The 41,689-nt window shown below is 65.9% G+C and carries 42 protein-coding genes and 1 pseudogene; 19 read left to right on the forward strand and 24 right to left on the reverse strand.

What is annotated here, in order from left to right; all coding sequences use genetic code 11:
- The first annotated feature begins 113 nt into the window (after positions 1–113).
- Positions 114–305, forward strand: coding sequence for a hypothetical protein (locus BLU17_RS33210; RefSeq protein ID WP_176929126.1), 192 nt, complete (start codon positions 114–116; stop codon positions 303–305).
- Between the two features lie 76 nt (positions 306–381).
- Here the strand turns inward: BLU17_RS33210 and BLU17_RS34560 are convergent.
- The 6 genes and pseudogenes from BLU17_RS34560 to BLU17_RS17570 form a co-directional block, all read right to left on the reverse strand.
- Positions 382–570, reverse strand: a pseudogene (locus BLU17_RS34560) (CBS domain-containing protein); the annotation flags it as partial.
- Positions 571–947: 377 nt separating this feature from the next.
- A complete protein-coding gene (locus tag BLU17_RS17550) occupies positions 948–1,190 on the reverse strand; it encodes a hypothetical protein (protein WP_091998816.1) in 243 nt (80 codons plus the stop codon).
- 193 nt (positions 1,191–1,383) lie between these two features.
- The gene (locus BLU17_RS17555; RefSeq protein WP_091998818.1) at positions 1,384–2,157 is read right to left on the reverse strand and encodes an ABC transporter ATP-binding protein; all 774 of its coding nucleotides are present in this window, start codon (positions 2,155–2,157) and stop codon (positions 1,384–1,386) included.
- Positions 2,154–3,020 (reverse strand): ABC transporter permease, encoded by an 867-nt coding sequence (locus BLU17_RS17560; protein WP_245746906.1) that lies wholly within the window; start codon positions 3,018–3,020, stop codon positions 2,154–2,156. Before BLU17_RS17560 ends, BLU17_RS17555 begins: the two co-directional genes overlap by 4 nt.
- Positions 3,021–3,031: 11 nt before the next feature.
- Positions 3,032–4,084 (reverse strand): aliphatic sulfonate ABC transporter substrate-binding protein, encoded by a 1,053-nt coding sequence (locus tag BLU17_RS17565; RefSeq protein ID WP_091998821.1) that lies wholly within the window; start codon positions 4,082–4,084, stop codon positions 3,032–3,034.
- A 195-nt stretch (positions 4,085–4,279) separates the two neighbouring features.
- Positions 4,280–5,107, reverse strand: coding sequence for a helix-turn-helix transcriptional regulator (locus BLU17_RS17570; protein WP_091998824.1), 828 nt, complete (start codon positions 5,105–5,107; stop codon positions 4,280–4,282).
- A 100-nt stretch (positions 5,108–5,207) separates the two neighbouring features.
- On the opposite strand from BLU17_RS17570, the gene BLU17_RS17575 reads away from it, so the two are divergent.
- A complete protein-coding gene (locus BLU17_RS17575; protein WP_091998827.1) occupies positions 5,208–6,101 on the forward strand; it encodes an SDR family oxidoreductase in 894 nt (297 codons plus the stop codon).
- Positions 6,102–6,526: 425 nt separating this feature from the next.
- Positions 6,527–7,969: an aminotransferase-like domain-containing protein gene (locus BLU17_RS17580; RefSeq protein WP_091998830.1), complete on the forward strand. Its 1,443-nt coding sequence runs from the start codon at positions 6,527–6,529 to the stop codon at positions 7,967–7,969.
- A 24-nt stretch (positions 7,970–7,993) separates the two neighbouring features.
- Here the strand turns inward: BLU17_RS17580 and BLU17_RS17585 are convergent, their stop codons facing one another.
- Entirely contained in the window at positions 7,994–9,196 is a 1,203-nt protein-coding gene (locus tag BLU17_RS17585) for a phytanoyl-CoA dioxygenase family protein (protein WP_091998834.1), read from the reverse strand.
- A 92-nt stretch (positions 9,197–9,288) separates the two neighbouring features.
- Here BLU17_RS17585 and BLU17_RS17590 point away from each other — a divergent pair, with 92 nt between their 5' ends.
- On the forward strand, positions 9,289–10,329 hold the full coding sequence (locus BLU17_RS17590) for a LacI family DNA-binding transcriptional regulator (RefSeq protein ID WP_091998837.1): 1,041 nt from the start codon (positions 9,289–9,291) through the stop codon (positions 10,327–10,329).
- A gap of 12 nt (positions 10,330–10,341) precedes the next feature.
- On the opposite strand, the gene BLU17_RS17595 is transcribed toward BLU17_RS17590, so the two are convergent.
- Positions 10,342–11,283 (reverse strand): LysR family transcriptional regulator, encoded by a 942-nt coding sequence (locus BLU17_RS17595; RefSeq protein WP_091998840.1) that lies wholly within the window; start codon positions 11,281–11,283, stop codon positions 10,342–10,344.
- 184 nt (positions 11,284–11,467) lie between these two features.
- Between BLU17_RS17595 and BLU17_RS17600 the strand changes: the two genes are divergently transcribed.
- The gene (locus tag BLU17_RS17600) at positions 11,468–12,979 is read left to right on the forward strand and encodes a CoA-acylating methylmalonate-semialdehyde dehydrogenase (RefSeq protein ID WP_091998842.1); all 1,512 of its coding nucleotides are present in this window, start codon (positions 11,468–11,470) and stop codon (positions 12,977–12,979) included.
- A 161-nt stretch (positions 12,980–13,140) separates the two neighbouring features.
- On the opposite strand, the gene BLU17_RS17605 is transcribed toward BLU17_RS17600, so the two are convergent.
- Positions 13,141–13,380 (reverse strand): hypothetical protein, encoded by a 240-nt coding sequence (locus BLU17_RS17605; RefSeq protein WP_091998844.1) that lies wholly within the window; start codon positions 13,378–13,380, stop codon positions 13,141–13,143.
- 413 nt (positions 13,381–13,793) lie between these two features.
- Between BLU17_RS17605 and BLU17_RS17610 the strand changes: the two genes are divergently transcribed.
- On the forward strand, positions 13,794–14,219 hold the full coding sequence (locus tag BLU17_RS17610) for a helix-turn-helix transcriptional regulator (protein WP_091998847.1): 426 nt from the start codon (positions 13,794–13,796) through the stop codon (positions 14,217–14,219).
- 35 nt (positions 14,220–14,254) lie between these two features.
- Entirely contained in the window at positions 14,255–15,544 is a 1,290-nt protein-coding gene (locus tag BLU17_RS17615) for a type II toxin-antitoxin system HipA family toxin (protein WP_091998850.1), read from the forward strand.
- Between the two features lie 10 nt (positions 15,545–15,554).
- On the opposite strand, the gene BLU17_RS17620 is transcribed toward BLU17_RS17615, so the two are convergent.
- Positions 15,555–16,463 carry a LysR substrate-binding domain-containing protein gene (locus BLU17_RS17620; RefSeq protein ID WP_091998958.1) on the reverse strand — a complete coding sequence of 303 codons (909 nt, stop codon included), beginning with the start codon at positions 16,461–16,463 and terminating at the stop codon, positions 15,555–15,557.
- A gap of 143 nt (positions 16,464–16,606) precedes the next feature.
- Here BLU17_RS17620 and BLU17_RS17625 point away from each other — a divergent pair, with 143 nt between their 5' ends.
- The 3 genes from BLU17_RS17625 to BLU17_RS17635 are packed head-to-tail and all read left to right on the forward strand — an operon-like array spanning position 16,607 to position 20,473.
- The gene (locus tag BLU17_RS17625; protein WP_091998853.1) at positions 16,607–18,028 is read left to right on the forward strand and encodes a M20 family metallopeptidase; all 1,422 of its coding nucleotides are present in this window, start codon (positions 16,607–16,609) and stop codon (positions 18,026–18,028) included.
- Between the two features lie 10 nt (positions 18,029–18,038).
- The gene (locus BLU17_RS17630; protein WP_091998855.1) at positions 18,039–19,358 is read left to right on the forward strand and encodes an MFS transporter; all 1,320 of its coding nucleotides are present in this window, start codon (positions 18,039–18,041) and stop codon (positions 19,356–19,358) included.
- Positions 19,359–19,402: 44 nt separating this feature from the next.
- Positions 19,403–20,473, forward strand: a complete 1,071-nt coding sequence (locus BLU17_RS17635; RefSeq protein WP_091998858.1) for a serine hydrolase domain-containing protein — start codon at positions 19,403–19,405, stop codon at positions 20,471–20,473.
- Between the two features lie 10 nt (positions 20,474–20,483).
- On the opposite strand, the gene BLU17_RS17640 is transcribed toward BLU17_RS17635, so the two are convergent.
- From BLU17_RS17640 to BLU17_RS17650, 3 genes are all read right to left on the reverse strand, one after another.
- Entirely contained in the window at positions 20,484–23,519 is a 3,036-nt protein-coding gene (locus BLU17_RS17640; protein WP_091998860.1) for an FAD-binding and (Fe-S)-binding domain-containing protein, read from the reverse strand.
- A gap of 6 nt (positions 23,520–23,525) precedes the next feature.
- Positions 23,526–24,812, reverse strand: coding sequence for an MFS transporter (locus BLU17_RS17645; protein WP_091998864.1), 1,287 nt, complete (start codon positions 24,810–24,812; stop codon positions 23,526–23,528).
- A gap of 64 nt (positions 24,813–24,876) precedes the next feature.
- Complete coding sequence (locus BLU17_RS17650) at positions 24,877–26,094, reverse strand: pyridoxal-phosphate-dependent aminotransferase family protein (protein WP_091998868.1); 1,218 nt, start codon at positions 26,092–26,094, stop codon at positions 24,877–24,879.
- A gap of 160 nt (positions 26,095–26,254) precedes the next feature.
- Between BLU17_RS17650 and BLU17_RS17655 the strand changes: the two genes are divergently transcribed.
- Entirely contained in the window at positions 26,255–26,974 is a 720-nt protein-coding gene (locus BLU17_RS17655) for a GntR family transcriptional regulator (protein ID WP_091998870.1), read from the forward strand.
- Between the two features lie 49 nt (positions 26,975–27,023).
- Here the strand turns inward: BLU17_RS17655 and BLU17_RS17660 are convergent, their stop codons facing one another.
- The gene (locus BLU17_RS17660) at positions 27,024–27,509 is read right to left on the reverse strand and encodes a LysR substrate-binding domain-containing protein (RefSeq protein WP_245746908.1); all 486 of its coding nucleotides are present in this window, start codon (positions 27,507–27,509) and stop codon (positions 27,024–27,026) included.
- Positions 27,510–27,674: 165 nt separating this feature from the next.
- On the opposite strand from BLU17_RS17660, the gene BLU17_RS17665 reads away from it, so the two are divergent.
- Positions 27,675–28,865 (forward strand): M20 aminoacylase family protein, encoded by a 1,191-nt coding sequence (locus BLU17_RS17665; RefSeq protein WP_091998873.1) that lies wholly within the window; start codon positions 27,675–27,677, stop codon positions 28,863–28,865.
- A gap of 136 nt (positions 28,866–29,001) precedes the next feature.
- Here the strand turns inward: BLU17_RS17665 and BLU17_RS17670 are convergent, their stop codons facing one another.
- The gene (locus BLU17_RS17670) at positions 29,002–29,391 is read right to left on the reverse strand and encodes a hypothetical protein (RefSeq protein ID WP_091998876.1); all 390 of its coding nucleotides are present in this window, start codon (positions 29,389–29,391) and stop codon (positions 29,002–29,004) included.
- 247 nt (positions 29,392–29,638) lie between these two features.
- On the opposite strand from BLU17_RS17670, the gene BLU17_RS17675 reads away from it, so the two are divergent.
- Entirely contained in the window at positions 29,639–30,193 is a 555-nt protein-coding gene (locus BLU17_RS17675) for a type 1 glutamine amidotransferase domain-containing protein (RefSeq protein ID WP_091998879.1), read from the forward strand.
- A gap of 21 nt (positions 30,194–30,214) precedes the next feature.
- Here BLU17_RS17675 and BLU17_RS17680 read toward each other — a convergent pair whose 3' ends face one another.
- On the reverse strand, positions 30,215–32,149 hold the full coding sequence (locus tag BLU17_RS17680; protein WP_091998882.1) for a potassium transporter Kup: 1,935 nt from the start codon (positions 32,147–32,149) through the stop codon (positions 30,215–30,217).
- Between the two features lie 223 nt (positions 32,150–32,372).
- On the opposite strand from BLU17_RS17680, the gene BLU17_RS17685 reads away from it, so the two are divergent.
- On the forward strand, positions 32,373–32,984 hold the full coding sequence (locus tag BLU17_RS17685) for a LysE family translocator (protein WP_425434102.1): 612 nt from the start codon (positions 32,373–32,375) through the stop codon (positions 32,982–32,984).
- A 72-nt stretch (positions 32,985–33,056) separates the two neighbouring features.
- On the opposite strand, the gene BLU17_RS32430 is transcribed toward BLU17_RS17685, so the two are convergent.
- Both BLU17_RS32430 and BLU17_RS17695 read right to left on the reverse strand, forming a co-directional pair.
- Complete coding sequence (locus BLU17_RS32430) at positions 33,057–33,326, reverse strand: hypothetical protein (RefSeq protein WP_143189271.1); 270 nt, start codon at positions 33,324–33,326, stop codon at positions 33,057–33,059.
- Positions 33,327–33,747: 421 nt separating this feature from the next.
- Positions 33,748–34,038: a hypothetical protein gene (locus tag BLU17_RS17695; protein WP_091998961.1), complete on the reverse strand. Its 291-nt coding sequence runs from the start codon at positions 34,036–34,038 to the stop codon at positions 33,748–33,750.
- A 171-nt stretch (positions 34,039–34,209) separates the two neighbouring features.
- Here BLU17_RS17695 and BLU17_RS17700 point away from each other — a divergent pair, with 171 nt between their 5' ends.
- Positions 34,210–34,596 (forward strand): DUF3175 domain-containing protein, encoded by a 387-nt coding sequence (locus BLU17_RS17700; protein ID WP_091998889.1) that lies wholly within the window; start codon positions 34,210–34,212, stop codon positions 34,594–34,596.
- A gap of 10 nt (positions 34,597–34,606) precedes the next feature.
- Here BLU17_RS17700 and BLU17_RS17705 read toward each other — a convergent pair whose 3' ends face one another.
- On the reverse strand, positions 34,607–34,918 hold the full coding sequence (locus BLU17_RS17705) for a high-potential iron-sulfur protein (RefSeq protein WP_091998891.1): 312 nt from the start codon (positions 34,916–34,918) through the stop codon (positions 34,607–34,609).
- A 365-nt stretch (positions 34,919–35,283) separates the two neighbouring features.
- On the reverse strand, positions 35,284–35,757 hold the full coding sequence (locus tag BLU17_RS17710) for a hypothetical protein (RefSeq protein WP_143189272.1): 474 nt from the start codon (positions 35,755–35,757) through the stop codon (positions 35,284–35,286).
- A 293-nt stretch (positions 35,758–36,050) separates the two neighbouring features.
- Between BLU17_RS17710 and BLU17_RS17715 the strand changes: the two genes are divergently transcribed.
- The 3 genes from BLU17_RS17715 to BLU17_RS17725 all read left to right on the forward strand — a co-directional run bounded on the left by BLU17_RS17715 (position 36,051) and on the right by BLU17_RS17725 (position 39,077).
- Entirely contained in the window at positions 36,051–36,929 is an 879-nt protein-coding gene (locus BLU17_RS17715) for a LysR substrate-binding domain-containing protein (protein WP_091998897.1), read from the forward strand.
- Between the two features lie 157 nt (positions 36,930–37,086).
- Entirely contained in the window at positions 37,087–38,241 is a 1,155-nt protein-coding gene (locus tag BLU17_RS17720) for a methionine aminotransferase (RefSeq protein WP_091998899.1), read from the forward strand.
- A 47-nt stretch (positions 38,242–38,288) separates the two neighbouring features.
- Positions 38,289–39,077: an ABC transporter substrate-binding protein gene (locus tag BLU17_RS17725; protein WP_091998902.1), complete on the forward strand. Its 789-nt coding sequence runs from the start codon at positions 38,289–38,291 to the stop codon at positions 39,075–39,077.
- Positions 39,078–39,103: 26 nt separating this feature from the next.
- Here BLU17_RS17725 and BLU17_RS17730 read toward each other — a convergent pair whose 3' ends face one another.
- Together BLU17_RS17730 and BLU17_RS17735 are read right to left on the reverse strand one after the other, a co-directional pair.
- Positions 39,104–39,340 (reverse strand): hypothetical protein, encoded by a 237-nt coding sequence (locus tag BLU17_RS17730; RefSeq protein ID WP_091998904.1) that lies wholly within the window; start codon positions 39,338–39,340, stop codon positions 39,104–39,106.
- A 40-nt stretch (positions 39,341–39,380) separates the two neighbouring features.
- Complete coding sequence (locus BLU17_RS17735) at positions 39,381–39,959, reverse strand: hypothetical protein (RefSeq protein ID WP_091998907.1); 579 nt, start codon at positions 39,957–39,959, stop codon at positions 39,381–39,383.
- 137 nt (positions 39,960–40,096) lie between these two features.
- Here BLU17_RS17735 and BLU17_RS17740 point away from each other — a divergent pair, with 137 nt between their 5' ends.
- Positions 40,097–40,477, forward strand: a complete 381-nt coding sequence (locus BLU17_RS17740; protein ID WP_091998910.1) for a DUF3022 domain-containing protein — start codon at positions 40,097–40,099, stop codon at positions 40,475–40,477.
- Between the two features lie 159 nt (positions 40,478–40,636).
- Here BLU17_RS17740 and phbB read toward each other — a convergent pair whose 3' ends face one another.
- Both phbB and BLU17_RS34265 read right to left on the reverse strand, forming a co-directional pair.
- Positions 40,637–41,380 (reverse strand): acetoacetyl-CoA reductase, encoded by a 744-nt coding sequence (phbB, locus tag BLU17_RS17745; RefSeq protein ID WP_091998913.1) that lies wholly within the window; start codon positions 41,378–41,380, stop codon positions 40,637–40,639.
- A 215-nt stretch (positions 41,381–41,595) separates the two neighbouring features.
- Positions 41,596–41,689: hypothetical protein (locus BLU17_RS34265; RefSeq protein WP_143189273.1), on the reverse strand; the 94-nt coding region annotated here is incomplete at its 5' end.

The raw sequence follows: 41,689 nt of genomic DNA on the forward strand, positions 1-41,689 counted from the left end.
CGCGGTCCTCCCTGAATCGATTGCGCTTCATGCACGCCGGGCGTTCAGTGCGTGCCTTCAGGCACGGCGACTGCGCAGATTCGTGCGAACCTGAATATTGGAGAGATCGAATCATGCAATCTCACAAGCAGGCATCCGGCGAGAACCCGACCCCGCTCAACCCTGGCGACCAAGGGCCGCCGGACGCACCGGGCGTGGGCGAGGACCTGTGCAGTGCGTGCCACGGTACGGGCCTCGTCGAAGGCCAGCGCTGCGCGGTATGCGGCGGCACAGGCAAGGTGCTGCAGGGGATCGGCGGGGGCTAGCGGTCCGGCTTCGAAGGCGACGACACCCCACGGGCACGCGGCGAATCCGGTTGCCCGCCATTTTCCGCGTCACAGCGGCGAGGTCGTCGTCTTCGTAGCACCATTGCACGTGCCGCGTGGCCACTTCCCGTACGGGCGCAACGGGTTCGACGCCCGACGCGACGGCACGCACCGCGATATCGCCGTCCGTCACCGTGCCCACCGGCTTTTCCCCATCGCAGACGGGCAGCGAGCCGACCTTGACCTTGAGATCGGCCATCATCATTGCCGCCCGGCGAATCGTATCGTGCGCCCTATCGAAATGGCGTCACGCGTCATCGCTTGCGGTACCGTTGTCGTCGCAATCTCCTTGAATGCCTGGTCGTAGCGATTCACGCGCCGGAATCGCCGCTGCCCGTGGGTTCGTCCATATCGTCCGAGGCGGCATGCGGGACGTCTCGCCGCGCCTGCTCCCGTTCGTTGCCGCCCTCTTAGACGGGACGCTCGATCCGTGTCGCGCCGCCCGAGGCCGGTGCGTCGCTGGCCGGAAACGATTCCTCGACCGCTTCGTCATACTAGGCTTCCTCGCGTTCCTCCGCCGTGCTTCGCTTTTTTCGTTCCATCGTTCGCTTTCCTGAATTCAATGCCCATTCCACTCCGGCTTCAAGGTTCCTCGTCCACGGCGCCAGGCGGCGGCCCGATGGTGATGCCCGCGCCCGAACGATGCAACGCGGCGGGCGCGGAAACGGGTGCCGTCGTTCGCGGCGGATAGTTCGCTACGCACTCGCTCGCGCGGCCTTCGCGCGCGCATTGTTCAAAGCGGTCTGCCTGCTCGCCGGAGTCGAATGCATAGAGCTTGTCGTCCACGCGGACTTCGGTTTGCGAGCGGCGCTCGATCGTTTCCATGATGGCCCTCCCTCGATTGCGCTACCCGCTGACGCGCAACGCGCGCGCCCGGACTTCGCGGGCGTTTCGCGCCACGAGCGGGCACGGCCGTTGCGTGCGCGCACGCCTGGTAGCCATATGCGGGATCGGCGGAAAGCGAAAACGGCGCCTGCGACGCGCCGAACGCGTCCTTGAAGCGCGCCTCCGCGGCGCACTATCGCGCCGAGGCCTCCAGCGTATCGAGCAAGACCCGGCGCCATGCTGATCCGGGCGTGTCCTCGCGCCGGCGCGGCCGTGCCGTATCCACTTCGAAAATGCGGCTCGCGGGCCTTGAACGCGAGCCGCCGGCGGTTTCGAGCAGCACGATCCGGTCTGCCAGATGAAGCGCCTCGTCGATATCGTGCGTGACGACGAGCGCCCCCATCCCGTGCGCCTGCACGATCGTCAGCAGCAGGTCCTGCAGGCGCATGCGCGTCATCGCATCGACGGCGCTGAACGGCTCGTCGAGCAGGAGCAGTTGCGGCTGCGTGAACAACCCGCGTGCAATGGCCACGCGCTGCGCCATGCCGCCCGACAGGTGCTTGGGCCAGCGTGCGCCGTCCTCGGCCCGCAAGCCGACCTCGTCGAGCAACGAACGCGCGCGCACGAGCGCCTCGCCGCGCGCGCGTTCCGGGAAGCACACGTTTTCGTCCACGCGCAGCCACGGCAACAGACGCGGCTCCTGGAACACCACGCCCGCGAGCGGCGACGGCCCGTGCTGCACCTCGCCGTTGAATGCGACGCTGCCTGTGTAGTCCCGGTCCAGCCCGGCCACGATGCGCAGCAGCGTGCTTTTCCCGCAGCCGCTCGCGCCAAGCAGCGCGACGATTTCGCCGGGTGCGAGCGAGAGCCGCAGGTTGCCCAGAACCGCGCGCTCGCCATAGCGCTTCTCGCGAATGTCGATGTCGACAAACGGCGCCGCCACGCTGGACGATGAGCCGGCAATCATGCGCGCGCTCCCTCGTTCGTCGTATCGCGCCACGCAAGCACGTGCGCCTCGACCGTTTTCATCGCGCTGTCGGTCAGTTTCCCGAGCAAACCCAGCAAAATGATCGCGCCGAACACGATATCGGGGCGGCCCGTCTCGCGCCCGTCGCTTAGCAGATAGCCAAGCCCGCGGGTCGCGGCGATGAGTTCGGCCGCGACGACGAACATCCACGAAACAGCGAGCCCCGTGCGCAGGCCCGTGAAGATGTGCGGCAGCGCCGCCGGCAGCAGGATGCGCACGAACAGCCGCCAAGACGACAGTCGATACACCGCACCGAGTTCCACGAGCTTTCGATCGACATTTCGGATTCCTGATATCACGCTCAGGTGCACGGGAAAGAACGCGCCGATCGCGACGAGCGTGATTTTCGGCGCCTCGTCGATGCCCATCCACAGCAGCAGCACGGGCACCCATGCCAGAGAGGGAATTGCGCGCAGCGCCTGGAAGCTCGGATCGAGCAGCGCGTCGAGACGACGGCTCAGACCCATTGCCGCGCCGACGGCCACCGCAAGCAGCGCGCCGCAGCCGAATCCTGCCGCCACGCGCAGCGTGCTTTGCGCTATGTGCTGCAGCAGGTGTTCGCCGCCCAGTTGCCAGAGCGCTCGTGCGATCTCCGATGGTGCGGGCACGAGATTGTCCGGCAGCACATCGCCTCGTACGAGCGCCTCCACGGCGATGAGGAAGAGCGCCGGCAGCAGCACGCCGGCAATGCGCCAGCCGTGCGGCGCGCGCTCGGCCGGCTCCCCCCTTTCCGGCAGGGGCGCGCTGGCGGTATGCATGCCGGGCCCATCCACGGGGCGCGCGATCGCTTCTTCGGCTGCCATGCGCGACCCGCTTATTGACGCGCCGACGCGAGCGCCTGCGATGGCCGCACGTCGACCAGCGATTCGATCACCTGGTTCAGATCGGTGCCCGGCTTGACCAGTTGCTCCTCGATCAGGATCGGCGCGGCGGCTTCGAGCGCCTTGATTTGCGCCGCGCCCGGCTGCGGGTGGCTGAAATCGTTGCGGCTCAGTTGCAGCTTCGCGACCGCGAGGGACACCCTGGAGTCTTCGGCGACGATCTGCGCCGCCTCGTCGGGATGCGCGGCGATCCATTCTCGCGCCCGCTCGTAGACCGTGAGCACGCGCGTGACGGTGTCGGGATATTGCTTCAGAAACGCTTCGCGTACGTTCAGGAATCCCCACGTATTGAAGTCGACGTTGCGGTACAGCAGCCGCGCGCCGTTGTCGATCTGCGCGGCGGCCATGTGCGGGTCGAGCCCGGCCCACGCGTCGACCTGGCCGTTGACGAGCGCGGTGCGGCCATCCGGATGCTGAAGGTTGACGATCTCCACGTCGTCGCGCGCGAGGCCTGCCGTGTGCAGCGCGCGCAGCGTGAAGAGATACGGATCGGTGCCCTTCGTGGCGGCGATCTTCTTGCCCTTGAGGTCGGCGAGCGTCTTGATCGGCGAATCCTTGCGCACGACGAGCGCCGTCCATTCCGGACGCGAAAAGATGTACACCGTCCTGATCGGATTGCCGTTCGCCCTGGCGAGCACGGCCGCGAGGCCGGCGCTCGAGCCGATATCGATCGCGCCGCTGTTCAGATACTCGAGCGCACGATTGCTGCCGAGGCTGAGCACCCAGCGCACTTGCGTATGATCCGGCGCGAACGCCTGTTCGAGCCAGCCGTTGCGCTTGATGACGAGGCTTTCCGGCGAGTAATACGCGTAGTCGATCTTGAGTTCCGCGGGCGCGGCGGCAAGCGCCGGCATGGCAGGCGCCACGAACAACGCCAGCGCGGCCAGCTTCCACCATGCGCGCAACGGCTGGCCGATCCGGAAGATCTGGCTGAAGCGCCGCCAGAACGGTGTATGCGTTCGCGTCTTCGTCGATTGGTTCGGCATGTGCTTTCCTGGCATGTGCTTTCCTTATTGGTGGCGCGTATCTGGCATGGAGCATGGAAAACCGCGTGTGCGCCACGCGGCATGCTCTTCGGACCAGCCAGCTTAAGAAGCACGGCAGGGAAACGGAACCAAGAATCGGTGAGATCGAAAGAAGCGCAATGCATATCCGTGCGGCAAGCTCGAATTGCAGCGGGGTCAGGACTGCTCGATCAGCGACCGGATGCGCCCGGCTTGCCCGGCGTCGGTCGGGTTGTAGACGATCATGTGCAGATCGGGCCGGCCATCGACGGAAAACACCGATTGCTCCAGCGCTATCAACCCCAGCGTGGGATGGTGCAGGCGCTTGACGCTCTCGCCTTCCGCATGCGTATGCACTTCGTTTTCGCGCCACAAGGCGTCGAACTCGGGGCTGAGGCTGCACAGCTCGCCGACGAGTTCGCCCACGGCGGAAACGAGGCCCGCACGCGCGACGTCGGCGCGGAACGCGCCCACCATGAAGCGGGCCACGCTGTCCCAGTCGTGCTGCTTGGCGCGCACGTCGGGATTGCAGAACAGGAAGCGCAGAATGTTGCGCTGGCCAGCGGGCAGCTTGCCGTAATCGGTCAACACGATGGCGGCGGCGCGGTTCCAGGCCACGACGTCCCACGTGGCGGTCTTGACGATGGCCGGGCTATAGCTCAGCGAGTCGAGTAGGCGCTGCAACCGTGGATTGACCCCGTCCACGGGCTTGTAGCGTACTTCGGGCGGCCGCCCCAGGCCGAGCATGAAGAGGTGCTCGCGTTCGGAATCGGTGAGCATCAACGCACTGCAAATGCGCTCCAGAACCTCCGGCGAGGGTGCGCCGCCGCGCCCCTGTTCGAGCCAGGTGTACCAGGTCGGGCTGATGTTCGCGCGTTGCGCGACCTCTTCGCGACGCAGCCCCGGCGTGCGTCTGCGTCCGGTGAAGCCGAAGCTGGCCGGGTCGAGGCGCGTGCGGCAACGCCTCAGGAAATCGCCGAGCGGGCCGGCCGACTGGATCGGCATGGAAATCCTGTTAGTCATCTTAATAGGATGAACTCACTACTTTAACGGTATGCGAATCCCGGGGATAGTACGCGAGTCACGACCCAGGAGAGCGTTGACCATGCGTATTTTTCTGACCGGCGCGACCGGCTTCATCGGCTCGGCGCTCGTACCGGAACTCATCGAAGCCGGTCACGAAGTGATCGGCATGACCCGCTCCGAAACCGGCGCCGTGGCGCTCGCCAGGGCGGGCGCCAAGGTGCATCGCGGTACGCTGGAGGACACGGAGAGCCTGCGCGACGGGGCGGCGCAAGCCGATGCCGTGATCCACACGGCTTTCGATCACGATTTTTCGCGCTTCGTCGAGAACTGCGAAAAAGACAAACGCGCGATTGCGGCGCTCGGGTCCGCGCTCGCCGGCTCCGATCGTCCGTTGCTCATCACGTCCGGCACGGGCATCGGCAACGGCCAGCACGGCGAGCCCGCGCGCGAAGACGTCTTCAACGCGAGCCATCCCAATCCGCGCATTGCGTCCGAACTGGCCGGACAGGCGCTGCTGGAACAAGGTGTCAACGTTGGCGTGGTGCGTTTGCCGCAAGTGCACAACCCGTTCAGGCAGGGGCTCATTACGCCGCTCGTCGCCATCGCGCGCGAAAAAGGCGTGTGCGCCTACGTGGGCGACGGCCTGAACCGCTGGCCGGCCGGCCACCTCTGCGACGTCGTCCGCCTGTACCGGCTCGCCGTGGAAAAAGGGGAACGGGGCGCGCGCTACAACGCGGTCGGCGAGGAAGGCGTGAGCAGCCGCGAAATCGCCGAAGCGCTTGGCCGCGGCCTGAACCTGCCCGTCGTTTCGATCGCCCCGGAGAAAGCGGCGGCGCATTTCGGATGGATGGGCATGTTCGTCGGCATGGACATGCCCGCTTCGAGCGCACTCACGCAGGCGCGCCTGGGGTGGCGTCCCACGGGTCCCACGCTCATCGCCGATCTCGACGAGGCGCGTTACGTTCAGGCCTGACCGCGAGGCCGAACCGCGTCGCTGGCCCGCAATCTCCCGAGTACTCCTTAATTTCTGGGCGACGGCATGGCCGGTGTTCGCCGCGGCGCCACGAGAAATGCCCCGGCACTCGCGTGCCGGGGCGAAACGCTTGCCACGCTACAGGCAATAAGAGCCGCAAGCTCTGCGGGTTTAGGTGATGATCCGGGCACTCGCGCAGTAATCCCGGCGCATCCCGGGAGAACAGTCCCGGCCTTCGATGCGCGCTGACCGCAATGATCCGCCCCTGCGAACGCGCCGTACAGAAGCAGTCGGCGAAAAAAACAGCGCAGCAGATCGCTTCCCAAGTCCGGCCATCCATACGAAAATCGAACGGCCTCGCCACCCCACGCGGCGTTGCGCGGCATTCCGCACATTTCACGAGATCATTCGAAGAACGAAAGCGCATGACACGCTACGAACGCCTGGCGCAGAGCATGGCCGCCGAAATCCGCTCGGGCAACCTGGCATCCGGGTCGCGCATGCCCTCGCTGCGGCAGATCATCGCCCAGCACAGCGTGAGCCAGTCCACGGCCGCGCGCGCTTACTATCTGCTCGAACAGTGGGGGCTCGTGCGTGCCGAAGAGCGCTCCGGCTACTACGTCGCCCCGCTCGCGAAGCCAACCCGGGCCACCGCGCGCGCAACGACGGGCGAAACCGCCACGGTCGACATCAGCGAACTGGTGTTCTCCGTGCTCGATGCCGCCAAGCGGCCCGGCATCGTGCCGCTTGGTTCCGCCTTTCCCTCGCCGTTGCTGTTTCCGCTCTCGCGCCTTGCGAAATCGCTCGGGCAGGCCGCGCGCAGCGTGAGCCCGTGGAGCACGGTCGTCGATCTGCCGCCCGGCAACGAGAACCTGCGGCGGCAGATCGCGCTGCGCTACATGCGCGTGGGCATCTCGCAGCCGGCCGAGGACATCGTCGTCACCAACGGCGCACTCGAAGCGCTGAATCTTTGCCTGATGGCGGTCACGCAGCCCGGCGACATCGTTGCCGTCGAGTCGCCCGGTTTCTACGCTGCGCTGCAGGCGATCGAGCGCCTCGGCCTGAGAGCCGTCGAGATTCCCGTCGATACCGCCACGGGGCTCGACCTCGACGCGCTGGCCGCGGCGCTGGAAAAGCACCCCATCCGCGCCTGCTGGTTCATGACGAATTTCCAGAACCCCACCGGCGTGACGCTGTCGGCGCAGAAAAAGCAGGCGCTTGTCGAACTGCTCGCGAAACACGACGTCCCCCTCATCGAAGACGACGTGTATGGCGAGCTGCACTACGCGCCGAACTATCCGCCGCCGGCCATGGCCTTCGACCGGCGCGGCCTCGTCATGCACTGCAGTTCGTTTTCGAAGAACCTCGCGCCGGGCTATCGCATCGGCTGGGCGAGCGCCGGGCGCTTCGCCGGGCGCGTGCAGCGCCTCAAGCTCATGACGACCATCTCGGCGAGCATTCCCGTGCAGGCCGGCATTGCCGACTATCTGGAGCACGGCGGCTACGAGCGTCACCTGAAGCAGATCCGCCTCGCCATGCAAAGCCAGCGCGACGCGATGATCGAAGCCATCGGCCGCTGGCTGCCCGAAGGCACCCAATGCACGCGCCCCGAAGGCGGCTACTTTCTCTGGCTCATGTTCCGCGAGCCGATCGACGCCATGGCGCTGCATCGTCTCGCCATCGAGCGCGGCATCAGCGTGGCGCCCGGTCCGCTCTTTTCCGCGTCGCACGCATTCGAGAACTGCATCCGGCTGAACTACGGTCACCCGTGGTCGCCTCGCATCGACGAAGCGATCCGCACGCTCGCCGAACTGCTCGCGCATCCCGACGTGCGCGCGCGGTCCCGAGCGAGGCGCGCGCGGCCTTGAACTGCCCGCAATGGCGCGACGCGATCATCGCGCCGCGTTTGCCGGGTCGCGGCGCGCGCTCTGTGCGCTCAACGCGGCGGCGAATCTGCCCGGCTCCCATCCTTCGCGAAGCGCGCGCTGCACGAGCGCCTGCTGGCTTTCCGGCGCAAGGCCACCGACGGGCGGATCGCGGTCGAGATTCGTGGGAAACGGATAGCCCTCGGCACACGCCGCAATGGCGGCGAAGGCGGCGGCCTCGCCGATCCGGCCATTCGCACGCCGCTCGCGCAACACGGGATAGATCGCTTTGCACATGCTCGCGCGATCGAGCGATTCCATCGCGCGGCCCATCGCCGACGAAACCTGCAGCAGGTTCGCCATACGCCGCACGTCGGCCGTGCGGTTCGCGCCCGCCGCATGAAAAAGCGCGGGGTTGAAAAATACGGCGTCGCCCCTGGCAAGCGGCAACTGCACGCAATGCGCTTCGAAGTACTCACGAAAATCGTTGCGCCGCCAGGCCAGATATCCCTCGGCATATCGTTGCGAGTACGGCAAGAGCCTGGTGGGTCCGCTTTCGACTGGCATGTCGCTATGCGCCACCGCGCCCTGAAGCGTGAGACAGGCGGACAGGCGATGCACGTGCGCCGGAAAGCGCTGCGCCGCCGCGATCGTCTGGAATCCCAGGTGATAATCCCGATGCGCCTGCTGTGCCTCGCCGCCTGGGCGCACCACGTTGACCTGCGAGGTCATCTGATAGCACGGACCGAGCCACGCTTCGCACACGGCCATGAGCGGCAGGTTCGCGAAGTAGTCGACGAATACGGCCGGCGCCTCGAGGCAAAGCTTCTGTTGCGCGTTCCAGATGCGGTCGTTCGCGCCGGCCTTCGCAAAGTGATCCGCTGCGCGCGAACCTTGCTCCCGCTCGGCGCGGATGATGGCTTCGAACACGGCGGTCGCCGCGTCGACCGGCTGCGTGTCGGCGTAGGCGCGCGCGAGCACCAGCACGCCCGCGCCGTCGCGCAGCACGTGCGCCCACTCCGCCTGCAATTGCGCGCGGCACGGCGCGTCGTGAAGCGCGCCTTCGAGCACGCGGCAGTCGTATACGGGAATGCCCTGTTTCACGTCCGACGCGAAGCGCAACGGACTGCCGTCGTCGTGCAACTGGTTCACGAACGCGTCGAGCGAGCACTCGCTCTCGACATACCATTGCCGGCCCGATTGCGCCGCGCGGACCTCGTGCTGATTCATGTGTCGGCCTCCGTTTTCGATCAAGGATAGCGTCGGCAGCCGTCGCCGGGATACCATGAAAACCATCAAAAACACATCAAGACGGCGGCGGCATGGCTCATCGCTTTCTGGTCAAGGAGATTGCACTTCAGGCTGGGCTCGGCGTCGCGACGGTCGATCGCGTGCTGAACGGCCGTGCGCACGTTCGCGAACATACGAAGCGGCGCGTCGAGCAGGCCATCGAAGAGCTCGAAAAGCAGGCGTTCCAGCTCGCGACGGCCGGGCGCAAGCTCATGATCGACGTCGTCGTGGAAGCCCCGGCCCGCTTTGCCGACGAGATCCGCAACGCCCTCGAAGCGGAATTGCCCGCGCTGCATCCGGCCGTGTTCCGCCCGCGCTTCGTGATGCGCGAAACAATGACGACGGCCGAGGTCGTCGAAACGCTGGCGGCCATTGGACGCCGCGGCAGCCACGGCGTATTGCTCAAGGCGCGCGACGTGCCCGAGATCGCCGGAGCCATTGCCGGGCTGAAACGCCGCGATATTCCCGTGATTGCGATCTTCACCGACGTCCCGCGGTCCGGACGCATCGCCTACGCCGGGCTCGACAATCGCGTGGCGGGCGCCACTGCCGCCTACCTCATCGGCCAGTGGCTGGGCGCTCATGCGGCCAACGTACTGATTACCATGAGCGACGAACGCTTCCGGGGCGAGGAGGAGCGCGAAATCAGCTTCCGGCGCGCGCTACGCGCCTGCTATCCGCAACTCGCGCTCATCGATGCGAGCGGTGGGCATGGACTCGATTCGCAAACCGAAGCGCGGGTGCGCAACGTGCTCGCCGCGCACGGAGAGATCGGCGCCGTGTATTCGATGGGCGGCGGCAACACCGCGATTCTTCGCGCGCTCGAAACGCAAGGGCAGGCGCCGCGCTGCTTCATCGGGCACGATCTGGACCGCGACAACGTCGCGTTGCTGCGCGCGGGCAAGGTGCAGGCGATTCTTCACCACGACCTGCGCCAGGACATGCGTTCGGCGTGCCAGCATCTCATGCACTTTCACAAGCTGCTGCCGGAAACGGCCATCGTGCCCTCGTCGGCCATCGTCGTCGTGACGCCTGAAAACATTCCGGAGCCCATAGCCAGCCGCTTTCGCTGAGTCGGACGCGGCTCATGCGAGCGGGAAACCGTCCTTGAACGTTTGCCGCAGGAATTCCGTAAAGCGCTTGACCGCGCGCGGCACCTGGGCGCCATACGGCCGCACGACGTGCAATTGCGAAGCGAACGCGCCCACGGGACGCCAGTTGGGCAGCAGAACCACGAGCTTGCCCGCCAGCAGCGCCGCCTGCGCGCTGAAATCCGGCAACAGCGCGATGCCGAGATGTTCGAGCGCGGCGTCGCGCAGCGCCTCGCTGTTGTTCGCCGAGAACGGGCCGTTCACGGTGACGGTTTCGCGCGCGCCATCCGCGCGGCGGCCCGTCTTTTCGAACGACCACACGCCCGCCCCCAGCGTGCGCGGATAAAACAGGCAATCGTGCTGCGCGAGGTCGGCGGGCGTTTGCGGCGTGCCGCGCTGCTTGAGGTAAGCCCGCGTCGCGACGATCACGGAACGCGTGTCGCAGAGCTTCCAGGCCACGTGCGTTTCCGGCACTTGCGCGCTATGGCGAATCGCGAGATCGAAACCCTCGCTGGCTATCGAACTGAGCCGGTCGGAAAGCTCGAGTTGCACGCGCACTTCGGGATGGGCCCGCGAAAACTGCGCAAGACGCGGCACGAGCTGCTGGCGCGCGAACGCGACGGGCGCCGTCACGCGCACCGTGCCGCTCGCGACATCGGCCATTTCGCGCACGCTCGCGAAGCTTGCGGCAATGTTGTCGAACTCCGCGCGCGTGTCTTCCACGAGTCGCCGGCCGGCTTCCGTGAAACGCACGCTGCGCGTGGTGCGCTGCACCAGCGGCACACCCGCCACGCGCTCCAGCTCGGCGATGCGCTGGCTCATGGCCGCCTTGCTCACGCCCAGGCGCGCCGCCGCTGCCGTATAGCTGCCTTGGGCGGCCAGCACGTTCAGCCAGTGCAAATGCGTCCAGAGCGCTTCGACCCGTTGCGTATCCATCGATGAAAATTCCGCGTCTATCCGTGATTTCCGACATTCATACTAGCATGGCGCGATCGCATCTTTCATCGTCTGTGCCATGGATTGTTCACGGTGGAAAACAATCAATTCAGCGCCATAACCTTTTCGGGTCCACGCCAGCTTCGTAAACTGGCGTCACGCACCCACCCGACGAGGAGATGACATGCAGGCCTATACCGATTCCGCAGACGTAGTCCACTTCATTGGCGGCAACACCGGGCGCGGCGCGGGCGACCGTACGCAAGCGGTCTTCAATCCCGCGACCGGCGCCCCCGCCCGCCGCCTCGTGCTCGGCGAAGCCGCCGACGTGGACGCCGCCGTGGCGAGCGCGAAAGCCGCGTTCCCGGCCTGGCGCGATACGCCGCCCATCCGCCGCGCGCGCGTCCTGCTGCGCTTTCTCGAACTGATGAACCATCACAAGGACGAACTCGCGGCCATCATCACGGCCGAGCACGGCAAGGTGTTCGCCGATGCCCAGGGCGAAGTGGCGCGCGGCATCGACGTGATCGAATTCGCGTGCGGCATTCCGCAACTGCTCAAGGGCGATTACACCGAGCAGGTTTCCACGGGCATGGACAACTGGACCGTGCGCCAGCCGCTCGGCGTGGTCGCCGGCATCACGCCGTTCAATTTCCCCGCCATGGTGCCTTGCTGGATGTTTCCGGTCGCGCTCGCAGCGGGCTGCACGTTCGTCCTCAAGCCTAGCGAGCGCGATCCTTCGGCTTCGCTTTTCATGGCGCGCCTGCTCAAGGAAGCCGGCTTGCCCGACGGCGTGTTCAACGTCGTGCAGGGCGACAAGGTCGTGGTCGATGCCCTCCTCGCGCACCGCGACGTGAAGGCCGTGAGCTTCGTGGGCTCCACGCCGATCGCGAACTACATCTACGAGACCGGCGCGAAGCACGGCAAGCGCGTGCAGGCGCTCGGCGGCGCGAAGAACCACATGGTCGTGATGCCCGACGCCGACCTCGACCAGGCCGTGGATGCGCTGATCGGCGCCGGCTACGGTTCGGCGGGCGAGCGCTGCATGGCTATCTCGGTGGCGGTGCTGGTGGGCGACGTGGCCGACAAGATCGTGCCGCGCCTCGCCGAACGTGCGCGTGCGCTCAAGGTGAAGAACGGCATGGAAGCCGACGCGGAAATGGGCCCGGTCGTCACGCGCCAGGCGCTGGAGCGCATCGAGGGCTATATCGCGGCGGGCGCGGAGGAAGGCGCGACGCTCGTGGTCGACGGACGCGGCCTCAAGGTGCCAGGCTTCGAAGACGGCTTCTTCACCGGCGGCACGCTGTTCGACCACGTCACGCCTGACATGCGCATCTATCAAGAAGAGATCTTTGGGCCGGTGCTTGCCTGCGTACGCGTGAAGGACTTTTCGGAAGCCGTGCAACTGATCAACGACCACGAGTTCGGCAACGGCGTGGCCTGCTTTACGCGCGATGGCAACGTGGCGCGCGAGTTCGGCCGGCAGATCGAAGTGGGCATGGTTGGCATCAACGTGCCGATTCCGGTGCCGATGGCGTGGCACGGCTTTGGCGGCTGGAAGCGCAGCCTTTTCGGCGACATGCACGCTTACGGCGAGGAAGGCGTGCGCTTCTATACGAAGCAGAAGTCGATCATGCAGCGCTGGCCGGAGAGCACCGAAAAGGGCGCTGAGTTTACGATGCCGGTTGCGAAGTAACCGGTTGTCGACGTAAAGCAAAGCCCACTTCGCGCGGGCTTTGCTTTTTGCATTGCGCCGGAACGCTGCGGCATGAACGGCGAACCGCGTGTGGCTCAGGAAAACGGCCCGCGCAGGCAAGCCGGTTCGGGCGCTCCGCGTCGACCGTCGCACCGGCAAACTCAAGCGGGCTTTGCCGCGCTGAGCGGTTCGAGCCAGCCAAAACGCTGCGCGCCCGCACCGGACGGCACGTATTCGCAGCCGATCAACCCGGCGTAGCCGCTGCGTTCGATTTCGGCGGGCCCCCACTCCTGGCGGATTTCACCGGTGCCCGGCTCGGAGCGGCCCGGATTGCCGGCGGTCTGCACGTGCACGTGCACGTGCGCGGGATGCGGCAGCGACGCGCGCAGGCGCTCGATCATATTGCCCTCCCCCGTGCTTCATGAAGGATCTCACCCATAACGCCAACACAGGCATCCATACGATGGCGAGTGCGCTCGTTCCCGGCGCGCTGCTCACGTTCCTCGTGCCAGGCACATCGTGAATCGCTGAGTTTGCGGGGATTTCTCCGGTTGGCGCGGAGGGAATGAGGCCGATGGCTTCATTCCCGTGCGCTTTTGGCGACCGGCCCGAGCCCGACGGCGGCTGGCCATGGCCGCGAAGCGGCTTTCGAAAAGGACCGCGTGGCGGGGGCCGTTAGTTGCGGACTAGCGAGAACCTTCCGGTAACCGTATTTCAGCAGACATCTCGATACAGCCTATGGCCTGTATTAACCAATTACAGCCTGTAGTTTGTATTTCTGCCTTACAACATATAGACTGTATTCATCTGCGCCATGCGTTTCGCCGCCAGGAGCCCCGTGGACTACCCCGTCAAGACACTGAACCAGCTACGGCCGATTCTCGTTGGCTTTCGCAAGCATGCGGGCCTTACCCAGGAAGCCATGGCCCAGAGGCTCGGCATTTCGCAGCAAAGTTACGCCGCGTTCGAGGCAAATCCCGAGACGGCGAGCGTCGAGCGGCTTTTTCGGGTCCTGCGGCTCTTCGATGTCGAAATCAAGCTTGCCGCGCCGCAAACGCAGGCATCGCAGGCCATTGCCGAAACCACGAACGCCATGCCCCGCCGGTCCAGAACGCCTGCGGTCAAAACGGCAAGCGCTGCCGCGCCATCGGCCGCTCGCAAACGAAACCGGGCCACGCCGTCGGCCGACGAACCACGATCGAAGTCCGCCTCTCACCGCAAACCAAAGGAAAACTGGTGAGCACGCGCCCTCGTCCTAACCGGCTCGACCTGTGGATGAACGGCCTGCCCGTGGGCTACTGGGAAAGCATGCGCGGCAACGAACGTCTCGTGTACCTCGATAGCTGGATCGAAGACGAGCAAGGCCGCCCGCTCTCGCTCTCACTGCCGTTCACGCCCGGCAACCAGGTCTGGCGCGGCCGGATCGTCGCGGATTATTTCGACAATCTGCTGCCGGACAGCGACCGCATCCGCAGACGCATCGCCGCGCGCTACCAGACTGGCGGGACCTCGCCGTTCGAACTGCTCGCCGCGCTCGGCCGCGATTGCGTGGGCGCGCTGCAAATTCTGCCCGCGGGAGAAGCGCCCGCCAGCCTGAGAACCATCAAGGGGCGAACGCTTGGCGAAGCGGACGTCGCGCAACTGCTGCGGGAAACGACGGCCACCCCGCACGCGGGCGCGCGTGAGTCGGTGGACAGCCTGCGCCTTTCCATTGCCGGTGCGCAGGAAAAGACGGCGCTGCTGCGCCATCGCGGGCAGTGGCTGCTTCCAGAAGGCAGCACGCCGACCACGCACATCCTGAAGCTGCCGCTGGGTCTGGTCGGCAACATGCGCGCCGACATGCGCACCTCGGTGGAAAACGAATGGCTGTGCACGCGGATCATGGCCGCCTACGGCTTGCCCGTCGCGCCGTGCGAAATCGCGCACTTCGAAGATGCGAAGGCGCTGGTTGTCGAGCGCTTCGACCGGCGACTCGCCAGCGACGGCAAATGGATCGTGCGCCTGCCACAGGAAGACCTGTGCCAGGCCACCGGCACGTCCGGGCTCGCCAAGTACGAAGCCGACGGCGGGCCAGGCATCGACGCGATCATGGAAGTGCTCGACGGTTCCGCGCGGGCCAGCGCCGACCGCCGCAACTTCTTCGTCGCGCAGATCGTTTTCTGGCTGCTCGCGGCAACGGACGGGCACGCCAAGAACTACAGCATCGCGCTGCTACCCCGCAGCGAATACGCGGCCACGCCGCTCTACGACGTGCTCTCCGCTCACCCCATCATCGGCCGGGGCCGCAACCATATTGCGCCGCAGCGCGCGAGTCTCGCGATGGCCGTACGCGGCCGCAACCGGCACTACCGCATCGAAGAGATTTATCCGCGCCACTGGATCGCGCAAGGCCAGCGCGTGGGATTCGCCGCGGCAGAAGTCGAAGCCATGCTCGCGCAGGTCGCCGCGCAGACGCCGCGCGTGATCGACGCGGTCGGCGCGGGAATTCCCACGGGGTTTCCCGAGGATGTAGCCGAAGCCGTTTTCGCCGGCATGCGCAGGCTTTGCACAAGGCTCACGACCTGAGCACGCTTCCTCAATCCGGAAGGACGCTCTCGTCGTCGATCGCGCGCGTGAGCAGGCCGAGAAATGCCTGCATGGCTTGCGGCAGCGTGCGGCCCGCCATGGTCTGGACCTGCAGCGTGCGCTGATGCAGTTCGGGGTTCGTCAGCGGCACGGCGGCAAGCCCCTCTGCTTCAAGGCGGCCGCGCACGGTCAGAAAGCCGGTGAACGTGACGGCGTTGGTCAGGCGTACGAAACTTTGCAGCGCCACATGATAGTTGCTGACGAATACCGGCTCGAAGATCAGCCCTTCGAGGCTGCAGGCAATGTCGAAGAGTTGCCGGATCGTCACGCCCTGGTTGTGCATGGCGACGGGCCACGCACGCAGATCGCCAAGCGACACCGACTCGCGCGCCGCGAGCGGATGATCGCGCCGCATGAGCGCGAAAATGGGCGCGCGCTGCGAATAATGCACGGCAATCTCTTTCTCCGGGGCGAGGCTGAAGCACAGCGCGATATCGGCGGTCCCTTCCTTCACGCGCTGCGTCGCAACAGAAGGCGCCGACACGTCCAGCTGAAAATGCGTTTGCGGATACGACCTGAGAAAGTGCGCGATCACCTGCGGCAGAAAATGCGGCGCGAGACCTTCCGAACTCGCAATGCGTATGGTCGCGCGGGCGCCCTCGTTGAGCCCGCGAATCTCACCGATCACGCGCTCCGTTTCGAGCAGGCTGCGCCGCGCATGCCCGGCGAGCAGGCGCCCCGCCTCGCTCAGCACCATGCCGCGCGGGCGCCGCTCGAATAGCGGCGTGCCCAGTTCCGCTTCGAGCCTGGCGATCTGGCGGCTCAGCGCCGAAACGGCCACGTAGAGCCGTTCGGACGCCTTGCTCAGCGAGCCGCTGCGGGCCACTTCCAGAAAATAGCGCAGTGCGGTGTTGTCCATGTCGATGAGCGCGGCCTCGTCCGCTTTGCCGTTTCGGCAACGATAGGTCGCAAATATTGTAATTGTGCAGAAATATCGGCGGCGGCAGCATCGGTTGAAATACCGTTCGAAAGCCGACTGCCCCACGGGCATGGAGATACGCATTGACTCGTGACATCGCCATCCAGACCGCCGCTGGCCAATACGATTCGGGCCGCTTCCTCGACGATTTGCGCCGCCGCGTGGCGTATCGCACCGAGAGCCAGGAGCCCGGCAGCGCAGCGCGCCTGCGCGGCTATCTCGACGACGAACTCACGCCGCTTCTCACGCAATGGGGCTTTACCTGCCGTGTCGTTGACAATCCAGCCGAAGGCGCGGGCCCGTTCCTCATCGCCCACCGTCACGAAGACGATGCGCTGCCCACCGTGCTCAGCTACGGCCACGGCGACGTGGTACGCGGCTACGACGCGCAATGGCGCGAAGGCCTCACGCCGTGGGACGTGACCGTCGACGGCGAGCGCTGGTACGGCCGCGGCACGGCGGACAACAAGGGCCAGCACAGCATCAATCTCGCGGCGCTCGAAGCCGTGCTCGGCGCGCGCGGCGGCAAGCTCGGCTTCAACCTCAAGCTGCTCTTCGAAACGGGCGAGGAAATCGGCTCGCCGGGCCTGCATGAACTCTGCACGCAGCGGCGCGACGAACTCGCCGCCGATGTGCTCATCGCCTCCGACGGCCCGCGCCTTTCCGCCCGGCGGCCGACGATCTTTCTCGGCTCGCGCGGCCTCGTCAATTTCAAGCTCGAACTGACGCTGCGCGAAGGCGCCCATCATTCGGGCAACTGGGGCGGCCTGCTCCGCAACCCGGGTGTGGTGCTCGCCAACGCAATCGCCTCGATGGTCGATGCGAACGGCAAGATTCTAGTCGAAGGGCTGCGCCCGCCGCCCATTCCCGAGTCCGTGCGGCGCGCGCTCGCCGGCATCAGCGTGGGCGGCAATGCCGGCGAGCCCGAGGTCGATCGCGATTACGGCGAGCCCGGCCTCACGCCCACCGAGCGTGTGTTCGGCTGGAACAATCTCGAGGTGCTCGCCTTCGGCACCGGCAACCCCCAGAAGCCCGTGAACGCGATTGCGCCGCACGCCGTTGCGTACCTGCAGATCCGCTTCGTCGTCGGCACCGACTGGCGGAACCTGGAGCGCATCGTGCGCGCTCACCTCGACGCCCACGGCTTCCACAGGGTCGAGCTCGAAGTGGAGCGCGGCGCGCCCGCCACCCGCGTCGATCCCGACAACGCCTGGGTGCAATGGGCGCTGCGTTCGCTGCGCGAAACGACCGGCGACGAGCCCGTGCTGCTGCCGAACCTCGGCGGCACGCTGCCCAACGACGTGTTCGCCGACGTGCTCGGCATGCCCACGCTGTGGGTGCCGCATTCGTACCCCGGCTGCTCGCAGCATGCGCCGAACGAACATCTGCTGGGCCCCGTGGTGCGCGACGCGCTGCGCATCATGGCCGGTCTCTTCTGGGACCTCGGCGCAAGAGAAGCTGGGGCGTCCAACCCCGCGCCGCATGTTTCGACAACGCTTGCATGAGGACGTCGCAATGAGTATCGACTCCGTTCCCGCCCATCACGCCCGCGAGCCCTGGTCGGAGACCGGGCAACATCCCTCGGCCGCATCGACGAAAGGCGTCTCGCGGCTTATCCTCGCGACCTCGATAGGCAACGCGCTCGAGTTCTACGACCTGATCGCGTACGGCTACTTCGCTTCCACGCTGTCGAAGCTCTTCTTCCCCGTCCACAACGCGACGATGTCGCTGCTGCTCACGCTCGGCACGTTCGCGCTCTCGTATCTCGCGCGGCCGTTCGGCGCGCTCGTGCTCGGCTCGTACAGCGACCGCAAGGGCCGCAAGGCGTCGCTCACGCTCTCCATCGCGATGATGACGATCGGCACCGGCATGGTCGCGCTGATGCCCACTTACGCGACGATCGGCATTCTCGCGCCCATCGGCATCTTCGCGTCGCGGCTTCTGCAAGGCTTCTCGGCAGGCGGCGAGTTCGGCAGCTCCACGGCCTTCCTGATCGAGCACGCACCCCAGCGCAGCGGCTTCATGTCGAGCTGGCAGTTTTCGAGCCAGGGTGCGAGCACGCTGCTCGCCTCCCTGTTCGGCGCGGTGCTGATGGGCGTGCTCACGCGGCCGCAGCTCGAAGGCTGGGGCTGGCGCATTCCGTTTTTGTTCGGCATGCTGATTGGTCCCATCGGACTCTACATTCGCCGGCGTATCGACGAAACGCCCGAATTCGAGCGCATCGAAAAGGCCGCATCGCCCGTGCGCGAACTGCTCGCCACGCAGAAGTCGCGCGTGCTGGCCTCGATCGGCGCACTGGTGCTGACCACCTCCGCGCAATACGTGCTCCTCTATATGCCGACCTATGCGGCGCGCCAACTCGGTCTCGCGCCTTCGTCGGGCTTCATCGCGACGCTCGTCGCGGGTCTCATCGCCATGGTGCTCACGCCCGTGGTGGGCCACTGGTCGGACAAGGTGGGCCGCACGCGCATCATGCTCGTTGCGGGCGTGCTGTTCTTGCTGACCGTCTACCCGGCATTCATGTTCGTGAACGCCTATCCGTCGCTGCTGACGCTGCTCGCCGCCGTGATGTGGGTCGCCGTGCTCAAGGTCACCTATTTCGCGCCGATTCCGGCGCTCATGGCCGGCCTCTTCCCCACGCGCACGCGCACCACGGGCATGGCGCTCGCCTACAACGTCGGCACGACCGTGTTCGGCGGCTTCACGCCGCTCGCGGTCGCCTCGCTCATCGCGGCGACGGGCAACAATCTCGCGCCGGGGCTCTGGCTGATGTTCGCGGCGGTCGTGAGCCTCGTCACGCTGATCTGGGCGCGCGCACGGCTGGACGCACGTTGACCGCGCTTCGGGAAACGGCAAACACCAGAAGGAAATACGCACGTATGCAACACGATTTTCCGCGAGAAGTTCGGGATGCCATCCAGTTTTCCATCGACCACGAATCGGCATGGGATCGCAACGCCGACGGCAAGTTCGGCGTGCACCTGAACGATCCCCCGCCATGGAACCGCCTGCTCGGTCCCGTCCACGATCGCGGGCCCGTGTCGGGCGCCGTGGCCGTCGATGGCCGCCTGCTCGCGCAGTGGGGCGAGCCCGACCGCCCCGATCTGACCTTCAGCGTGGCGAAGACCTATCTCGCGCTGCTTGCTGGCGTGGCGCACGACCGGGGCCTGTTGCCCGATCCCGACGAGCCCGTGCGCGCGCGCGTGCCGGGCATCGGCTTCGACGACGAGCACAACGCCCCGGTCACATGGACGCATCTGCTGCAACAGACGAGCGAATGGCAAGGCACGTGCTTCGGCCTTTCCGACCAGGCCGATCACTATCGCGCCGTCACGTTCGGCGAGCCGCCCGACGGCAAGAAGGGCGAATTGCGCCCGTTGCGCACGCCCGGCACGTACTGGGAATACAACGACGTACGCATCAACCAGCTCTCGCTCGCTCTGCTGCATCTGTTCGAACGTTCGTTGCCCGAAGTGTTTCGCGAGGCGATCATGCGTCCTGCCGGCGCGAGCGAAAACTGGCAATGGGTCGGTTACGACAACGCCTGGATCGACATCGGCGGCAAGCGCGTGCAATCGGTCCCCGGCGGATCGCATTGGGGCGGCGGCATGTCGGTGAGCGCGAACGATCAATTGAAGGTCGCACAAATGCTGCTCGACGACGGCGTGGTTCAAGGCCGCCGCGTGCTCTCGAGCGAATGGATCGCACACATGCGCACACCGTGCCCGCTCGCGCCGTTCTATGGCTCGCTGGTCTGGCTCAACACGGGGCGGCGCATGTTCGCGAGCGTGCCGGAGTCGAGCTATTTCGGCGTCGGCGCAGGCAGTTCGTTCATGTGGATCGAGCCCGAAAGAAAGATCGCGCTGATCGTACGCTGGCTCGACTCGCAGTTCGCGGGTGCGTTCTTCGGCAGAATGCTGCGCGCGGTGGATGCCGTTTGCGCCCGATAACGCCGCTGCGTCACGCCATCGCCATCTCCAGCACGCGCGCGACATGCAGCGCCGTCGCGTTCGCGCCGTCATGAATCTGATGGCGGCAGCTCGTGCCATCCGCCACCACGAGATCGGCGCGCCCGGCTTTGCGCACGGCCGGCAGCAACGACAGTTCGGCCATTGCCAGCGATGCTTCGTAGTGCTCCGCTTCGTAGCCGAAGCTCCCCGCCATGCCGCAGCATGACGATTCGATCGACTTGACTTCGAGACCGGGAATCCAGCCCAGCACCGTGAGCACCGGCCGGAAGGCGTCGAAGGCCTTCTGGTGGCAGTGGCCGTGCACCCATGCGCGCGGCGCGTCGAGTTTGTGCAAGCGCAGATCGAGTCGCCCTTCGCGCTGCTCGCGCACGAGGAACTCTTCGAAGAGGAACGCGGCGGCCGAGAGCTTGCGCGCTTCGTCGCCGTAACCGTATTGCAGAAACTCGTCGCGCATCGAGAGCAGGCACGACGGTTCGAGTCCGACAATCGGAACGCCGCGCGCAACGAAGGGCATCAGCGTATCGAGGAGCCGGCGCGCTTCGCGTTTCGCCTCGTCTACGAGCCCTGCGGCGAGGAACGTGCGGCCACAGCATAGCGGGCGTTCATCGCCGCGCACGTTGAAATGGACGAAATAACCGGCGGCTTCGAGCACCCGCTTCGCGGCGCGCGCGTTTTCGGGTTCGAAGTTGTCGTTGAAGGTGTCGACGAACAGCACCGCTTCCCTGGTCGCCGCCACCGCGTCATGCTTCGCGCGCGAAGCTTCCGAAAGGAACGAACGGCGAAATCGCGGCATCGAACGCTGCGGCGCAAAGCCAATCGCGCGCTTCGCCCAGTCCGATATCAACGGAATGCGCCCGGCCGCGTCCACGAGCCCGCCAGCCTGCGCTGCGCGCTGCGCATAGCGCGGCAAAAACGCAATCATCTTTTCGCGCAGCGTCAAACCATGATTCGCGCTCCACGCCGCACGCGCCTCGATCTTGAGCTTCGCCATGTCCACGCCGGTCGGGCAGTCGCGCTTGCAGCCCTTGCACGACACGCACAGGTCCAGCGTGCGCTTCACGTCCGCGCTTGCGAGGCCATCGTTGCCGAGTTGCCCCGAGATAGCCAGGCGCAGGGTGTTTGCACGGCCGCGCGTCACGTGCTGCTCGTCCTTCGTCACGCGATAGCTCGGACACATCGTGCCCGCGTCGAACTTGCGGCAGTGGCCGTTGTTGTTGCACATCTCCACCGCTTTCGCGAGGCCGCCGGCCAGATCGCCGCCACTGCCGGGCGCTGTCTCCACACCCGTGAGCGGATCGCGGCGCACGTTCCACGCCGACCAGTCGAGCATGGGCCGGAATGCCCGTTCGCGATAGCCGGGCGCGAAGCGAAACAGCTTCGTGTCGTCCATCTTCGGCGGGCGCACGATCCTGTCGGGATTGAAGCGGTTCTCCGGGTCGAACAGTTGCTTGATCTCCGCAAACGCCGCGTTGAGTTTCGGTCCGTACTGCCAGGCAATCCACTCGCCGCGGCACAGGCCGTCGCCGTGCTCGCCGGAAAACGCGCCCTTGTATTCGCGCACGAGCGCCGCCGCCTCTTCCGCTATCGCGCGCATTTTCACCGCGCCGTCGCGGCGCATGTCGAGTATCGGGCGCACATGCAGCGTGCCGACGCTCGCATGCGCGTACCACGTGCCTTCGGTGCCGTGCCGATGAAAGATTTCAGTGAGGCGGCTCGTGTACCCGGCGAGATGTTCCAGCGGCACGGCGCAGTCTTCGATGAACGAAACAGGCTTGCCGTCACCCTTCATGCTCATCATGATGTTCAGGCCTGCTTTGCGCACCTCCCACAGCGCTTTCTGCCCGTTCGCATCGACCATCTTCACGACGGAGCCGGGCAGCCCCAGGTCGCCCATCCGCTCGACCAGTTCATCGAGGCGCCGCACCTGGGCGGCGCGCTCGTCGCCAGAGAATTCGACCAGCAGAATCGCATCGGGCCTGCCCGTCAGCGCCTGTTCGATCACCGGCCTGAAGCCGGGATTGCCGAGCGCCAGCTCGATCATCGTGCGGTCGACGAGTTCGACCGCCGTCGGTTTGAGCTTGACGATGTACTGCGCCGAATCCATCGCCTGCCGGAAGGTCGGGAAGCTCACGACGCCCAGCGTTTTGTGCGCGGGCAGCGGCGCGAGCTTCAACGTGATCTGCCTGCTGAACGCGAGCGTGCCCTCCGAGCCCACCAGCAAATGCGCGAGATTCGCCGCACCGTCATCGGTATAGGCGAGCGGATTCTGGCAGTCGAACAGGTCGATGTTGTAGCCGGCCACGCGGCGCAGCACCTTCGGCACGCGCTCGGCGATTTCAGCGCGCTCGCGCGTGGCGATGCGCTGCACGCCCGCCACGAGCGCCGCCAGCCGCGCGCTTTCCGCGCCTTCGTTCGGCAGCTTGAGCGACTGAAAACGCGCTTCGCTGCCGTCCGCGAGAATCGCATCGATGCCGAGCACGTTGTGCACCATGTTGCCGTACTCGATCGAGCGCGAGCCGCACGAATTGTTGCCCGCCATGCCGCCGATGGTGCACTGCGCGGCCGTCGAAACGTCCACGGGAAACCACAGCCCGTGCGGCTTGAGCCACGCATTCAGATGATCGAGCACAACCCCGGGCTCGACCGTCACGGTGCGGGCGTCGGCATCGAAATCGACGATGTTGTTGAGCCACTTCGAGGTGTCGATGACGAGCGCCTCGCCCACCGTCTGGCCGCACTGGCTCGTTCCCGCGCCGCGCGCGAGCACGGGCGCATGCTCGACGCGCGCCACCTCCAGCGCCGCGCGCAGATCGTTCTGATCGCGCGGCGCCACCACGCCGATGGGCATGATCTGGTAGATCGACGCATCCGTTGCGTAACGGCCCCGGCTCGCGGCGTCGAAATATACGTCGCCACGCAGCGCGTCGCGCAGACGCCGCGCAAGCGGCGAGCCGTGGCCCGCGACGGACGGCACAAGATGAACCGGCTTGACCAGCATGCCCGAAGTGCGTGCGCCTTCTTCCATCGCCGTTCACGCTCCCTGGTGCGAGATGGCGGCGTCGCCGGGCTTCTCGCCCAGCGCAAAGCGGCTCTCGGGCTGCATGCGAAACGCGAGAATCACGCCGCATCCCATCAGCACCATGCTGCCGACGAACGGCAGATCCCAGTTGCCGAAGCGGTCGATCAAAAAGCCGCCCACCACCGGCGAGATGATCGCCGCGAGCGCGGAGCCCGTGTTCATCATGCCGCTCGCCGTGCCCGAGAACTCGGGCGCGATGTCCATGGGAATCGCCCACATCGGGCCGATCGTCATTTCGGCGAAGAAAAAGCCCGCCGCGAGGCACGCCATCGAAATGACGGGATCGTGCACGAACATCAGCGGCACCAGCACGATGAGCGTGACGAGCATGCACACCGAGACCATCCAGCTGCGCGCGCGCTTGAGGTTGCCCGTGCGCTTGAAGAGCCAGTCGGTCACGAGGCCGCCGAGCGTGTCGCCCACCACGCCGGCGAGGAACACCACCGAGGCGAAGATCGCCGATTTCCCCAACTGAAGATGATAGTTGTGCAGAAAGTACTGCGGAATCCAGCTGAGGAAGAGCCACAGCGTCCAGCCATAGCAAAAGTAGACGATCGTCACCGGAATCATGCGCCTGAAGAGCGCCATCCACGGCAGGCCGGTCGCGCGAGGCTTGGGCGGCGGCAAGATCGCGAGTTCGGCCTCGGAAATGCGCGGGTGATCTTTCGGATGCTCGGTGAACGTGAACGCCCAGACCACCACCCACAGCAGGCTCATCGCCCCGCAGACGTAGAACGATTCGCGCCAGCCGTAGCGCGCCATCACCAGCACGACGACGGCCGGGGCCACCGCATTGCCGATACGCGACGCCGAATGCGTGATGCCCTGCGCGAACCCGCGCCGCTCCCTGGCGACCCAGCGCGACATGGCCGAGGTCGACGCAGGAAACGTCGCGCCTTCGCCGAAGCCCAGCAGCAGACGCGCGGCGAGCAGCGTGGCGAGGCCGCCCGCCATGCCCGTGAGCACCGTCGCCACGCCCCACAGCGCGCCGCAAAGGAGCAGCGTGCGGCGCGCGCCGAAGCGGTCGCTAACCCAGCCGCCAATGATCTGAAACAGCAGATACGGATATGCAAACGCCGAGAACACCAGCCCAACTTCGGTGTGCGAAAGATTGAATTCCTTGCCGAAGCCCGCCGCCGCCGTGCTCACGTTCACACGGTCGAGGTAGGTGATGAAGTACATGATGCAGAGCATGATCAGCACGATGCTGCTCGCGCTCGTCAATCGATACCGTTTCATCGTCTGTCTCCGTTGTTTGTCGTACCCGCCGCGCCCCGTACGCGGCGTGGACTACCGCCTCGCATCAGGCCGCCTTCAGCGACACATCCGGGTGCTGCGCCGCGAGATATGCCATCGCCGCCGGCAAGCCGCTGTCCTTCAACGGCACGCCCGCAATGCGCAGGCCCATCTCGCAGCCGGCAAGCGCCGCGAGCAGCGTGAGGTCGTTGCAGTCGCCCAGATGGCCGATGCGGAACATGCGGCCCTTGACCTTGCCGAGGCCCGTGCCGAGCGAGAGGTCGAAGCGCTCGTAGATGATCTTGCGCACGGCGTCCGCATCCACGCCCTCGGGCATCATCACGCCCGTGAGCACGGGGCTGTAGACAGCGGGGTCGGCGCACTGGATCTCGAGCCCCCACGCACGCACCGCGCGCCGGCACGCCTCGCCCAGCCGCCGATGCCGGGCGAACACGTTGTCGAGACCTTCGTCCTGCAACATGTCGAGCGCTTCGGAAAGGCCGTAGAGCAGGTTCGTGTTCGGCGTGTACGGCCAGTAGCCGCTCTTGTTCATCTCGATGATCTCGGCCCAGTTCCAGAAGCTGCGCGGCAGCAACGCTCGCTCGCTCGCCGCGAGCGCCTTCGCCGAAACGGCGTTGAAGCTGATGCCGGGCGGCAGCATGAGGCCCTTTTGCGAGCCGGAGACGGTCACGTCCACGCCCCACTCGTCATGTCGATAATCCGCGCTCGCGAGACCCGAGATCGTGTCCACGAGCAGCAGCGCCGGGTGCCCGGCGGCATCGATTGCGCGACGCACCGCGGCGATGTCGGAGGTCACGCCCGTCGAGGTTTCGTTATGGACTACGCAAACAGCCTTGATCGCGTGCCGCGCGTCCTCGCGCAGGCGCTTTTCGATCATGTCGGCCTGCACGCCGCGCCGCCAGCCTTCCACGCCGGGCAGTCCGAGGAACTCCGGCTTCAGGCCGAGGCGTTCGGCCATCTGCTTCCATAACGTCGCGAAATGACCGGTTTCGTACATCAGCACCGTGTCGCCGGGGCTCAGCGTGTTCGCGAGCGCCGCTTCCCATGCGCCGGTGCCCGACGCCGGATAGATCACGACCGGCTGTTGCGTCTTGAAGATCTTCTTGATGCCCTCCAGAACCTTGAGCCCGAGCGCGCCGAACTCGGGCCCGCGATGGTCGATGGTCGGATAGCTCATCGCGCGCAGGATGCGATCGGGCACGGGGCTCGGCCCGGGAATCTGCAGGAAATGGCGGCCGGCGGGGTGGAAATCGAGCTTCAGCATGCAATCGCTCCCGTTTTTGAATTTTGCATTCAAAAAACTATAATCCAATGAGCCGCCCTGCCAAAGCCAGATTCCAGCGTGGTTTACCCCGATAAGCTGCGAAATTTTCCGGGTTGAGCCCTGAGTTAAAATGCGCTGAAGTCATTGAAATGTCTTTTGCATGCAAAACCCGAATCTGAACCCCTCGGCCATCAGTCCGGAACTGCCGCCCGTTCCGCGTCAGCAACTCCATGACACCGTCGTCGACCATCTGCGCCGGTTCATCGTGGAGGGTGTGCTGGAGGCCGGCCGCAAGCTCAACGAGCGCGAGCTGTGCGAAACCCTCGGCATTTCGCGCACGCCGCTGCGCGAGGCACTGAAGGTGCTCGCGGCCGAAGGGCTGATCGAGATTTCGCCGAATCGCGGCGCGTCGGTTTCGAAAATGTCGGAGGCGGAACTGCGCGAGACCTTCGAGCTCATGAGCGGGCTCGAAGCATTTTCCGGCGAGCTGGCCTGCGAGCGCATCACCGCGGCCGAAATCGCCGAAATCAGGGCGTTGCATGACGCCATGCTCGCCTGCCGCGCGCAGAACGATCTGGCCGGCTACTACAGCCGCAATCAGGCCATCCACGACAAGATCAACGAAGCGGCGCGCAACCCTGCGCTGCGGCAAATCTATGTCACAGTGAACCGCCGGCTGCAGGCCCTGCGCTTTCGCTCGAACTTCGAGACCGCCAAGTGGGATCGCGCGATTCACGAGCACGAGGAAATGCTCGAAGCGCTCGACGCGCGCGACGGCAAACGGCTCGCCACGATTCTGCGGCAGCACCTGCTCGCCAAGCGCGACGCCGTGCTGCGGATCGGGGATACTCCTTCGGCGCAGGGACAGATCGGCAATTGAGCAGCGGATAGCGCGAGCCATTGCCGTTGCGCGCGCAACGGTACGCGGCCTACTGCGTCGCCGACTCCAGAAAACTCTGCGCGAGCTGCTTGCGCAGGTGATCGGCGGCTGGCGAGAGCCTGCAGCCGACGCGCGTGACCATCTGGCTAGAAAAACCCGCCGCGATCGGATGATCGATCGGCACGGCCACCAGTTCCCCCAGTTCGATGCCGCGGCGCGCCGTGATCGACGACATGAACGCCACGCCGAGCCCGGCGGCCGCGAGCGTCTGCGCCGTGTTGAAGAGATCCACGCGATAGGCGGGAATCACGTTCAGGCGCGCGTCTTCGAAGCGCGATTGCACGAATTGCTGCACGCCGAATGCCTCGGTCATGAAGATGAGGCGCTCGCCGGCAAGCTCGGCGGGCGCCACCTTGTGCATCCGCGCGAGGCGGTGCGAGGGCGCGACGAGCGCGCAAAGCGGCCGCGACGCGAACGGGTGAATGCGCATGGCGGGGTCGTCGGCGGTGCGCGTGCACAGGCCGATATCGACCACGTCTGCTGCTCCCTGCGCGCGCCCGGCCTTACGGCGGCGCGACACCCAACCGTTGACTTGAGGTCAACATTTTCGATGCTTTTCCGTCATGGGTCGAATTTTTCGTCGATGCAATACCCGGCTTTGTCTGTTACCCCAAGCCTGTTCCAATAAAAGGAGTCCCCCGTGAGCGAGCGCAGCTACTGCGAAGTCGCCGACCTGGCCGATGCCCGATCGGAACTCGACGCGATCCGTCATCACCTTCACAAGCACCCCGAACTGTCGTACGAGGAAGCCGACACCTCGCGCTTCGTGGCCGACAAGCTCGCCGCCTGGGGCTACGAGGTCACGCGCAACGTGGGCGGCCACGGCGTCGTGGCGTCGCTGCAGGTCGGCACGAGCGCGCGCACGGTGGGCGTGCGCGCCGACATGGACGCGCTGCCGATCAAGGAGCTGACCGGTCTCGACTACGCAAGCGTCCACGACGGCAAGATGCACGCCTGCGGCCACGACGGCCACACGACGGTGCTGCTCGGCGCCGCGCGGCAGCTCGCGAAAACGCGCAACTTCGAGGGCACCGTGCACCTCATCTTCCAGCCCGCGGAAGAAGCCGGCTCGGACAGCGGGGCCGAGCGCATGATCGCCGACGGCCTCTTCGAGCGCTTCCCGTGCGAAGCCATCTTCGGGCTGCACAACCACCCGGGCGTACCCGCCGGGACGTTCGGCTTTCGCGCCGGTCCGCTCATGGCCGCGTGCGATACCGTCAAGCTGCGCATTCACGGACGGGGCGGCCACGCAGCGCGCCCGCATCTGGCCGTCGATCCCGTGCTCGTGGGCAGCAGCATCGTGATGGCGCTGCAGTCCGTGGTGTCGCGCAACGTCGATCCCAACGAAGCCGCCGTCGTGACGGTCGGCTCGTTCCGCTCGGGCCACGCGCCGAACGTGATTCCCGAAGACGCCGCCCTCGAAATGAGCGTGCGTTCGTTCTCGCCGACGGTGCGCGCCACGCTCGAATCGCGCATTCGCGCCCTGGTCGAAGGCCAGGCGCAAAGCTACGGCGCGACGGTGGAAATCGACTATGTCCCCGGCTATCCGGTGCTCGTCAACAGCGAAGCCGAAACCGCATTCGCGCGTGAGGTCGCCGAGGAACTCGTCGGACCGGAGCGCGTGATCTCGCCCTTCCCGCCGATCGCAGGCAGCGAGGACTTCGCGTACTACCTGCAGCAGCGTCCTGGTTGTTTCGTACGCCTTGGCAATGGCGAAGGCAAGCCGATGCTGCACAACGCGCGCTACGACTTCAACGACGAGAACCTCACCATCGGCGCCGCGTTCTGGACGCGTCTCGTCGAACGCTTCCTCGCCCGGGTCCGCGCATGAGCACCGCCGCCAAACCGCTCGTCAAAGCGTGAAACCGGCAACAAGGCAATCGACTGAATGAGGGGCGACCTCGAGACGGGCGGACGACACGCACTGCGTCGCCCCCCCGTCTTTTTAGCTACGGGAACGGCCGACTCTACTGGTTCCCTCGCATGCCGCCGTTCGGCGACGTGGTCGAGTCGTTCATGTCGCCGTTGTTGTACGGCATGCCCTGACGAGTTCCCGGCGCCGGGGCAGGCGCGGCGCCCGTACCGGTGCCCTGGCCCCCGCCCGTAGCCGTCGTACCCGGTGCGCCGTAACCGCTGTTGTTGTAGCGCGTGCCCGCGGTGCTGCCCGGCGGACGTGCCTCGTTGATGCCGCCAGCCCCGCCGGCCGTACCGCCGCCCGCGCCTACGCCCGCGCTACCTCCGCCGGCCCCACCGCCTGCGCCGCCGCCCGCCGCGCCGCCCCCCGCCTGTGCCAGCGCAAGCGAGGAACACGTTGCGATGACGACCCCAGCCAGCAATCGTTTGACGAGTCCATTCATTTCGCTCTCCTTGAGGTTGGTGGATGGAACTGTTGCGTGGCGTACCGGTGGCGCGCCACGCTCATCTCTTCGTCCGCAAGCGCCATACCTCCCTCGATGCGAACCCGGCTGCGCGGTGCTTCGCTGCCGGTTCATCGCATGCGCTTTGCGGGCGGGCGCGGCATTCGCCTTGCTGCGACAGCAATGCATGCAAGCCCGGCGCGTTCAGCGCCGGCATTTCGAGGTTTCTAACGAGGAGGAAATCGCAATGGCCAACATGCTCGACAACTGCAAGGTCGCAATCCTTGCCATGGATGGTTTCGAGGAAGCCGAACTTACCGAGCCGCGCCGCGCGCTGAGGGAAGCGGGTGCGCAGGTCGACGTCATTTCGCAGAAGGACGGCGAAATTCAGGGTTTTCGTCATGTCGACAAAGGAAGCAAGATCAAGGTGGACCGCACCTTCGGCAGCGCGAAAGCAGACGACTACGATGCGGTCGTGTTGCCCGGTGGCGTCGTGAACGGCGATGCCATCCGCCTGATTCCCGAGGCGCAGGCGTTCGTGCGCGCGGCCAACGACGCGCACAAGCCCATCGCGGTGATCTGCCACGGTGGATGGCTGCCGGTGTCTGCGGGCATTGTCAAGGGGCATACCATGACGAGCTGGCCGTCGTTGCAGGACGACATCCGCAACGCGGGCGGCAAGTGGGTTGACGAGACCATGGTGCACGACGGCAATTTCATTACGAGCCGCAAGCCCGACGACTTGCCCGCCTTCAACGCGGAGATCATTTCGACCCTTTCGGCGGCCGCGGGCACGGCTTGAGCGCGCTCACCAGCGCGTTGCTCAAAGCGCCAGCTGCACGCCCAGTTCGACGACATGCTCGGGCGCGAGACCGTAATATTCGGCGCTCGAAGTCGAGTGAAACGACATGAACGAGAAGAGCCGCGCACGCCAGCGGCTCACGTCTTGCCGGGCATGCTGGCGCAGCACCTCGTCACGCGGCAGGTAGAACGTGGTCTTCTCCGGGTCGAAGCGCCATTTGCCGAGCCTGCCTTGCAACGAGTCCAGCAGGCGCGGCAGATTGGGCCGCTCGACAAAGCCATGATGCGCGACGATCTCCCAGCAACCCTCGCCGAGATCGCGCGCTTCGATGCGAGAACGTTCGTCCGCCTGTGGTGCGGACTCCGAAACGTTCGAGAACACGATCACGGTCTCGTGCAAGACATGATTGTGACGCACGTTGCTCTTGAGCGCGGCTGGCGTCATGCCCGGCACGTTGCCCGGATAGACCGCCGTGCCAGGCACGCGCGGCGGCGGCAGGTCGGCCTCCCACAAGCCGCGCAGAAAGACGGCTAGCGATTCGCCCTGCGCGGCATGGCGCGCTTCCAGTTCCCTGCCGCGATTCCAGGTGCTCATGGTAACGAACAGCAAGGCGCCGACAGAGACCGGAAACCAGCCGCCCATGGGAATCTTGGGCAGGTTCGCCGCGAGCAGCATGCCGTCCGCCACCAGCAGCGGCACGCACGTGAGCGTAGTGGCAAGACGCGACCAGCCCCACACTTCGCGGCATACCGATAGCATCTGCAGCGAAGTGGTCGTCATCGTCAGCGCCACCGCGAGGCCATAAGCCGAAGTGAGCCGCTGCGAAGTGCGAAAGAACAGCACGAGAAACACGACCGCCACGAGCAACGCGGCGTTCACCGCCGGAACATAAATCTGACCGCGCCGCGTACGCGAGGTTTCGATCGTGCGCATGCGTGGCAGGAAGCCGAGTTCGATGGCCTGGCTCGTCATCGAGAACGCACCGGAAATCACGGCCTGAGAAGCGATGATGGTGGCGAGCATGGCGATGCCGACCGCCGGAATCAGCGCCCAATGCGGCACCGAGCGAAAGAACGGCTGGTTCGCGCCGGCCGGGTCGGAAAGAATGGTGGCGGCCTGGCCGAAATAACCCGCGACGATTGCGGGCAGGACGACACAAAAGAAGGCGATGCGAATGGCGCGCGTGCCGAAATGACCGATGTCGGCGTAGAGCGCCTCGGCGCCCGTCAACGCGAGTATCACGGCGGCGAGCACGCCGAATGCGAGAGCCGGCTGCGCAAGCGCGAGCCGTAACGCCCAGAGCGGCGACGCCGCAGCGAGTATCGCGGGATAGAGCACGATGTGATACACACCCACTGCGCCGAGGCTCAAAAACCAGAGCGCCATGACGGGCCCGAAGGTGCGTCCGACCACGGCGGTGCCGCGCGCCTGGAACAGGGAGAGCGCCACGAGGATTCCCAGCGAAACCGGCAACACCGCGCCGCCGAGCGCCGGATTGATTTCCTTGAGCCCCTCCACCGCCGAGAGCACGGAGATGGCCGGCGTAATCATCGAATCGCCGTAGAACATCGCCGCGCCAACCAGGCCCGCGAGCAGCAACAGGCGCGGCGCGGAGCGTCCCGCATGCGCGAATCCCGCGCGCACGAGCGCCGTGAGCGCGACGATGCCGCCCTCGCCCTCGTTGTCGGCCCGCATGACGAAGCACGCGTATTTGAGCACCACGACGACGAGCACCGCCCAAAGGATCATCGAGAGCACCCCCATCACCACGGCCTCGGCCATGGAATGCGACGTGAGCGCGGCCTCGCGCAGCGCATAGATCGGGCTCGTGCCGATATCGCCGAACACCACACCGAGCGAACCGAGCACGAGCGCGCCCTGGCCGGAGCCGCCGCCTTGCTGGCGTGCCCCTTCTCCCGGCGCTTTCCTGGGCGGGTCGACTCTTTCGTGATGCATGGCTGCGAGGGGTTCATGGAGGCTTTGCCGTATCGCAATCGGCATTCCTTCCCGCTCGGCGCGGTACGCACCGGCGCGATTGCGCGCACTGGCAGTGTGCCTCAAGCGCTCGTGGAGACTGCGCAAACGCAATCGGCGTCCCGGGCGAGGCGCCGGAGTATCATGAGGCGCCAAACATCGCGTCGACCGACAGCGCATTCATCCTGCCGCGGAACCTGCCATCGTGAACTATTTCAATGTCCTGCTCGCGCTTTCGGGCGTCCTGCTGCTGAGCGTCGCCAGCCCTGGGCCGAACTTCGTCATCGTCACCTCCACGGCGGTGGCGTCGCGGCGTGCGGGCCTCGCAACCGGCCTCGGCCTCGCCGCCGCGTCCGGCACCTGGGCGTGGATCGCCATGGCGGGACTGAGCCTGATCGTCTCGCACATAGCCTGGATCGGCACTGTTCTGCGCATTGCGGGCGCAGGCTATCTGATCTGGCTCGGCGCGAAAATGCTGCTTACTGCGCGCCAGCCTTTGAAGGTCTCGGCGCAAACGGGCGCCTCGGGGTGGGCCGCCGCGAAAAAAGGCTATTTCGTCAGCATGACGAATCCCAAGGCCATTGCCTTCTATGGCAGCATCTTCGCGCTGATGGTGCCCGCCGCCGCGCCGCGATGGCTCGAGGCCGCCGTCGTCGTCATCGCAATCGCCATCTCTTGCCTGTGGTATTGCACGATGGCCCTGCTCGCCTCGCATCCCGCCGTGCGCCAATTCCTCATCCGCCGCAAGGCTGCGCTCGACTCGGCAGTCGGCGTCGTACTGATCGCGCTCGGCGGGCGGATGCTTGCAGGACGCTGAGTTTCCTGGCCGCCACGCGCGGGCAATCGCCCGGAGCGGTCTCGCGGCACGCCATGAGGTAACAGCGTTTGTCTAACCGGGCTTTCTCTTCACCGGCGCACTGTTGTGTCCGAATGAGCCTGGCGGCTCCGCTCGCCCATGGTGCCCCAGCGGGACTTCCGCCGTCTGTTCCGGATGCGGTCCGCCCTCCCGCGGCATGAATTCGGGCCGCAACTCGGGTTGATCGAAACTGCCCGGCGCTCCGCGCGCCGGGTTCACGGTCGCGGCTGGATTGCCGGCGGTGAGTTCGTCGCTGCTTTCATCGGCCTCGTCCGGCCGGGGGTTTTGCGTTGAAAGACCCATGCTCCGCTCCTTGATCGGTTCGTGTGCGCCGTTATCGCTGCCTCGCGCCATTCGCGCCATTCGCGCCACTGGCCGGCGCCAGTGGCGAACCGGGCGTCGACTGCACTGGCGGCTGTTCGCGTTCGCTGGCCGGCGGCGCGGGCGCGCTTCGCCGCATCGCCCCGGCCGGGCGTTCCGCTCTCACCCGCGCTATTGCTCATCACCTGGCTGCTCGCTGGATCGGGATGTGCGTTCTCGTTCGCGCGTTTGCACGCTGCACAGCCGGACACGACCCCACCCGCGCAGAGACGCGAGAAGCCATAGTGCGACGCCCCTTGCTTCGCAGTGCTTTTCACCTGATCCTGCCCTCTTGTGCGGCAATTGCAATTCCGCATGCGATGCTTGTAATTTTTCTACCCGCTTCGACGAGCGTATTCCGCCGCTATTCCCGGTACGCCGCCATGACGATCCACATGTCGCGCTCACCATTGCTCACTTCAGCAGCCAGCGCGTAGGGATCTTGCGGGCTACAGGCGTTTTGCAGCGCCTTGCGCGCCTGTTCCGTGTTGTCATACTCTCGTTTGTCCAGCGGACGCACCTCGTCCCGGCCCTCGAACATCTTCTGGTCCCTACGGTAAATGAGCGTTTCGTTCTTCCATTCGCGAAAGCACTCGCAGACGTGCCGGAAATCGCCGCCGCAAACATTGACCTCGTAGCGTGGAATTGACTTCATGATCGACTCCTTCCCTTGCCGGTTCTGCGCCTGCGCCGGCCTTCCCGTCAAGCCTCGTGCGCACGCACCGAACCGGACGCACGTCGCGTGCCGGGTGCTGCGGATCAAGCCCGACGGCATTGCATTTGCGCATCATTGGCTTCGTCGAGGGAATCATCGGCAGGAGAAATAATGAGCACGAGCCAGCATCCGTCCACCCGGCGCAAGGGTGGCCGCCCCGCACGCCAGCGTCACGCGCACGCGAGCGTCGCAAAACGTCACACGAAAAGCAGCGCAAATGGCGCTACCAGTCGATGGTCCAAGCATGTCAACGAGACGAGCGACGCCATGGACATTGAATCGGGCGTATTCAAGTCCGGCAGCGCGGAGGCCATTGCCCGGTCCCTCAAGGAGTCGTCGCTGCGCAGCCGCCGGCGCAAGGGCACGCCGTTTCAGTCGGCTATGTCGATGCTGAACTTCTATATCAATCGCGCAGGCAAAAACCTGCCGAAAACACGCCGCGAGACACTCGCGAAGGCTAAGGGAAAGCTGCGTGAAGCGTTCGGGCGCAAACCGTGAGAGGAAGACATCAAGCCTTCTTCACATAGGCATTGCACCAGCCTTTGGCGTCGACCAGTTTGCCGCCGTAGGTCGGACACGGGCCATTAGGCACACCGGGCTTGCCCTGAAAAAGCTGGCAATTCGCGCAGGTTTGCCCCGCCTGGTAACGCGGAAATCTGGCCTTGTCGACTTTGCCCGCATCGGCCTTGTAGCCGAGCGCCAGCGCGGTCGGGTCGCTCTCCGAGAGCACCGGCACGTCGGCGCGCGATTCGTTGGACAGGACCGCCGTCGATGCAACGGAGGCGGCAAGGATCATGAAACGACGGCGAGAAAGCGGCATGGTGGGGCCCCTTTAGCATGGAACGTACCCGGCGCCGGACGTTGGCGGACTTGAGATGTATTTTTTATTTATATCATCCCGCGATTCATTGTAAAGCACCGATGGCCAGCGCCGCGAATATTGATTCGGCTTACTAAATACCTTGAGTGCGATTCCCTACGCGGCACCGCGAGCGTGAAAGTCGGCACGACGCTCCCGCACCCGGCCTGCACGCCGATCCATTTAACGGAAACGGCCCACGCACACTGTCGATCGACTTGAGCGAGCGTGCCAGGTCCGCCAGCCTCGGTCATACGTGTCGCGCCACCTGCCGAGACATTTCCCGGACCGACGCTAGCCGGCAGACAAGCGCGAAGGAAAAACCATCAGCACGACGGACTGCCGTTGGCCGTGCAAAAAGCCGCGGGCGCACCCGCGACCAGCGGAAGCGGCGTGACGGGCCGGACAGGCGGCGGCGGAATCGTGATCGCGCCGCACCAGGACGTGTGACTGCGCGCAGCGTCGGGCAGGCAGGGCGCAACGCGCTCGCGCAAGTCCTCGGCGGCTTGCTCGTTGCGCTCGCGCGCAACGAGCGCGGGCTGCAACTGCGCGTCCAGCCACCACGCAAACGCGATGACGCAACCCGCCGCGACCGCCAGCAGAACCAGTTCACGCTTGCGGGCGCGCAACCCGACGAGCGCACGCACGGCTGCCGGGCGGCTTGCGCTCGCAACCGGCCGCGCCGCGTGCGTGTCGGCGAGCGCGGGCGCTTCGGCCTGGGCCCGCATACTGGCGGCGCAGGGCGCCTGACCCGCTGTGTCGGCCCCGACGGCCGCCCCTTCGATCATTCTCGTTGCCACTGTCTGTTCGTCTTGCTCTTGTGATTGCGCTTGCGCCCGCGTCGAGGCATACGGGTTAACGGCAAGACGAAGCGATACGAAAGGGGTAGGACGAAAATTTTTCCGCAGCGGCGGAAATGGCGCGGCGCCCCCAAACGCTCCAGTTCGATGAACACGCAACGGCCCGTGCCGGGCACCGCACTCTGGACGCATCCCGAATACACCGCGAGCGGCGGGGCCAGGCATTGGTCAGCGCCCGTCGTATCATAGCGGCTCGATCGCCGCCGCACTCGCCCGCTTGTCCAACGCCTCCCATGAGACGCCTTCCCCCGCTCAACGCCCTGCAGATTTTCGAAACGGTTGCCCGCTATGGCAGCTTTACGCGTGCGGCCGAGCATCTTTGCCTGACACAGGGCGCCGTGAGCCGGCAAATCCTCGCGCTGGAACAGTTCTACGGCCTGCCGCTTTTTCGCCGTTCGCCGAAGGGCCTCACGCTGACCGCCGAAGGCGAGCAACTGTTGCCGGCCGTGCACGACGGTTTCGGGCGCATCGAGGAGGCTTCGCAACGTCTCACGCGCCAGCGCACCGAGCTGGCGCTCAAGGTGCCGACCTGCGTGATGCGCTGGATGCTGCCGCGCATCATGCGCTTCCAGAACGAGCATCCCGATCTGCAAATCCAGATCACGACCACATGGGGCCACGAAGCCGACTTCCAGGCGGAGCCGTTCGACGCCGCGATCATCTACGGATCGTCGCCGGGCACGGACGTACACGCCGTGCCGCTCTTCGACGAGTACCTCACGCCCGTCTGCACACCCGACGTGCTCTCGCGCCGCCCGCTCGTCAAGGCCGACGACCTCGCGCATCAAACCCTGCTGCACCCCACGCGCGACCACGCCGACTGGCGGCTGTGGCTCGCCCACGCGGGCGCAACGAACGTCGACGCCAACGTCGGCCCCACGTTCGAGTCGCTGGACCTCGCGGCCACGGCGGCCATGCAGGGCTTCGGCGTCGCCATCACCGACCGCACGCTCGTGCGCGAGGATGTCGAAGCGCGGCGTCTCGTCATGCCCTTCGACCTCGCGGTGCCCACAGGCTCTCGCTACTATTTCGTCTACCCCGCATGTGTGGCCCGGCAGAAGAAAGTGCAATTGTTCAGCGCGTGGATCGAGCACGATCGCACGAAGCCATAGCGCGCCATGAGGGCAGCGCATGACCGGCATGAGAATTAATCGATTGCAAGCCGTTCGCGCTTTCGGCGTAATGGGGCGCTCTGCGCGAGGCCCGATCACACGGCGACCTCGCGCCCGCAAGCCTCGCGGCCCCGCGCCGCCCGAACGGAGACCGACCATGCAGAGCGCCGCCCAGGTCCGCTCGAAGCTGCCCGACGTGGGCACGACGATTTTCACCATGATCGGCAAGCTTGCCGCCGCGCATCAGGCGCTGAACCTCTCGCAAGGCGCCCCGAACTTCGACCCGAGCGCGAAACTCGTCGAAGACGTGGCCGCCGCCATGCGCGCGGGCCACAACCAGTACGCGCCGATGGCCGGCCTCGGCGTGCTGCGCGAAGCCATCGCCGCGAAGTTCGAAACGCTCCATGGCGCGCGCTACGACCCGTCGAGCGAAGTGACGGTGCTCGCGAGTGCGAGCGAGGGCCTGTACTCCACGATCAGCGCGCTCGTGCATCCCGGCGACGAGGTGATCTATTTCGAACCGTCGTTCGACAGCTACGCGCCCATCGTGCGCCTGCAGGGCGCGAAACCCCTGGCGATCAAGCTCGCGCAGCCGGATTTCCGCGTGGACTGGGACGCCGTGAGCGCGGCGGTCACGCCGAGAACGCGCATGATCATCGTGAATACGCCGCATAACCCGACGGCCACGATCTTCGGTGAGAATGACATTGCGCGCCTCACGGCGCTCACGCGCAGCACCGACATCGTGATCCTCTCCGACGAAGTCTACGAGCACGTGGTATTCGACGGCGCGCCGCACCGCAGCCTCGCGCGCTACCCCGACCTTGCCGGACGCAGCGTGATCGTTTCGTCGTTCGGCAAGTCGTACCACGTGACGGGCTGGCGCGTGGGCTACTGCCTCGCGCCCGCCGTGCTGATGGACGAAGTTCGCAAAGTCCATCAGTTCATGACGTTTTCCGCCGACACGCCCATGCAATACGCCTTTGCACAGGCGCTCGCCGATCCGCAGAGCTATCTGGGCCTTTCGGCGTTCTACCAGCGCAAGCGCGATCTGCTTGCCCGCGCGCTAGCGGCATCGCGTTTCGAACTGCTCCCGAGCGAGGGGAGCTTCTTCATGCTCGCGCGCTTTCGCTCATTCTCGGACGAGCGCGACAGCGATTTCGTGCTGCGCCTGATTCGCGACGCGCGCGTGGCGACGATCCCGCTTTCGGCGTTCTACACCGACGGCACCGACGAAGGCGTCATCCGCCTGAGCTTTGCCAAGGATGACGAAACATTGCTGGAAGGCGCGCGCCGCCTTTGCGCGATCTGAAAACAACGCGCTCGAAACACAAGCAATCACACGGAAAGGAGATCCCTATGAAGCGACTCAACGCGCTCCTCGCGCTGGCATGCGTATGCGGCGCGCTCGGTCCGGTTTGCGCATTCGCGGACGCGAACCTGTTGCGCTTCGGCGTCGAAGCCCAGTATCCGCCTTTCGAAACCAAGGCCCCGGACGGCACGCTGCAAGGTTTCGACATCGACATCGGCAACGCCGTATGCGCTCGGGCGCACCTGACCTGCAAGTGGGTCGAAACGTCGTTCGACGGTCTGATCCCCGCGCTCCAGGGCCGCAAGTTCGACGCCATCAACTCGGCGATGAACGCCACCGAGAAGCGGCGCGAAGCCATTGACTTCACCACCGTGATCTATCGCGTGCCGAGCCGTCTCATCGCGCGCAGCGACAGCGGGCTCGTGGCCACGGCCACGTCGCTCAAGGGCAAGCGCGTGGGCGTGCTGCAGTCGTCGATCCAGGAAACCTATGCGAAGGCGCACTGGGAACCGGCCGGCGTAGTCGTCGTCCCCTACCAGGACCAGAACCAGATCTACGCCGACCTCGGCGCGGGCCGCCTTGACGCCACGCTCGTTCTCGCGCCCGCGGGCCAAAAAGGCTTTCTTTCGCATCCCGAAGGAAACGGCTTCGCGTTCGTGGGCGAAGCGGTGCGCGACGACAGGATTCTCGGCGGCGGCGTGGCTTTCGGCATCCGCAAAGGCGACAACGCTTTGCGCGAGCGTCTGAACACGGCCATCGCGAAGCTCGAAGCCGATGGCACGGTTACGTCGCTCGCGCACAAATACTTTGGCGATATCGACGTTTCGCCGAAGTAGCCCGCCGCGCGGGCCAATGGCGCAAGCTAGCGCCGCCCCTCGCGCGAGTCGGGGCTCGCGCCGCTGTCGTCTTTGGTGCGCTCCTGGTATGCATCGCCGCCCCAGCGGTCCGTGTCCTCGATGCCGCTTTCGCGGTCGCTGTGGCCCTGTCGCCCCACCGAGCGCGGCGCCTGCGGATGGCGCCGCGCGAGCGGCTCGCTCCCTTCGTGCTGCGGACGCTTGACGTTCATGCCGTCTTCGTCCGGCGATTCGTGTTGCTTCATCATTGCCTCCTTGCCGGTACAGGGACCGCTGCTCATTCGCTCATTCGCGCAGTGGCTCGACGGTGCGGGTCGGATCGAAGTCGGCCCAATGGCCCTGTTGCCACCGGCCATCCGCACGCTCGATCTCGACTCCTCCCGCTGCGCCCAGCACCTGCGCGGCGGCGTGCTGCGTGCCGGGGCTCACGTGCACGGCCACCAGCACGCCGGACTCGCGCTGCCGTGGGGTGCCGTCCGGCTCATGGCCGGCGTCGGGCCGACCCGCCTTGCCGCCGCCCCTCGTCTGCCATAGCGCGCCCGCGAGCGTGCCCAGATAGGCGCCCACGCCGGCCGCCACCGCCAGCACCAGTAGCGAGCGGAAAACGATATACGAGAACAGCACGCCGAGCACGAGACCAACCACGGCGCCGCCCGCCGCTCCGGCTGCCGCGCCTGCCGACGAGCCGCGCGAACCAGGGTCGACGAACTCGTCGCCGCCTACGGGAAAACGCGCGTGCTGGCCGCTCGGATTCACGAAGAACGAGGCGACATCCTCACCGGCGAAACCGCTCGCATGCAGCTTGTCGACGGCCACTTCCGCTTCATGTAGCGTCGTGAAGCGGCTCGCTACGATCATAGACATGGCTTCCTCCCTCGATTGGGCACGTACCGGAAGCCCCGCATCGCTCGTGCCCGATTCGCCCAGCGCGGCGCGGGACGCCTGCGGTACGCGCGTTGCGCACCGCAACGGCATCAACCTGCATGTGCGTGGGAGGGACCATGAACACCTTCGATTTCGATCAGCGGATCGAGGAAATCCAGCTCGCTGTCGCCGACATCTTCGAATCGCCCAAGCGGCCGGCCGTCAGTCTCATCGACGAGGGCGAGACGGTAATCATCCAGCTCTCGTGGGTCGTGGAGTCGCACCGCGACACTTCGCTCGACGCGCGCTGCGCCGTTACGCTGCGTTTCGCGCGCGCGCAACTCGAGCGCTACGCGCGGCTGGACACGGCCCGCCGGCGCATGATCCAGCAGCGCATTCGCGAGCGGGTGCGCGAGCGCTTCGCCGCGCGCGAAACGCCGCCCGCGATTCAGGGAGATTGCTCAGTGGAAATCGTCATGGACGATTCGGAGTTCGAAACGCCAGAGGGCTTTCTTTGAAAGCTTTCCGGAAATCTCCGCAGCACAATGCAAAACCGCCGCAAACGCAGGCTCGTTTTGCTCGTTGCCTGCGCCTGCGGCGGTCGGTACGAATTGCCGCTGCCTCATGCGTCGCGCATCGCCAGACCAAAGTCGCCTGACATCAGGCGCGACATCGTGTCACTGCATGTGCTGCCCGCCGTTGATGGGAATGTTCGCCCCCGTCACGAAGCCTGCTTCGTCCGAACAGAGGAACAACACGAGCGCCGCGACTTCGCACGGATTGCCGAGGCGCCCCATGGGAATCTGCGGCAGGATCTTCGAATCGAGGATGTCCTGCGGAATGGCGGTCACCATTTTCGTGGCGAGATAGCCCGGCGAGATGGTGTTCACGGTCACCCCCTTGCGAGCCACTTCCAGTGCGAGCGACTTCGTGAAGCCGTGCATGCCGGCCTTCGCGGCCGCGTAGTTGGTCTGCCCAACCGAGCCCTTCGAGCCGTTCACCGACGAGATATTGATGATGCGGCCCCACGAGCGCTCGACCATGCCGTCGCACAGCGGCTTGGAGATATTGAAGATGGAGTCGAGATTGGTGCGCAGCACGGCGTCCCAGTTCACCTTGTCGAGTTTCCTGAACGTCATGTCGCGCGTGATACCCGCGTTGTTCACGAGAATGTCCACGGGTCCGATCTCGCTCTGGATCTTCGCCGCGCCGCGCTGGCAGGACTCGTAATCGGCCACGTCCATGCCGTACGCATGAAACTCCCGGTCCGTCTCTTTCATACGGGCCAGCCAGTCTTCGGCCCCCGCGTTATCGGGCGAGTACGTCACGACGACACGATAGCCCGCGTCGTGAAGCTTGACACTGATGGCCTCGCCAAGGCCGCCCATACCGCCCGTTACCAATGCAATACGATTAGTCATCCTGTATATCCGCGAGAGGTTTACGTCAATAAAGCATGGCGCTTGCGCGAGCAAGCGCCACATGCATCGTCGCCCTGCTTCGTCTCTCCACCAAGGTGAAGACAAGACAGAGACCGCGCGGCTTCTAGTCAGCTTCTAATATTGCGCGTGGTTGCTGCTGACGGTCCGCCGCCGCTTGCGCGCGCGGCAAACCGCTTACTGCCCCGAAAAACGAATCAGCCGCGTTCGAGCGCGAGCGCCACGCCCATGCCGCCGCCGATGCACAGCGACGCCAGCCCGCGCTTCGCGTCGCGGCGCTGCATTTCATGC

It is taken from the genome of Paraburkholderia lycopersici, from assembly GCF_900096975.1.
Lineage (GTDB): Bacteria > Pseudomonadota > Gammaproteobacteria > Burkholderiales > Burkholderiaceae > Paraburkholderia > Paraburkholderia lycopersici.

Excerpts from the sequence above, each read along its gene's own strand:
- BLU17_RS33210 (WP_176929126.1), top strand. The coding sequence starts at position 114 with ATGCAATCTCACAAGCAGGCATCCGGCGAGAACCCGACCCCGCTCAAC.
- BLU17_RS17550 (WP_091998816.1), bottom strand. The coding sequence starts at position 1,190 with ATGGAAACGATCGAGCGCCGCTCGCAAACCGAAGTCCGCGTGGACGAC.
- BLU17_RS17555 (WP_091998818.1), bottom strand. The coding sequence starts at position 2,157 with ATGATTGCCGGCTCATCGTCCAGCGTGGCGGCGCCGTTTGTCGACATC.
- BLU17_RS17560 (WP_245746906.1), bottom strand. The coding sequence starts at position 3,020 with ATGGCAGCCGAAGAAGCGATCGCGCGCCCCGTGGATGGGCCCGGCATG.
- BLU17_RS17565 (WP_091998821.1), bottom strand. The coding sequence starts at position 4,084 with ATGCCGAACCAATCGACGAAGACGCGAACGCATACACCGTTCTGGCGG.
- BLU17_RS17570 (WP_091998824.1), bottom strand. The coding sequence starts at position 5,107 with ATGCCGATCCAGTCGGCCGGCCCGCTCGGCGATTTCCTGAGGCGTTGC.
- BLU17_RS17575 (WP_091998827.1), top strand. The coding sequence starts at position 5,208 with ATGCGTATTTTTCTGACCGGCGCGACCGGCTTCATCGGCTCGGCGCTC.
- BLU17_RS17580 (WP_091998830.1), top strand. The coding sequence starts at position 6,527 with ATGACACGCTACGAACGCCTGGCGCAGAGCATGGCCGCCGAAATCCGC.
- BLU17_RS17585 (WP_091998834.1), bottom strand. The coding sequence starts at position 9,196 with ATGAATCAGCACGAGGTCCGCGCGGCGCAATCGGGCCGGCAATGGTAT.
- BLU17_RS17590 (WP_091998837.1), top strand. The coding sequence starts at position 9,289 with ATGGCTCATCGCTTTCTGGTCAAGGAGATTGCACTTCAGGCTGGGCTC.
- BLU17_RS17595 (WP_091998840.1), bottom strand. The coding sequence starts at position 11,283 with ATGGATACGCAACGGGTCGAAGCGCTCTGGACGCATTTGCACTGGCTG.
- BLU17_RS17600 (WP_091998842.1), top strand. The coding sequence starts at position 11,468 with ATGCAGGCCTATACCGATTCCGCAGACGTAGTCCACTTCATTGGCGGC.
- BLU17_RS17605 (WP_091998844.1), bottom strand. The coding sequence starts at position 13,380 with ATGATCGAGCGCCTGCGCGCGTCGCTGCCGCATCCCGCGCACGTGCAC.
- BLU17_RS17610 (WP_091998847.1), top strand. The coding sequence starts at position 13,794 with ATGCGTTTCGCCGCCAGGAGCCCCGTGGACTACCCCGTCAAGACACTG.
- BLU17_RS17615 (WP_091998850.1), top strand. The coding sequence starts at position 14,255 with ATGAACGGCCTGCCCGTGGGCTACTGGGAAAGCATGCGCGGCAACGAA.
- BLU17_RS17620 (WP_091998958.1), bottom strand. The coding sequence starts at position 16,463 with ATGGACAACACCGCACTGCGCTATTTTCTGGAAGTGGCCCGCAGCGGC.
- BLU17_RS17630 (WP_091998855.1), top strand. The coding sequence starts at position 18,039 with ATGAGTATCGACTCCGTTCCCGCCCATCACGCCCGCGAGCCCTGGTCG.
- BLU17_RS17635 (WP_091998858.1), top strand. The coding sequence starts at position 19,403 with ATGCAACACGATTTTCCGCGAGAAGTTCGGGATGCCATCCAGTTTTCC.
- BLU17_RS17640 (WP_091998860.1), bottom strand. The coding sequence starts at position 23,519 with ATGGAAGAAGGCGCACGCACTTCGGGCATGCTGGTCAAGCCGGTTCAT.
- BLU17_RS17645 (WP_091998864.1), bottom strand. The coding sequence starts at position 24,812 with ATGAAACGGTATCGATTGACGAGCGCGAGCAGCATCGTGCTGATCATG.
- BLU17_RS17650 (WP_091998868.1), bottom strand. The coding sequence starts at position 26,094 with ATGCTGAAGCTCGATTTCCACCCCGCCGGCCGCCATTTCCTGCAGATT.
- BLU17_RS17655 (WP_091998870.1), top strand. The coding sequence starts at position 26,255 with ATGCAAAACCCGAATCTGAACCCCTCGGCCATCAGTCCGGAACTGCCG.
- BLU17_RS17670 (WP_091998876.1), bottom strand. The coding sequence starts at position 29,391 with ATGAATGGACTCGTCAAACGATTGCTGGCTGGGGTCGTCATCGCAACG.
- BLU17_RS17675 (WP_091998879.1), top strand. The coding sequence starts at position 29,639 with ATGGCCAACATGCTCGACAACTGCAAGGTCGCAATCCTTGCCATGGAT.
- BLU17_RS17680 (WP_091998882.1), bottom strand. The coding sequence starts at position 32,149 with ATGCATCACGAAAGAGTCGACCCGCCCAGGAAAGCGCCGGGAGAAGGG.
- BLU17_RS32430 (WP_143189271.1), bottom strand. The coding sequence starts at position 33,326 with ATGGGTCTTTCAACGCAAAACCCCCGGCCGGACGAGGCCGATGAAAGC.
- BLU17_RS17695 (WP_091998961.1), bottom strand. The coding sequence starts at position 34,038 with ATGAAGTCAATTCCACGCTACGAGGTCAATGTTTGCGGCGGCGATTTC.
- BLU17_RS17700 (WP_091998889.1), top strand. The coding sequence starts at position 34,210 with ATGAGCACGAGCCAGCATCCGTCCACCCGGCGCAAGGGTGGCCGCCCC.
- BLU17_RS17705 (WP_091998891.1), bottom strand. The coding sequence starts at position 34,918 with ATGCCGCTTTCTCGCCGTCGTTTCATGATCCTTGCCGCCTCCGTTGCA.
- BLU17_RS17715 (WP_091998897.1), top strand. The coding sequence starts at position 36,051 with ATGAGACGCCTTCCCCCGCTCAACGCCCTGCAGATTTTCGAAACGGTT.
- BLU17_RS17720 (WP_091998899.1), top strand. The coding sequence starts at position 37,087 with ATGCAGAGCGCCGCCCAGGTCCGCTCGAAGCTGCCCGACGTGGGCACG.
- BLU17_RS17725 (WP_091998902.1), top strand. The coding sequence starts at position 38,289 with ATGAAGCGACTCAACGCGCTCCTCGCGCTGGCATGCGTATGCGGCGCG.
- BLU17_RS17730 (WP_091998904.1), bottom strand. The coding sequence starts at position 39,340 with ATGAAGCAACACGAATCGCCGGACGAAGACGGCATGAACGTCAAGCGT.
- BLU17_RS17735 (WP_091998907.1), bottom strand. The coding sequence starts at position 39,959 with ATGTCTATGATCGTAGCGAGCCGCTTCACGACGCTACATGAAGCGGAA.
- BLU17_RS17740 (WP_091998910.1), top strand. The coding sequence starts at position 40,097 with ATGAACACCTTCGATTTCGATCAGCGGATCGAGGAAATCCAGCTCGCT.
- phbB (WP_091998913.1), bottom strand. The coding sequence starts at position 41,380 with ATGACTAATCGTATTGCATTGGTAACGGGCGGTATGGGCGGCCTTGGC.